Origin of the sequence: Streptomyces sp. SA15 (assembly GCF_002291145.1) — a bacterium.
In the GTDB taxonomy this organism is placed as follows: domain Bacteria; phylum Actinomycetota; class Actinomycetes; order Streptomycetales; family Streptomycetaceae; genus Streptomyces.
Genome location: NZ_NTGE01000095.1, coordinates 1 through 56,132 on the forward strand (window position 1 = coordinate 1; position 56,132 = coordinate 56,132).

Here is a 56,132-nt window from a genome sequence, read left to right on the forward strand (position 1 = left end):
GGGTATCAACATATCTGGCGTTGACTTTTGGCACGCTGTTGAGTTCTCAAGGAACGGACGCTTCCTTTGTACTCACCCGAGAGACTCTCTCGCGGCTTTCCTCCGGGCGCTTCCCTTCGGTCTTGCGTTTCCGACTCTATCAGATCCTTTCGGGCCCGATTCCCAGTCGGTGGGAGTTGCCTTCACGGCTGTTGGGCCGTTCCGACGAGTGAGACTTTAGCGGATTCCCCGCCCCCGACGCTAATCGGGGGCTGCGTCCTTTCGGGCGCGGATTCCTCATTTCGCAAATACGCATGCCAATGACACGGCGGCAGAACGACTGTCGTCGAATGTGGTTGGCACTTGCGGAATGGCTGTCCGGGGACCGACCGAGGTCGGCGCTCACGTCGGACAACTCGGAGAACAGTACGGACCGGGTCCGGGTGTGTCAACTTGGGCCCGGACAGTGCCCGGGAGGCGTAGCCTGAGGTGCATGACGACGCGTACGTGCACCCAGCAGTGGTGGGCCGCCTGACGGCGGCCGTCCTCACGTATGCATTCAACGGCCGCCTCCTCGGCGGCCGTTCTTGTTTCTCCCTCCAGAACTCCGAGGGCAGCGGTCGGCCGAGGTGGCCGGCTCGACCAGGAGGAGAGGGAGAGATGACGCGGGTCTTCAGTGGGATCAAGCCGACCGGACATCTGACGCTGGGAAACTACCTGGGGGCCATGCGGCGGTGGGCTGCGGTCGACCAGCACCAGGCCGAGGCGCTGTTCTGCATCGTGGATCTGCACGCGTTGACCGTCGATCATGATCCGGCGCGGGTGCGACGGCTGAGTCGGCAGGCGGCGACGTTGCTGCTGGCGACGGGGGTGGATCCGGAGCTGTGCACCGTGTTCGTACAGAGTCATGTGGATGAGCACGCGCGGCTGTCGTATCTGCTGGAGTGCGTGGCCACGGACGGTGAGATGCGGCGGATGATCCAGTACAAGGAGAAGGCCGCGCGGGAGCGGGAGCGGGGCGGGAGTGTGCGGCTGTCGCTGCTGACGTATCCCGTGCTGATGGCGGCGGACATCCTGGCGTACGGGAGCGACGAGGTGCCGGTCGGGGACGATCAGATTCAGCATGTGGAGCTGACCCGGGATCTGGCGGTGCGGTTCAACCAGCGCTACGGGCATGCGTTCGTGGTGCCTCGGGCGACGCGTCCGGGCGTGGCGGCTCGGGTCATGAATCTGCAGGAGCCGACGTCGAAGATGGGGAAGAGCGACGACGCGGGACCGGGGATCGTCTATCTGCTCGACGAGCCGGACGTGGTGCGCAAGAAGGTCATGAGGGCCGTGACCGACAGTGGGCGGGAGGTCGTGTACGACCGGGAGGCGCGGCCGGGTGTCGCGAATCTGTTGGAGATCCTCGCGGCTTGCACGGGTGGGAACCCATCGGACCTGAGCGGTGTATATGAGTCGTACGGCGCCTTGAAGACGGACACCGCGGAGGCTGTGGTCGAGGTCTTGAGGCCCGTGCAGGAGAGGCACAGGGAGCTGTGCGCGGATCCTGGCTTTGTGGAGGGGGTGCTGCGGGATGGTGCGGAGAGGGCGCGGGCGATGGCGCGGCCGACCGTTGATGCCGCGTATCGGGCGATCGGGCTGTTGCCGGCCGTTGCTGCGGAGACCGTGATGGGCGTGGCTGCCGGGTAGGGGTGGCGTGGCGCCGCCCCCGGGCGGGCGGGGGCGGCGGGGCGTCAGCTGTTGTTGCCGGAGGCCAGTTCACGGCTGCGGTCGCGGGCGGCTTCGAGGGCGGCGATGAGGGCGGCTCGTACGCCGTGGTTCTCGAGTTCGCGGATGGCGTTGATGGTCGTGCCCGCGGGGGAGGTGACGTTTTCCCGTAGCTTGACCGGGTGTTCGCCACTGTCGCGGAGCATGGTGGCGGCGCCGATCGCGGACTGGACGATCAGGTCGTGGGCCTTGTCGCGGGGCAGGCCGAGGAGGATGCCGGCGTCCGTCATGGCTTCGACCAGGTAGAAGAAGTACGCCGGGCCGGAGCCGGAGAGGGCGGTGCAGGCGTCCTGCTGGGACTCGGGGACGCGGAGCGTCTTGCCGACGGCGCCGAAGATCTCCTCGGTGTGGGCGAGGTGGTCTGCGGTGGCGTGGGTGCCGGCGGAGATGACGGACATGGCCTCGTCGACCAGGGCGGGGGTGTTCGTCATGACGCGGACGACCGGGGTGCCTTTGGCGAGGCGCTCCTCGAAGTAGGAGGTGGGGATTCCTGCGGCGCCGCTGATGACGAGGCGGTCGGCGGGGACGTGTGGGGTGAGTTCGTCGAGGAGGGTGCCCATGTCCTGCGGTTTGACCGTGAGGATCAGGGTGTCGGCGGTCTTGGCGGCTTCCGGGTTGGTGACCGGGGTGACTCCATAGCGGGTGCGGAGTTCTTCGGCTCGCTCGGGGCGGCGGGCGGTGACCAGGAGGTCGGCCGGGGCCCAACCTGCGCGGATCATTCCGCTGAGCAGGGCTTCGCCGATCTTGCCGGTGCCGAGGACTGCGACTTTCTGGGTCATGGCTGGGGTGCCCTCCGGGGGTGCGTCTTCCGGGTTCATCCTCGCACCGGGGGTCCGTGTGCGGCTTGGGTGTCCGGTGGGCGGGATGTTGGCCCCGGCTCCCCTCGGTCTGAACGGCCTCGTGCTCAAGCGCAGGACGCGCTGGGTGGGCTATGTCGTCCGGCGTCGCAGTGTCGCGGCTCCCAGGCCCAGGACCAGTAGCGCGCAGCCCGCCACGATCAGGGCGTCGCGGATGAAGTTGGCGGTCATGTCGGTGTGCTTGAGGACCTCGTTCATGCCGTCGACCGCGTAGGACATGGGGAGGACGTTGGAGATGGCTTCCAGGACGGGGTGCATGTTGTCTCGGGGGGTGAAGAGGCCGCAGAGGAGGAGTTGGGGGAAGATCACCGCCGGCATGAACTGGACCGCCTGGAATTCCGAGGACGCGAAGGCCGAGACGAAGAGGCCGAGGGCTGTGCCGAGCAGTGCGTCGAGGAGGGCTACCAGGAGGAGAAGCCAGGGGCTGCCCGTGACGTCCAGGTCGAGGAACCAGACCGCCAGGCCCGTCGCGAGGGCTGACTGGATGATCGCGAGGGCGCCGAAGGCCAGGGCGTAGCCGGCGATGAGGTCGCCCTTACCGAGGGGCATGGCGAGGAGGCGTTCGAGGGTGCCCGAAGTGCGTTCGCGCAGGGTGGCGATGGAGGTGACCAGGAACATCGTGATCAGGGGGAAGATCCCGAGGAGGGAGGCGCCGATGCTGTCGAAGGTGCGCGGGCTGCCGTCGAAGACGTAGCGCAGCAGGAACAGCATCACGCAGGGGATCAGGATCATCATCGCGATCGTGCGTGGGTCGTGGCGGAGCTGGCGCAGGACCCGGGTCGCGGTGGCGGTGGTGCGGGAGGCGTTCAGGGCGCTGGTGGGGGCGGGCGTGATCGTCGTACCGGGTGTGCTCGTCGTGCTCGCGCTCGTGCTCATCGTGCGGTCTCCTTCGTGCGGTCGGCCGCGACGGCCTCGTCGACGAGGTGCAGGAATGCCTCCTCGACCGTTTCGGAGTGCGTACGGGTACGCAGGGCGTCCGGGGTGTCGTCGGCGAGGATCTCGCCCTCGCGCATCAGGAGGAGGCGGTGGCAGCGCTCGGCCTCGTCCATGACGTGGGAGGAGATCAGCAGGGTCGCTCCTCGCTGTGCGGCGATGTCGTGGAAGAGGTTCCACAGGTCGCGGCGGAGGACGGGGTCCAGGCCGACCGTCGGTTCGTCGAGGACGAGGAGTTCGGGGGTGCCGAGGAGGGCCACCGCGAGGGAGACGCGGCTGCGCTGGCCGCCGGAGAGGTCGCCGGCGAGGGCGTCGGCGTAGGTGGTCAGGTCCACGTCGGCGATGGCTCGGGTGACGTTCTCGTGGCGGCGGTCCGCGGCCGTGTGGCCCGGGTCGAGGATCGCGGCGAAGTAGTCGAGGTTCTGGCGGATGGTCAGGTCGTCGTAGACGGAGGGGGCTTGGGTGACGTAGCCGATGCGGGTGCGCAGGGTGGGGTGGCCGGCGGGGTGGCCGAGGACGTCGAGGGTGCCGGTGACCTTGGCTTGGGTGCCGACGATCGCTCGCATGAGGGTCGACTTGCCGCAGCCGGAGGGGCCGAGGAGGCCGGTGATCTGGCCGCGCGGGACGGTGAAGCGGAGGCCGCGCAGGACGGTGCGGGGGCCGCGGACGACGGTGAGGCCTTCGGCGCGGACGGCGGAGGTGGAGGCAGAGGTGGCTGAGGTGGTGTGCGTGCGGGGCATCTCCTTGCCCTTCTTGCCGGCTTTGTTGCCTGTTTCCTTGTCGGGTGGGTCGGGCGCGTAATTCATCACATGATGAATAATCCTCCTGTGGATTGGGTGCCGTCAAGGGGGTGCGTAGTCGGCGGCGCAGGGGCGCGGCGGGGTGCTCAGAGGCGGGCGATCCGGGTCATACACCTCCGGATCACCCGATTGGCCGCATGAACTCGGCAGCCTGAGCAACTCGCCGCGACGACAATGGATTTCAGCCCGCCGTGTCCTCCCCCGGCTCGGCGCCCACGCATCTCCCGCTCACAACGTCCGCAACCGGAGGTGCTGTTCTCATGCGCTGTGCCGTAGGCAGGGCCGATCTGTTCGCGTCCCTCGTCGTGTTCCTCGTCGCGCTGCCCCTATGTGTGGGCGTCGCCCTCGCGTCCGGTGTGCCCACCGAGTTGGGGCTGGTGACCGGGATCGTGGGCGGGCTGGTCGCTGGGGCGTTGCCCGGCAGCAGACTGCAGGTCAGCGGGCCGGCGGCGGGGCTGACCGTGTTGGTGTACGAGGCCGTGCAGAGATACGGCGTCGAGTTGCTCGGGGTGTTGGTGCTCGGGGCCGGAGTGGTGCAGGTGGGGCTCGGGGTGCTGCGGCTCGGGCGGTGGTTCCGGGCCGTGTCCACGGCCGTCGTGCAGGGGATGCTCGCCGGGATCGGGCTCGTGCTGGTGGCCGGGCAGGTGTATGCCCTGGGGGATGCGGCGGCGCCGGCGAGCGGGCTCGGGAAGCTGGCCGGGCTGGTGTCGCTGCCGGGGCGGGTGGATCCGGTGGCGTTGTCAGTGGGGGTTGCCACTATTGCCGTATCGCTCCTGTGGCCCCGGTGGCGGCAGGGGGCGCGGGTGGTGCCTGCGCCGCTGGTGGCGGTGGCGTTCGCGGCCGTGGTGACCGGGGTGTTCGACCTGGATGTGCGGCGGGTCGAGGTGCGGGGGCTGGTCGATGCGGTGCGGGTGCCGGAGGGTGCGGATTTCGGGCGGCTGATGGAAGTGGGGGTGATCGGGACCGTTGTTGTCTTCGCGTTGATCGCGTCGGCGGAGTCGTTGTTCAGCGCGGCGGCGGTGGACCGGCTGCATTCGGGGGCGCGGACGGATTACGACCGGGAGCTGATCGCCCAGGGGACGGGGAACGCGGTGTGCGGGGTGCTGGGGGCGCTGCCGATGACGGCGGTGATCGTGCGGAGTGCGGCGAATGTGCAGGCGGGGGCGCGGACCAAGGCCTCGCGGGTGTTGCACGGGGTGTGGTTGCTGGTGTTCACGGTGGTGGTGCCCGGGGTGCTGGGGTTGGTTCCGGTGGCGGCGCTGGCGGGACTGCTGGTGCTTGCCGGGTGCAAGTTGGCGCCTGTGCGGGAGACGCGGGAGCTATGGCGTGGGCATCGAGGGGAAGTGGCCGTGCTGGGTGTGACCGCTGGGGCGATTGTGGTCGGGGATCTCTTCGAGGGGGTGTTGGTGGGGCTCGCCTTGGCTGTGGCGAAGACGGCGTGGGACATCAGCCATGTGCATGTGGAGAGCGAGGACCGAGGGGAGGCGGGGATCGTCGTACGGGTGCTGGGGCATGCGACGTTCCTGCGGCTGCCGATGCTGCTGGACGCGTTGGAGGCGTTGCCGCGGGATCGGGAGGTGCGGCTGGAGCTGGGTGGGCTGCGGCATGTGGACCACGCGTGTGCGGCGGCCCTGGAGGGGTGGGCCGCCGCGCGCGGGCAGGGGCTGGTGGCGGAGAGGGTGCCGCGTCGTAGAGCCGTCGGGGGTACGCCGTCAGGTGCTGGTGGCGAGCAGGAGTACGACGTCGTGGAGTCGGCGAGCGGGAGTGCGGTGTCGTAGGGCCGCGAGCCGCTTCTGGTGTGCGTCAGGTGTCGATCGTCAGGTGTTGATGGCGACGAGCAGGTCGACGTCATAGACCTCTTCGACGATTCCGTCGGGGAAGGTCCGCATCAGGTGCTGACGCTCCTCGGCGAGGAACGCGGCGCTCGCTTCCTCGCCGTGGACCAGGAAGAGCGAGTGGCTGCCGATGTTCGCGAGGTGGGTGTCGACGGGGACACGGCGGCTCCAGCGGACCTGGCGGCGGGCGAAGTCGAGGCGGCCCGTGGGGTCGGCCGCGCGGGTGTCGGCTGCGGGCCCTTTCTTCTCGGCGGCGGTGTCGATGCCGAAGTGGCGGCCGATGCGGGCGGCGGCCTCGGCGATCCACGGCACATCGAGGGCGTCGGTGTTCCACCACAGGGCGAGCGCGCCGCCCGGACGCAGGACGCGGAGGGCTTCCGGGACGGCGAGGGTGGGGTCGGTCCAGTGCCAGGCCTGGGCGTAGGTGAGGAAGTCCAGGGATGCGGTGGCCAGGGGGAGGGTATTGCCGTTGCCCTTGAGGATCGGGATGTCGGGGTGGCTGCGGCGGAACTGGGCCGCCATGCCGTCGCCGGGCTCCACGGCGATGACGTCGGCGCCGCGGGCGTGCAGGAGGGCGGTCGCGATGCCGGTACCGGCGCCGATGTCCGCGACGCAGGCGCCGGCGAGGGGGCGGCCGGCCAGGTCTTCGACGGCGTCGAAGAGGGCGGGTGGGTAGGAGGGGCGGTTGGCGGCGTACTGGGCTGCGGCGGCGTTGAAGGAGTGGGCTCGGGTGGCGTGGAAGGAAGCCGTCATACGGTCATGGTGGCCGGGGTGAGGGTCAGTGGCGGTGAGTTTTTGGTGAGAGGCGGGGGTGTCGCCGGGGTGGGGTGGAGTGGGGTGGGTCCAGGCACCTGCGTTTCCGGTGACGGTTGGGCGGGGTGGGTCGCGCAGCCCGGCGCTTACGGGGTGCCGCTCTCTGTGGGTCAGGAGCCGCCCCATGGGGCCCCCAGGCCCTTAAGTCGCCCTTGAGGCACTGAGGGAGGCACGACTGCCCGCAGCTGGGCGGCAGGGGCGGGGGCGACACTCGCAGCGCCTGACGGCGGGCGGGGGGCAACATCCGCTGCCTGACACCCGGGCGAGGCGACGCCCGCAGCCCGTCGGCATCGGCGGCCCGCGAGGTGTGGCGCACACCCAGAACGGGGGCGGGGGCGGCAGCACGCAGGCTGACCGTGTCGATGGTTGGAGTCAGGCGGGACAGTTCCGACCGGGATCGCGGCGGGCGTGAGCGGCGGTGAACAGGTGTTGTGAAGGGCCCTAGGTGTGAGCGGGCCCGGCGGCCATGTGAGGTGAGCGCGCTCGGCTATGTGTTGCGGCGCTTCTTTGATGGTTTGCGGGTGCGGCGGGTCGTGCGCTTTTCGTGTTGTTTGAGGGCGGTCTCGTATTCCTCGCGGTGGAGTTTCTCGCCGGGGGCCTCCGTGAGGGAGCGGACGAAGTACGCGAGGAGGGAGCCGACGAAGCCGATGGCCAGCAGGCCGCGGAGGGAGGCCTGGCGGTCGGGGTCGGGGCGTCTGCTGAAGCCGTCCCAGGTGTGGCGGAAGGCGAGGGCGCTGCAGATCGCGAACATGGCGACGACCAGGACAGTGACGAAGCCGCCGATGGCCGCGATCTGGATGCCTTCGTAGGCGAAGCGGAGGACCAGGCAGGAGACGGCCGCGGCGGCCAGGGAGCCGACGGAGGCGGCGATCCGGCGGCGGGTGTAGCCGTGGTCGTGGTTCACCCAGGTGGTGCCGAAGAAGCGCAGTGGCTCCGGGCGGGGGCCGCCGGTGGAGCCCGCGGGGGTGGGTGGGGTGGGATGTTCGTCGCTCACCCGTTGATTATCGCGCTGGGCGGCCCGCGGGCTCCGGTCGGGATCGGAGACGATCAGACGGAACAGCGCGGGCGGATGTAACCGTCGCTGCCCGTGTTCACGTAGGCGTCCGAGACGTACTCGCCGTTGTCGATGTTGTCCCAGATGTTCGACGTGCCGTACGGACCCGTCACCGTCGTCCCCGGTGCCTGGCAGAAGATCGGGACCTTGGCGCCCTCGGGCAGGATGCGGACGACGGTGTAGTTGGTGCCGGGACCGCTGCGGACGTTGAGGCGTACGCCGGGCGCGACGGAGTAGTAGCGCAGGGCCGCCGCGGCGGTCGTGACGACCTCCGCTTCGGTGCCCGCAGCGCCTTCGGTTCTCTCTTCGGCACGGTCAACAGACATGAAACCTCCCCCGTTTGACCCCATGACTGCCATGGGGTCCCGTTGATTCCCCCGAATCACGCCATGAAACACATGTTCGCGATTCGTACAGAGAGGCTAGCAAGCCTCCTCTGTCTCGTACGTGTCATCGACTAGGCTCCGTGCGTCGCGCGCGCGGACGTACAGCACGGGGGTGGTTCCATGGCGCCACAGCGCAACACCGGAGCGGGCGCGGAAGCGGAACTTCCCGAATACGCCGGTCACTACCGTCTGGAGTCGTGTCTGGGCTCCGGCGGCATGGGCGTGGTGCACCTCGCCCGGAGCACCTCGGGGATGAAGGTCGCGGTGAAGGTCGTCCATGCCGAGTTCGCCAGGGATCCCGAGTTCAGGGGGCGGTTCCGGCAGGAGGTGGGCGCGGCCAGGCGGGTGAGCGGTGCCTTCACCGCGCCCGTCGTCGACGCCGATCCAGAGGCCGAACGGCCGTGGATGGCCACCCTGTTCATCCCCGGGCCGACCCTCTCCGATCATGTGAAGCGGAACGGGCCCATGGCCCCGGACCAGTTGCGCCGCCTGATGGCCGGACTGGCCGAGGCGCTGCGCGACATCCATCGGGTCGGCGTGGTGCACCGGGACCTCAAGCCGAGCAATGTGCTGCTCGCCGAGGACGGACCCAAGGTCATCGACTTCGGCATTTCTCGGCCAAAGGACAGCGAACTGCGGACCGAGACCGGGAAGTTGATCGGGACGCCGCCGTTCATGGCGCCCGAGCAGTTCCGGCGGCCGCGGGAGGTCGGGCCCGCCGCCGACATCTTCGCGCTCGGGTCCGTGATGGTGCACGCGGCCACGGGGCGCGGGCCGTTCGACTCCGACAGTCCGTACGTCGTCGCCTACCAGGTCGTGCACGACGAGCCCGACCTGACCGCCGTACCGGAGAACCTCGCGCCGCTCGTGCTGCGCTGTCTCGCCAAGGAGCCCGAGGACCGGCCCACGCCGGACGAGTTGATGCGGGAGCTGCGGTCGGTGGCGGCCTCGTACGACACGCAGGCGTTCATACCGGCGCAGCGGACGGGGGATGCGCCCGAGCCGGAGCCGGAGCCTGCGTCCGAGCCTCGTGCTGAGGGGCCCGAACACAGGCCCAGGAGACGTCTGCGCAGACCGGTGGCTCTCGTGGCCGGGGCATTGGGTCTCGCCGCGATCGTCACGCTGGCCGCGGTGAAGCTCACGGACGACCCCAGCAGCACGTCGAAGAGCGGCGGGAGCACCCCGCCCGCCGCCTCGGCCGGGTTCAGTCCGTGGGAGTCGACGCCGGCGCCCAAGGGCAAGAAGGGGACGCCCCAGTGTTCGTACGGGGCGGGGAAGCTGCTCTGTGCGCGGTCCGGGCTGGTCTTCGCCCTCGATCCGTCCGACGGCCGCCTGCTGTGGCGGCGCTCCGTCACCGAAACGCGCGGCGGACAGCCGGTCCTGTCGGGCGGTCTCGTGCAGCCCGCGCTGGATCGGAGCCGGCACCTGGAGGCGTTCGATCCCACCTCGGGCACGACGCGTTGGCAGCAGGACGTACCCCCGTACAGCGGGCTGGCGTACGCGGCGGGCGCGCTGCTGCTCACCGGCGTCGACGGCACGGTCACCGGTGTGGACAGCGCCTCGGGCGACACGAAGTGGAGCCACCGGATACCGGGGCACGAGGCGCCGTACTTCGCCTCCTTCCCCGGAGATCCGCTGGCGTACGCGACGAGCGCGTCCGGCGACGGGACGCGCACGCGGGTCACCGCGGTGGACCCGGAGACGGGTGACGTGCGCTGGGACGCGTGGCTCAAGGGGAGGCTGAAGCCGGTCGGTGCGGCGGGCGGGGCGGTCTTCTTCGTCTCCGTCGACGCGGTCTACGGGGACGCGAGGGCCGTGGTGCGCTACACACCGGACGACGGGGCATCGCGGCGGGTGCCGCTGCCCGTTCCGCTGGAGCAGGCGCATGGCACCGTACGCGGGAGCCTGGTGTACCTCATGGGGTCCGGCGGATCGCTGGTGGCCGTCGACATGGCCGCGGGTGAGCAGCGGTGGCGCCTGGAAACGGCCGTGACCCGGGGATCGGCACCGGTCGCCGATGGCCGGCATGTGTACGTCACCGCCCCCGACGGGCGGCTGCTCGCCGTGGACGCCGGTGACGGCAGGCTGGTCGGGCAGACACCACCGCGGTTCGCCAAGAACGCGGACCAGGTCGCCGGTACGGTGCCGACGCCCGTGATCGCCGACGGTCACGTGTACGCCGGGGCTCCCGACGGGACTGTCTTCGCGGTGGAAGGAAGCGACCCATCCGCCTGGTCGCACTGATGACGCCGGTGGCACGGGATGGGGCCGCCCCCGACGGGACGGCCCCTGACAGCAGAAACCTCAGCCCAGCCGGCTGACGTCCCGCACGGCGCCCTTGTCCGCACTGGTCGCCATCGCCGCGTACGCCCGCAGGGCCGCCGAGACCTTCCGGTCCCGGTTCTGAGGGGCGTACACCCCGCCCAGCGCCTGCTCGCGCCGCGCCAGCTCGGCCTCGTCGACCAGCAGGTCGATCGTGCGGTTGGGGATGTCGATGCGGATGCGGTCGCCGTCCTCGACGAGAGCGATCGTGCCGCCGGAGGCCGCCTCCGGGGAGGCGTGGCCGATGGACAGGCCCGAGGTGCCGCCGGAGAAGCGGCCGTCCGTGATCAGGGCGCAGGTCTTGCCGAGGCCGCGGCCCTTGAGGAAGGACGTGGGGTAGAGCATCTCCTGCATGCCGGGGCCGCCCTTGGGACCCTCGTAGCGGATGACGACGACGTCGCCGTCGGTGACCTGTTTGTTGAGGATCTTCTCGACGGCCTCTTCCTGCGACTCGCAGACGACCGCCGGGCCCTCGAAGGTCCAGATCGACTCGTCGACGCCGGCCGTCTTCACCACGCAGCCGTCCACGGCCAGGTTGCCCTTGAGGACCGCGAGGCCGCCGTCCTTGGAGTACGCGTGCTCGACCGAGCGGATGCAGCCGCCCTCGGCGTCCTCGTCCAGCGCCTCCCAGCGCTCGGACTGGGAGAAGGCCTCCGCCGAGCGGACACAGCCCGGGGCCGCGTGCCACAGCTCCACGGCCTGAGCGGAGGGCGAGCCGCCGCGGACGTCCCAGGTCTTGAGCCAGTCCGCCAGGGAAGGGCTGTGGACGGCGTGGACGCCCTCGTTCAGCAGGCCGGCGCGGTGCAGCTCCCCCAGGAGGGCCGGGATGCCGCCGGCGCGGTGCACGTCCTCCATGTAGTACGTGCGGTCCTTCGCGACGTTCGGGGCGACCTTCGCCAGGCAGGGCACCCGGCGCGAGACGTCGTTGATCTCCTCCAGGCCGAAGGGGACGCCCGCCTCCTGGGCCGCCGCCAGCAGGTGCAGGATCGTGTTCGTGGAGCCGCCCATCGCGATGTCCAGGGCCATCGCGTTCTCGAAGGCGGAGAAGGTGGCGATGTTGCGCGGCAGGACCGTCTCGTCGTCCTGCTCGTAGTAGCGGCGGGTGATGTCCATGACCGTGCGGGCCGCGTCGACGTACAGCCCCTTGCGGGCCGTGTGGGTGGCCAGGACCGAGCCGTTGCCGGGGAGGGAGAGGCCGATGGCCTCCGTCAGGCAGTTCATCGAGTTGGCGGTGAACATGCCGGAGCAGGAGCCGCAGGTCGGACAGGCGTTCTCCTCGATACGGAGGATGTCCTCGTCGGAGATCTTGTCGTTGACGGCGTCGGAGATCGCGTCGACCAGGTCGAGCGTGCGGACCGTGCCGTCGACGAGGGTGGCGCGGCCGGACTCCATCGGGCCGCCGGAGACGAAGACCGTCGGGATGTTCAGGCGCAGGGCCGCCATCAGCATGCCCGGGGTGATCTTGTCGCAGTTCGAGATGCAGACCAGGGCGTCGGCGCAGTGCGCCTCGACCATGTACTCCACGCTGTCCGCGATCAGGTCGCGGGAGGGGAGGCTGTAGAGCATGCCGCCGTGGCCCATCGCGATGCCGTCGTCGACCGCGATGGTGTTGAACTCGCGCGGGATGCCGCCGGCCTCGACGATCGCCTCACTGACGATCCGGCCGACCGGCTGCAGGTGGGTGTGGCCCGGCACGAACTCCGTGAAGCTGTTCGCGACCGCGATGATCGGCTTGCGGCCGATGTCCGCACCGGGTACACCGGAGGCGCGCATAAGGGCGCGGGCGCCCGCCATGTTGCGGCCGTGGGTGACTGTGCGGGACCTCAGCTCGGGCATCGTCGCTCGCTCCTTCAAAGACAGCTGTCAGAGTTTTCGGGAATTCCGGGAGTTCTGGGAGTTCTGACTGAGTCGAGCGTACGCCGGTTGCTCCAAGGGGCGGACACCTTGTCCGGAATGCGGGATGTACGTCTCATCCAGTTGGCGGCTTGGATCAAGGGCCGGTGAGATGCCCCTGCACCACCGGCGCCACCCGCGCGATGATCTGCTCCACGTCTGCCGAGGCCAGCGGCTCCACCTTGATCACGTACCGGAGCATGGCGATTCCCACGAGCTGCGCCGCCGCGAGCTCGGCGCGCAGCTCCGCGTCCGGGGCGTCGAGCTCTCCGGCGATACGGCGCAGCAGCTGCGCGGAGACCAGGCGGCGGAAGACGGCGGCCGCGGTCTCGTTGTTCACGGCCGAGCGGACGATCGCGAGCAGCGGGGTCCGGGTGACCGGGTTCTCCCAGAGGCCGAAGAGGGTGCGGGTCATGCGCTCGCCGACGCAGTCGAGAGGACCCTCCAGGACGGCGTCCCGCACCTTCAGCGCGGGCGCGAAGGCCACCTCGACGGCCGCCTCGAAGACCTGCTCCTTGGTGCCGAAGTAGTGGTGGACCAGGGCCGAGTCGACGCCCGCGGCCTTCGCGATGCCGCGCACGGACGTCTTGTCGTAGCCGCGCTCGGAGAACTCCTCGCGGGCCGCGGTCAGGATGCGGTCGCGGGTGTCGGCGGATTCCGTACGAGGGGGCCGGCCCCGCCTCCGCGCGATGGCGTCGCTCACCGCCGGGGCACCTTCACCGCGGAGGCCAGGTGCAGGCGCGTGAAGGCGAGGGCCTCGGCGAGGTCGGCCTCGCGTTCGGCGCTCGACATCGCCCGCCGGGTGTTGACCTCGATGACGACATGGCCTTCGAAGCCGGTCACGGCGAGACGTTCCAGCAGCTCGGCACAGGGCTGGGTGCCGCGGCCGGGAACGAGGTGCTCGTCCTTGGCCGAGCCCCTGCCGTCGGCGAGGTGGACGTGGCCGAGGCGGCCGCCCATCCGGTCGACCATCTCGAGCGCGTCGGAGCGGGCCGTGGCCGCATGGCTGAGATCGATCGTGAAGTGGCGGTAGTCCTCCTTCGTGACGTCCCAGTCGGGGGCGTAGGCGAGCATCTCGCGGTCGCGGTAGCGCCAGGGGTACATGTTCTCGACGGCGAACCGCACATCTGTCTCGTTCGCCATGCGCCAGATTCCGGTGACGAAGTCGCGGGCGTACTGGCGCTGCCAGCGGAAGGGCGGGTGTACGACGACCGTGGTCGCGCCCAGCTTCTCGGCGGCCGCCTGGGCGCGCTGGAGCTTGACCCAGGGGTCGGTGGACCACACGCGCTGCGTGATGAGCAGGCAGGGGGCGTGTACGGCCAGGATCGGGATCTGGTGGTAGTCGCTGAGCCTGCGCAGCGCCTCGATGTCCTGGCTGACGGGGTCTGTCCACACCATGACCTCGACGCCGTCGTACCCGAGACGCGCGGCGATCTCGAAGGCCGTCGCCGTCGTCTCCGGGTAGACGGAGGCCGTGGACAGGGCGACCTTCGCATCCGGGATGCGGACTGGTTCCACCACGGAGACAGAGTACGGGTTGCCTCCGGCGGTTGGGCGGGGGGCCTGATCGCCGTTGTGGATTTCGCCATGGGCGGGTACGGGTGGTTTGTGGCTTGTCGCGCCCACGCGGCGGAGCCGCACAGTGTCACAGCCCCGCGCCCCTTGAGGTCCGCTACGGCGGTTGGGCCGGGGGGCCTCTTCGCCATTGCGGATTTCGCCATGGGGGGTGCGGGTGGTTTGTGGCTTGTCGCGCCCACGCGGGGGAGCCGCACAGTGTCACAGCCCCGCGCAGGGGCGGTGGCCAAGCGGCGCAAAGGCCCCGGGTGCGCCCCCTGAGGTCCGTTACGCCGAGCCCATGTGGTCGAGGCGCCGCAAGATCACGCCCTCCCTCAGGGCCCACGGGCAGATTTCCGCGCTCTCCACGCCGAACAGGTCCATCGCGCCCTCGGCGACCAGGGCGCCGGCGAGGAGCTGGCCTGCGCGGCCCTCCGAGACGCCGGGGAGTTCGGCGCGCTGGTCGGCCGTCATGCCCGAGAGTCTCGGCACCCAGGCCTCCAGGGACTCCCGCTTCAGCTCGCGCTGGACGTAGAGGCCCTCCGTGGAGCGGGCGGCGCCGGCCAGGCGGGCCAGTTGCTTGAAGGTCTTGGACGTGGCGACCACGTGGTCGGGGGCGCCGAAGCGGCTGAACTCGCCTACCGTACGGGCGATCTGGGCCCGGACGTGCCGTCGTAGCGCCCTTATGTCGTCCGGGTCCGGTGGGTCGCCGGGCAGCCAGGACGCGGTCAGGCGACCGGCGCCGAGCGGTAGCGACACCGCCGCGTCGGGTTCCTCGTCGATGCCGTACGCGATCTCCAGGGAGCCGCCGCCGATGTCGAGGACGAGCAGCTTGCCCGCGGACCAGCCGAACCAGCGGCGGGCGGCGAGGAAGGTGAGACGGGCCTCCTCCGCGCCGGTGAGGACCTGGAGTTCGACGCCGGTTTCGGCCTGCACGCGCGCGAGAACGTCGTCGGCGTTGGTGGCCTCCCGGACGGCGGAGGTCGCGAACGGCAGCAGGTCCTCGACGCCCTTGTCCTCGGCGGCCTGGAGCGCCTCCTGGACGACCATGATCAGTTTCTCGACCCCGTCGGGGCCGATCGCGCCGCCGTCGTCGAGAAGTTGAGCAAGGCGCAGCTCCGCCTTGTGCGAATGCGCGGGCAGCGGGCGTGCGCCCGGGTGCGCATCCACCACCAGCAGATGCACCGTGTTCGATCCCACGTCGAGGACACCGAGTCTCATGTACGGAACGCTACTGCCACCTGCGTCGTCAGCAGTCCCCGGAGCTGGTTCTTGACCTGTCCCTGGCACTGTGCCTGGTCCGGTCCCGGGCGACTTACCCTGGACGGGTGCCAAAGACGAAAAAGGCGAAGGACGAAAAGGCGGCCAAGACGCCCAAGAAGACCAAAACGGTCGAGGCTTCTTCGCCGGCGAAAGCACCGAAGAAGTCGAACCGGGCCGGGGAGGCCGACGAGAAGGGGCTCGACTTCGCGCGCGCGTGGGTGGAATTCCCTGATCCGGCGGACGACGAGCAGGTCTTCCGGTGCGATCTGACCTGGCTGACCTCGCGTTGGAACTGCATCTTCGGCAGCGGCTGCCAGGGCATCCAGGCGGGCCGCGCGGACGACGGCTGCTGCACCCTGGGCGCCCACTTCTCCGACGAGGACGACGAGAAGCGGGTCGCCGAGCATGTGGCCAGGCTCACTCCGGACGTCTGGCAGAACCACGACGAGGGCCTGCGGAACGGCTGGGTTTCGGAGGACGAGGACGGCGACCGGCAGACCCGCCCCTACCAGGGCTCGTGCATCTTCCAGAACCGGCCCGGGTTCGCGGGCGGCGCGGGCTGCTCGCTGCACATCCTCGCCCTGAAGGAGGGCCGCGAGCCCCTGGAGACCAAGCCGGACGTCTGCTGGCAGCTCCCGGTGCGGCGCACGTACGAGTGGATCGACCGGCCCGACGACACGCGCGTGCTCCAGGTGTCGATCGGTGAGTACGACCGCCGGGGCTGGGGCCCGGGCGGACACGACCTGCACTGGTGGTGCACGTCGGCGACCTCGGCGCACGGCGCGGGCGACCCGGTGTACGTCTCCTACCGGCCGGAGCTGATCGAACTGATGGGCAAGGCGGGGTACGACCGCCTGGTCGAGCTGTGCGAGGAGCGGCTGGCGTCGCAGCTGCCGTTGCTGGCACCGCATCCGGCAGATCCCGTGGCCTGAGCTCCGTTTTACGGGTCTCTACGGGCTTCTACCGGTTTCTAGGGGTTTCTACGGATTTCTACGAGGTGGACGGGCTCGGGTCGCCGCCGTCGGTGGGCGGGGGCGTCGAGCTGCCCGGGTCGGACGGCGTGGGGTCGGTCGGCGAGGGGTCGGTGGGTGTGGGCTCCGGGTCGGGGGACGGGGGCGGGTCGCTCGGCGTGGGGTCGGTGGGGTCCGTGGGCGACGGGGGCATCGGTGTGGGGTCCGGGTCGGACGAGGGCGGGGTGCTGGGGCTGCCGGGGCCTGGGTGGTGGCCGTGACCGGGTCCGGGGTCGGAGGGGCTGGGCGCGGTGCCGTAGCCCTCGATGGAGACGACGGCGCCGGCCGGTGCGATCGCCACCTGTGCGGTCCAGTACCCGGACGGTTCGCGCAGAGGGTCGACGTACACCTTGATCGTCAACGACTCGCCCGGCCGCAGCGTTCCCGAGGACTGGCTGAAGTAGAGCCAGGAGACCGCCGTGGTCGCGGACCAGCGCACCGGCGCGGAGCCGGTCGCGGTGAGGGTGACGAGCGTGGTGTCGCCGCTGTTGTCGGCCGCCACCTCCAGGTGCCCGGCGCCCTTGCGGCCTGCGCCGACGACGCTGATGACCTCCACGGAGACGTCGGATGTGCCGCCTTTGGTGAATCGGCCATCGGGGCGGGGGCCGGCGTTGCCGGCGTTCTCGTAGTAGCCGCCATCGGCCGATTCGGCGTCGAGCAGGCCGGGGCCGTGCGCCTCGCCGGCGCTGGCGGAGTGGCCGTCGGAGCCCTCGCCGGACGGTGTGCCCCGGTAGGCGGCCCACAGGGCGAGCACGGGGGCGGCGATGACGGTGGCGACGACGGTCGTGGTGACGGCACGCGCGCGTAGGCGGTCTCTTCGGGCGGCGCGGTCCTTGGGGTCCATCGGGAAGCCGCGCCGGTCGAAGCGTGGCGCGGTGCCCCACGCGCGCGGGCCGTGTGCCATGGCGACGTGCAAGGTGGCGCGGGGCGCCTCGAGAACGGGCAGCTCGGCGGGGGTGACGGCGGCGCCGGGCCAGCGGCCAGGGACCGCGCGTTCGGCGGTACGGCGGCAGCGCGGACAGTCGTCGACGTGCCGGACGAGCTCGCGGCGCAGGGTCGCGCCGAGCACGAGCTGGTTGTCGCCGGTGAGGCGGGCCACACTCGGGCAGCTGCCGGTCTCGACGACGGCGAGGGCCGCGCGGGTGCGCTCGACCTCGCAGGCGGCGGAGGCGAGCAGTTCACGGGCGGCGGCGAGATCCATGCCGAGGACGGCGGCCACCTCATGGACGACGAGGTGGTGGCGGACGGCGAGTTCGAGCGCCTCGCGCTGCTCCGGGGTGGTGCCGGCGGCCTCCGGCCAGGCGAGCAGGGCGAGTTCGCCCCGGCGCTGCTCCTGGACCTCCTCGCAGTCCGGTGCGGTGGCGGACTGCGCGGCCTGGCGCGGGTCGGCGCTGCCGCGGCCCGCCGCGTGCGTGGCCTGACGCTTCTGCTTGGCCTCGGCCAGCTTGCGCAGGCACGCCCAGCGGGCCAGCGCGTACAGCCAGGCCCTGCGGTCCACTGCCGCGTCCGGGCCGCGGCGCTTCTCGGCGAGGGCGAGGGCGTCGCCCAGGGCGGCGGCGGCCTCGTCGTGGTCGCAGAGCACGGACAGGCAGTAGGTGAACAGGCCGTCCAGGTACGGCTCGTAGCGCGCGGGCGTTCGCTGCGCCAGCGTGCGCGCCGCCGCTCGGTCACGGCTCTCCCGGTGCGCCCGGTGTGCGCCGGTGGAGCGGGTCGAGGTCTGCGGACTGCTGCTCATCATCCGTGGACGGTAGGCGGCTCCGGACCGGCCCTTCTCCCTGGTTGCACGCATTTACTCCGTACGGGTGAAACGATCCCTCATAAGGGGATAGGAACGCAGGATTCCGCGGCTCGTTCGAGTCGGGTGGTGACTGATTCGCACGGGGTGAGCGGGGTCTGTGGGGCCGCCGGGTCATGCGGGGTGGCCGGGTCGTGACCGGGTCGTGGCCCGCGTTGTCAGTGGTCGCGGTTACGGTTTCCGCATGGCTGCCCGTACGAAGACCGCCAAGGACCGACCGTCCTACCGCTGCACCGAGTGCGGCTGGCAGACGGCGAAGTGGCTCGGCCGCTGCCCCGAGTGCCAGGCATGGGGGACGGTCGAGGAGTACGGCGCGCCCGCTGTCCGTACGACGACGCCGGGGCGCGTCACCAACTCCGCCCTGCCCATCGGCCAGGTCGACGGCCGTCAGGCCACCGCCCGCTCCACCGGTGTGCCCGAGCTGGACCGGGTGCTCGGCGGGGGGCTGGTGCCCGGCGCGGTGGTCCTCGTCGCGGGCGAGCCCGGCGTCGGCAAGTCCACCCTGCTCCTCGACGTGGCGGCCAAGGCGGCGAGTGACGAACACCGCACGCTCTATGTGACCGGCGAGGAGTCGGCGAGCCAGGTCCGGCTGCGCGCCGACCGGATCAAGGCCATCGACGACCACCTGTATCTCGCCGCCGAGACCGATCTGGCAGCCGTGCTCGGCCACTTGGACGCGGTGAAACCGTCCCTGCTGATCCTCGACTCCGTGCAGACGGTGGCCTCCCCGGAGATCGACGGCGCCCCCGGCGGTATGGCGCAGGTGCGTGAGGTGGCAGGGGCGCTGATCCGGGCCTCCAAGGAGCGCGGGATGTCCACGCTCCTTGTGGGCCATGTCACCAAGGACGGTGCCATCGCGGGCCCGCGCCTGCTGGAGCACCTCGTGGACGTCGTCCTGCACTTCGAGGGCGACCGGCACGCACGCCTCAGGCTCGTGCGAGGCGTCAAGAACCGCTACGGCACCACGGACGAGGTCGGCTGCTTCGAGTTGCACGACGAGGGCATCACCGGCCTCACCGACCCGAGCGGCCTGTTCCTGACGCGGCGGGCCGAGCCGGTGCCCGGGACCTGTCTGACCGTCACCCTGGAGGGCCGCCGCCCCCTGGTGGCCGAGGTCCAGGCGCTCACCGTCGACTCCCAGATCCCCAGCCCCCGGCGGACCACGTCCGGCCTGGAGACCTCCCGGGTCTCGATGATGCTGGCCGTCCTGGAGCAGCGCGGGCGGATCAGCGCCCTGGGCAAAAGGGACATCTACTCCGCGACGGTCGGCGGTGTGAAGTTGTCGGAACCGGCCGCGGACCTGGCCGTCGCCCTCGCCCTGGCGAGTGCGGCGAGCGACACACCTCTGCCCAAGAACCTCGTCGCGATCGGCGAAGTGGGCCTCGCGGGCGAGGTCAGACGGGTCACAGGCGTACAGCGCCGGCTCGCCGAAGCACACCGCCTGGGCTTCACTCACGCCCTGGTGCCGGGCGATCCGGGCAAGATCCCGGCAGGCATGAAGGTTCTGGAAGTCGCGGACATAGGGGACGCCCTGAGGGTCCTTCCGCGCTCGCGTCGCAGAGAGGCCCCACGGGACGAGGAAGACCGCCGGTAGACTTTGCCCTGGTCTCGCCCGTCCGTACGAACCACGTGTGCGAAACGGGGGCGTCCCAGAACCTGCGACCGGAGGAGTGCAGTGGCAGCCAACGACCGGGCAGCAGCTCCCGGAAAGTCCGGTGGGAGTTCCGGTGCCGATGGCCTGATGCGCGCCTCACTGAGCGCCGTGGCACCCGGCACGGCCCTGCGCGACGGCCTCGAGCGAGTCCTGCGCGGCAACACCGGCGGCCTCATCGTGCTCGGCTCCGACAAGACGGTCGAAACGATGTGTACGGGCGGATTCGTCCTGGATGTCGAGTTCACCGCGACGCGGCTGCGGGAGCTGTGCAAGCTGGACGGCGGCATCGTGCTGTCCTCCGATCTGTCGAAGATCCTCCGGGCGGGCGTACAGCTGGTCCCCGACCCGACGATCCCGACGGAGGAGACGGGCACGCGGCACCGCACGGCGGACCGGGTCAGCAAGCAGGTCGGCTTCCCCGTCGTCTCCGTCTCCCAGTCCATGCGTCTGATCGCGCTGTACGTGGACGGTCACCGCCGCGTCCTGGAGGACTCCGCGGCGATCCTGTCCCGCGCCAACCAGGCCCTGGCGACCCTGGAGCGGTACAAGCTCCGCCTCGACGAGGTCGCGGGCACGCTGTCCGCGCTGGAGATCGAGGACCTGGTGACCGTCCGGGACGTCTCGGCCGTGGCCCAGCGCCTGGAGATGGTGCGCCGTATCGCCACGGAGATCGCCGAGTACGTGGTGGAGCTCGGCACGGACGGGCGTCTTCTGGCCCTTCAGCTCGACGAGTTGATCGCGGGCGTGGAGCCCGAGCGCGAACTGGTCGTCCGGGACTACGTCCCCGAGCCCACGGCCAAGCGCTCCCGCACGGTCGAGGAGGCGCTGTCCGAGCTGGACGCCCTCACCCATGCGGAGCTCCTCGAACTGCCCACGGTGGCACGGGCGTTGGGCTACACCGGCTCTCCGGAGACGCTGGACTCGGCGGTGTCGCCGCGCGGCTTCCGGCTGCTGGCGAAGGTACCGAGGCTGCCGGGGGCGATCATCGACCGGCTGGTGGAACACTTCGGCGGTCTGCAGAAGCTGCTCGCTGCCAGCGTGGATGACTTGCAGACGGTGGACGGGGTCGGCGAGGCGCGGGCGCGGAGCGTGCGAGAGGGGCTTTCACGGCTGGCGGAGTCGTCGATCCTGGAGCGCTACGTCTGAGGGCGTGGCTGTGCCCGCCCGGTAACAGCACCTAGGCCCCTTCTGATGGATCTCCGTGGGAGAAGGAGCGGCGTCCGGTGCGTGCTCTCGGCGTGCCGCGCGGAAGCCCTCGTAGCGGCGCTACTTGGGCTTTCGCGCGGTGCGGCGAGTGGGGGCACCGCCCACGCCCTTAAGGCAGTGGGGGAGCGTGCCGGGCGTCGTGACGCCGCGGAGATCCATCAGAAGGGGCCTAGTCGTTGTCCAGCACGAACGACGCCTGCGCCGTCCCGAACCCAGGCGTCTTCGCCTCCACCAGATACGTCCCCGCCCCGGCCGACCCCGCCGGAGGCGTCGCACACTGGGGAGCGCTCGGCTTGCGGTCCCACGGCACGCTGTACGTGATGCTGCTGCCGGCGGGCACCCGGAACACCAGGCTGTCGGAGACCTTGGGGCAGTCCGCGGAGGACCAGTAGTCGTCGTCGGCACCCGCCTGAGTAATCGTCAACACCGCGTTCTTCGGCCCGAGATCGACCTTGCAGTCGTTGGCGGAGGAGTTGGTCGCGGTCAGCTCCAACGTGGGCGTCTGGCCGGGCGAGTATGTGTTGCGCAGGCTGCGTACGCTCAACTTCACGACGCTCGCGGTGCAGTTGGGCAGCGGTGAACTCGCCGGGAGCGTGTCGCCCGTACCGACGCCTCCGCCCGCGCCGCCCTCCGTGCCGCCTCCGGCGGTACCGCCACCGTCCGTGCCGCCGGAGCCGGAATCACCGGAACCGTCCCCCGAACCGGAGCCCGTACCACCGCCGTCGGACCCGGACGACCCCGACCCACCGGAGCCCCCGCCGCTCGACTCGTCGCGTCCGCCCGGCGCTTGGCTGATCGCCGGTCCGGAGCCGGACGGTCCCGGCGTGATCGTCGAAGGGGAGGGATTCTTGCCGTCGGACCCATTGGCGTTGTTCTTGTCGCCTCCGCCGCCGGAGGTGACGATCCAGGTGATCAGCAGCGCCAACAGGGCGACCACAGACACCAGTACGACCCTCCGTCGCCAATAGATGGAGGAGGGAAGCGGCCCGACCGGATTGCGCAGAGATCCCACGGCGCAAACTGTACGAGAGATCGGCCACTTCACTGGCCCCACCCGCCGCCCCCGATGACAACTTTTCCGGATCATCATCCCGGAACCGGCGGTCCCACCCCTGTCTTTCGTCGGGGGAAGCACACGACGATCGCAAGCTGTGACGGTATCGTCCCGCCGCCTACGGTCCGTAACCATGGACTTCGAGGACACCGAGCTCTACCGCGACATCACCGACGCCGCCCACGACACCCCTACGTGGGTACAACACACCGTCGAAATATGGACGGAGGCCGGAATCCTGCTCTTCGCCGTGCTGTGCGGGGCGACTTGGTGGCGGGCCCGCCGCGAGACCACTCGCGTCTTCGCGATCGCGGTCCTTGCACCTCTGGCCACGGCTGTGGCGTATGTGTGCAGTGAGGTGCTCAAGTCCGGTTTCACGGAGGAGCGTCCGTGCCGGGCGGTCGCCGGAGCGGCCCCCTCGATCGCCGCCTGCCCGCCGCCCGGCGACTGGTCCTTCCCGAGCAACCACGCCACGATCGCGGGCGCCGCTGCCGTCGCCCTGGCGCTGGTCCGGCGCGCGGTCATCCGGCTGACGGCCTCGCTGGCCCTGCTCATGGCCTTCTCCCGGGTCTTCGTCGGCGTGCACTACCCGCACGACGTGGCCGCGGGGCTCGCCCTCGGAGCGGTCGTCGCCTTCGCCGTCGTACGGCTGTGCACAGGCCCGGCGACGCGGGTGGCCGAGGCGATGCGCGCCTCGTCGGCGCCCGCCGTACGGTGGTTCACGGGGCCGGGCCCGGCGCCTGTGCCGTCGTACACCACGCACCGGCACCGCTGAGCCTCACGACTCCACCAGCCCCGCCTCGTACGCCACGATCGCCGCCTGCACCCGGTTGCGCACCTCCAGCCGCTCGAGGACCGCGCTCACGTACGCCTTCACCGTGCCCTCGACGAGGTGCAGCCGGGCGGCGATCTCCGGGTTGGACAGTCCGGCGCCGACCAGGCCCAGGACCTCCCGCTCGCGCGGGCTGAGCTCCCGCACGCGCGCGCGTGCGGCGGCTTCGCGTCCCAGTCGGCCGTCGCTGCCGCCGAGGCCGTCGATGACGTACCGGGCGACCTTCGGGGACAGAAAGGCGCCGCCGCCCGCGACCGCCCGTACGCCCGCGATCAGTTCGTACGGGTCCCCGGACTTGAGCAGGAAGCCGGTGGCGCCGCCGCCGAGCGCGCGGACCACGTAATCCTGTTCGGAGAAGGTGGTGAGCATCGCGACCGCCGTACCGGGAACCGCCCGTACGATCTCCTCCGCCGCGGCGAGGCCGTCCAGGCGCGACATACGGATGTCGAGCAGGGCCACGTCCGGGCGGTGGGCCCGGGCCAGGTCGACCGCCTCGCGCCCGTCGCCCGCCTCGGCGACGACCTCCGTCTCGCCGCTGCTCCCCAGAATGGCCCGCACTCCCGCGCGGACCATCGCCTCGTCGTCGGCCAGCAGTACCCGGATCACCGTGCGACCTCCTTGTGTGTGTCGTTGGACAGGCCGACCCTGGGGATCACGTCTTTGGCGACGAGCCGCCCCTCGGCGTCGAAGCACAGTCTGAAGTGGTCGACGGAGACGAGGAGTTCGCCGCTCGCCCGGTAGTAGCGGCAGTCGGTGTCCTCGGGTTGCGCCGGTGCCCGTTCGACGGGGGCGTCGCGGACGGTGCGGTCCGGGAGCACGGGTGCGATCTCGTCGGCCGGGGAGCCCAGGCGCATCTTCGCGTACGCGGCGGGCTGAAGGACCGAGTGCGTCTCCGTGTACGCGTACCAGCCGAAGGCCCCGCCGACCAGGACGACGCCCGCGCAGGCGGCGGCCGCGATGGCGACGACGACACGGCGGCGGGCGCGTGTGAAAGGCGCCGAGGGCACGGCGGTACGCGGTGACCTCGGCGTCGGCTGTTGGGGGATGTACGCCCGGACCCGGAAACCGTCTCCGTGCGGGCCCGCCGTGAAGTCGCCGTCGGCCGCCGTGACGGCGACGCGCAGGCCGAGCAGTCCGGAGCCGCCGACGGACGGGGAACTCTTCTGCGTGGCCCGCCCGTTGGTGACGGTGACGGTCGTGCCGCCCGCCTCCTCCGCCGCCGCGACGGTCACCGGTGCGCCCGGCGCGTGACGGGCCGCGTTGGTCAGGGCCTCGCGCACCACCCGGTGCAGGATCCGCTCGGCGACCCCGCCCGGCTGTACGGCCGTACCGGATCCGGCCGGTTCCCAGCGCACCGGCAGCCCCGACTCGGCGGCGCGTGCGACGAGTTCTTCGACGCTCTCGCCCGCCGGCGTCAGCGGTACCGGCTCGTCGTCCTCCCGCAGGACGCCGATGATGCGGTGCAGCCGGTCCGTGGCGTCGGCGGCGGCCGCGCGCAGGTCGGCCGCCGCGGCGCGGTGCCCGTCGGGGAGGTCGGCGGCCACTTGGAGGGCGCCCGCGCGCAAGGCGATCAGGCTGAGTTCATGGCCCAGGGAGTCGTGCATGTCCTGGGCGATCCGCGCCCGTTCGCGCAGGCGCGCCCGCTCCTCGGCGCCGCGCCGCTCGTCCTCCAGGCGGGCGGCCCGCGTCCAGCCCGCCGCCGCCAGCTCCCGGCTCTGCCGCCAGTAGCGGCCGCCGAGCCAGGGGAAGACACAGCCGAAGAGCAGCGTGCCTGTCAGCACCACCCATTCCGGTGCCGGGTCGACGCCGACGAACGCGATCTTCACGGTGCCGGCGCAGCCGACCGCGACGAAGACCAGCGCCGCCGGACGCACCTGGGCCGCCCGCAGACCGAGCAGCAGGGCGAGGACGCCGAGGGCGGGGCCGTAGGAGACGGTGAACAGGGCGGGGGCGGCGAGCAGACTCAGTACGGCCGTCAGCCCGAAGGCCACCAGGGGACGCCGCCGGGCGAGCGCGACCGCAGCGGCGAGCACTCCCAGCCCGGCCGCCTGCTGCCACACGGGGCGCGGCTCGTTCAGCCCGAGGCCGTCCGCCGTGAGCGCGGGCAGCGCGAGGGCCACCCACAGGAGACAGACGCTCCAGAACCGAGGACCTTCCATCCGTCCGACGCTACAAGCGGTCGCAGGTGTGGCACCTCTGTCGATCGTCAGGTGCGGTAGCTCCGTGGCGGTACACCCGAGTTCCCGCCCCCGCATGGCAGGATCGGAAGGCCATGACTGCGCCCACGAAGCCCTCGCACAGCACCGACAGCCCTCTCGGCGACGCCCCCGGTGAGCCGCTGCACTCCCCTGTCATCTCCTGGTTCGACGAACACGCCCGTGACCTGCCCTGGCGGCGGCCGGAGGCCGGACCGTGGGGGGTGATGGTCAGTGAGTTCATGTTGCAGCAGACGCCGGTGAACCGCGTCCTGCCCGTCTACGAGCACTGGCTGGCCCGCTGGCCACGCCCCGCCGACCTGGCCCAGGAGGCGCCCGGCGAGGCCGTCCGCGCCTGGGGTCGGCTCGGCTATCCGCGCCGCGCCCTCAGGCTGCACGGCGCCGCCGTCGCCATAGCGGAACGGCACGGCGGCGACGTACCGACCGACCACGCACAGCTGCTCGCGTTGCCGGGCATCGGCGAGTACACGGCGGCTGCCGTCGCCTCCTTCGCGTACGGGCAGCGCCACGCGGTGCTGGACACCAACGTCCGCCGGGTCTTCGCGCGGGCCGTCACCGGCGTGCAGTACCCGCCGAACGCCACCACCGCCGCCGAGCGCAAGCTGGCCCGCGCGCTGCTGCCCGAGGACGAGCGGACCGCCGCCCGCTGGGCCGCCGCCTCCATGGAGCTGGGCGCGCTGGTGTGCACGGCCAAGAACGAGACGTGCCACCGCTGTCCGATCGCCGCGCAGTGCGCCTGGCGGCTCGCGGGCAAGCCGGAGCACGAGGGGCCGCCGCGCCGCGGCCAGACGTACGCCGGCACTGATCGTCAGGTACGCGGCAAGCTGCTCGCCGTCCTGCGCGAGGCCCACCGGCCCGTCCCGCAGGCCGCTCTGGACCAGGTGTGGCACGAGCCGGTGCAGCGTGCGCGGGCCCTGGACGGTCTTGTCGCGGACGGTCTGGTGGAGCCGTTGCCGGGTGGTTTGTATCGGCTGCCGTTGACCTAGCTGCCGGACTGATCCCACGCCGAATCACCCCATACCGGAGTGATTCGGTGCGCCCGTTTACCCCTTTCCTCCTTCCGTTACACAACCGACGGACAGCCGAGTGCTAGCCGCGCGCTGCTTCGGACAGCCTCGTGACAACGCCTCCGTAACTTCATTCCCGTGCCCGGCAGACGGGGACGACGACGGAGAGACCGACGGCGAACAGGCCGATCGGCAACGGGGAGCAGGAGGCGGTCGACATGGCGCAGGGCGAGGTGCTCGAGTTCGAGGAGTACGTCCGCACCCGGCAGGACGCGCTGTTGCGCAGCGCCCGACGGCTGGTACCGGACCCGGTCGACGCGCAGGACCTGCTGCAGACGGCGCTGGTACGGACGTACGGCCGCTGGGACGGCATAGCGGACAAGCGGCTCGCGGACGCCTATCTGCGCCGCGTGATGATCAACACCCGGACCGAGTGGTGGCGGGCGCGGAAGCTGGAGGAGGTGCCGACCGAGCAGCTGCCGGACGCCTCGGTCGACGACTCCACCGAGCAGCACGCGGACCGCGCCCTGCTGATGGACATCATGGCGGTGCTGGCTCCCAAGCAGCGCAGCGTCGTGGTGCTGCGACACTGGGAGCAGATGTCCACGGAGGAGACGGCCGCCGCCCTCGGCATGTCGGCCGGAACGGTCAAGAGCACGCTGCACCGGGCGCTCGCCCGGCTCCGCGAGGAGCTGGAAGCCCGCGATCTGGACGCACGCGCGCTGGAGCGTGAGGAGCGGGAGCGTTGCGCGGCCTAGGCAGTGAGGCCGGTGGTACCGGTCGCGCCGGTGGCACCTGGCGCACCGGTGGCACCGGGGGCACCGGTGGGGACTCCGACGGATCCGGCGGATCCGGCGGCAGCGAACCCCCCGGGCCCGGGCCGACACCGGCCCGGGGGACCTTTCAGGCGGTGATCACGGCGGCGGCCGTGCTCGCCGCCCTCGCCCTTTTCGTCTCCGCCTGCGGCACGGGCGGCACCGGCGCCCGCGACGAGGGGCCGGCCCGCTCCGACTCGGTCGCGGGCGCCGCCGCCTCGCCCTCGCCCGTTCCCAGCAAGACCCTCGACCGCGTCGACGCGGTCCGGCTCGTCAAGGACGATCCACGGGTCTCCGCGGAGGTCAAGCGCGAGCTGAAGCCGTGCGTCGCCGACGAGTACCCCGTCGACGTGTCGTACGGCGATCTGACCGGAGGATCCACCGACGACGTCGTCGTCAATGTGCTGACCTGCGGGGACGCGGTCGGCATCGGTTCGTACGTGTATCGCGAGGATGACGGTTCGTACCAGAATGTCTTCCAGGTCGAGGAGCCTCCGGCCTATGCGGAGATCGACCGCGGTTACCTGGTGGTGACCAAACAGGTGTATGAGAAGGGCGACCCGGTGTCGAGTCCGTCCGGCGAAGTCGTGAGCACGTACCTCTGGAGGTCCGACCGGTTCACGAAGAAGTACAGCACGCGGACCGAATACAGCCACGCGGTCGGGGGCGACCCCACGCCGGTGCCGGACAGCTGACCCGCCGGTCCACGGCGGGGTGAACCGATCGGGCCGTCCGATCCGATCACTCACTGAGCAACCACCACCGAGCAACGACACGAGGACTGAGAGCAGCGGGATGGCAGACCAGACCCACGTCCTGTTCGTCGAGGACGACGACGTCATCCGCGAGGCCACCCAACTCGCCCTGGAGCGGGACGGCTTCGCGGTCACCGCCATGCCCGACGGGCTGTCGGGCCTGGAGGCGTTCCGCGCGAACCGCCCCGACATCGCCCTGCTGGACGTCATGGTCCCCGGCCTCGACGGCGTCAGCCTGTGCCGGCGCATCCGTGACGAGTCGACCGTTCCGGTGATCATGCTGTCGGCGCGCGCCGACTCGATCGACGTCGTGCTCGGCCTGGAGGCGGGCGCCGACGACTACGTGACCAAGCCGTTCGACGGCGCGGTCCTGGTCGCCCGGATCCGCGCGGTGCTGCGCCGCTTCGGGCACGCGAGCGGCGGCGACCGCATGGACGAGTCCGCCGCCCCGGGCGCCGACGGCGGCCTGCTGACCTTCGGCGAACTGGAGATCGATACCGAGGGCATGGAGGTCCGCCGGGCCGGACAGCCGGTGGCGCTCACGCCGACCGAGATGCGGCTGCTGCTGGAGTTCTCCTCCGCGCCGGGCACGGTCCTGTCGCGGGACAAACTGCTGGAGCGCGTGTGGGACTACGGCTGGGGCGGGGACACGCGCGTCGTCGACGTCCATGTGCAGCGGTTGCGTACGAAGATCGGCCAGGACCGGATCGAGACGGTCCGCGGCTTCGGCTACAAGCTCAAGGCCTGAGCAGGGGTATCAGGGGTATGCGGGGGAATCTTCGACGCCCGACCACCGAGAGTCCGGGCCTGCGTACGGGGCTGAGATGGAAGCTCAGCGCCGCCATCGCGCTGGTCGGCGCGCTGGTGGCGATCGCGCTCAGTCTCGTCGTGCACAACGCGGCCCGGGTCTCGATGCTGGACAACGCGCGCGACTTCGCCGACCTGCGCGTCCAGATGGCGCAGCGCAACTACGAGCTCGCCGACCGGCCGAACTTCCCCAACGTCAAGATCGACGACCCTCAGCTGCCGGCGGAGCTGCGGGCGAAGGTCGAGCAGGGGCGCCGGGCGACCTACGTCTCCGAGCGGCCGAACGGCGTGCCGGACATCTGGGCCGCCGTACCGGTCAAGGGCGGGCACGTGCTGTCCCTGCACACGGGATTCACCGACCGCAGCACGGACATCCTCAACGACCTGGACCAGGCCCTGGTGATCGGCTCCATCGCGGTCGTCCTCGGCGGCAGCGCGCTCGGCGTGCTCATCGGCGGCCAGCTCTCGCGCCGGCTGCGCAAGGCGGCGGCCGCGGCGAACCAGGTCGCCCAGGGCGAGCCGGACGTACGGGTGCGGGACGCCATCGGCGGGGTGGTACGGGACGAGACGGACGACCTGGCGCGGGCGGTGGACGCGATGGCGGACGCGTTGCAGCAGCGCCTGGAGGCGGAACGCCGGGTCACCGCCGACATCGCGCACGAGCTGCGCACGCCGGTGACCGGGCTGCTGACGGCGGCCGAGCTGCTGCCGCCGGGCCGTCCGACGGAACTGGTCCTGGACCGGGCGAAGGCCATGCGCACGCTCGTCGAGGACGTGTTGGAGGTGGCCCGCCTCGACGGCGCCTCCGAGCGGGCCGAGCTGCAGGACATCATGCTGGGTGAGTTCGTCAGCCGGCGGGTGGCGGCGAAGGACCCCGACATCGAGGTGCGGGTGGTGCACGAGTCGGAGGTCACGACCGACCCGCGCCGACTGGAGCGCGTGCTGTTCAACCTGCTCGCGAACGCCGCGCGGCACGGCAAGCCGCCGATCCAGGTCACCGTCGAGGGCCGGGTCATCCGGGTCCGCGACCACGGGCCCGGCTTCCCCGAGAACCTGCTGGCCGAGGGCCCGAGCCGCTTCCGCACGGGCAGCACCGACCGGGCCGGCCGCGGCCACGGCCTGGGCCTGACCATCGCGGCCGGGCAGGCCCGGGTGCTGGGAGCCCGGCTGACCTTCCGCAATGTACGGCCGGCCGGCGCACCGGAGGACATACCGGCGGAGGGCGCGGTCGCCGTGCTGTGGCTGCCGGAGCACGCGCCGACGAACACGGGGAGCTATCCGATGCTGCCGTAGCGAGGCGCGAGCGCCGGGGCGTTCAGCACGCCCAGTCCTGCGAGGTGTCGAGGCCGCCCTCGCGCGGCTGGGTGAAGGAGAACCAGTTTCCGGAGTCGTCGCGGAACAGCGCCTCCGTGCCGTACGGACGCTCCTGCGGCTCCTGCAGGAACTCCACGCCTCGGTCCTTGAGCTTCTTGTAGTCGCCGTGGATGTCGTCGGTGGTGAGCACCCCGGCGCCGAGCGCCCCCTTGGCCACCAGCTTCCTGATCATCTCGGCGGACTCGGGGTCCATCCCGGGCCCGTTCGGCACCATCAGCGTGAGCTCGACGTCGGGCTGGTTCGGGGAACCGACGGTGAGCCAGCGCATGCCGCCCTCGCCCATCGTCATGTCCGTACGAACCTCGAGACCCAGCTTCTCGGTGTAGAACCTCTTGGCCCGGTCCTGGTCGAGGACCCAGACGGTCGAGATGGCGAGACCCTTGATCATGGCGTGCTCCTGTCGGCTGCCGTTCGCGCTTGCCATGTCACCGTAGGCAGCGGCGCCGTCAGTCCGCTTCTCCAGAATTGCGCTGTGCGGGAGCCTGTCTGAACCCTCCGGCCCAGTGCATGACGTAGCACCCCGGTATGAGGGCGGTCCCGCGCCCCACGTGCTTCGCCCGGTATTCGCTGGGCGTCAGCCCTGTCAACGCCTTGAACCGGGTCGAGAACGTGCCTAGGCTGCTGAAGCCGACGAGGTTGCAGATCTCCGTCACCGACAGGTTCGCGGTACGCAGCAGGTCCTCGGCGCGCTCGATGCGGCGGTGCGTCAGATACTGGCCGGGGGTCTCGCCGTAGACCTCTTTGAAGGCGCGGATGAAGTGGTAGCGCGAGTACCCCGCGTGCGCGGCCACCGCGTCCAGATCGAGCTCCGGGTCGGCCCAGTCACGGTCCATGGCGTCCTTGGCCAGCCGCACCTGCCGCGTCTTGTCCATGGGGCCGATGGTGGCACGAGGGACTGACAATCCGGGATCGGCAGAACCAGCCCGTCCGGCGTTCGAGGACGAGGCCGTCAGGACGAAGGGGGCCTGGGGCCATGCCCAGGGGGATGCGGAGGCGGAGCCCCGGCGGCGTGCAGGGGACGCAGCCCTCAGCCAGAGGCCCCCATGTAAGAAGGCCCCCGGCGCGAACCCGCCGGAGGCCTCCACACAGGTCGGTCAGACCGCCTCGACCACCGGCGCCGACGCCCCGTCCGCCGAATCCTCGCCCGTCTTCCGCGGCCCCGCGCCCTTCAGCGGGACCTCCTTCACGAACACCGCCGCTGCCAGCGCGACCACCGCCACGGCGGCCCCCAGCAGGAACGCCGAGTGCGTGCCGGCCGACACCGCGTGCTGATACGCCTCGCGTGCCATCTTCGGCAGCTTCGCCAGGCTCGCCGCGTCCAGCTGCGCGGACTGCTCGGTCACCTTCGAGCCCAGCGCACCGGCCCGTTCGGTCATGACGTCCTGGACGCGGCTGTTGAACAGAGCGCCCATGATCGCGACGCCGAAGGAGGAACCGAGCGTACGGAAGAGGGTGGTGGACGAGGACGCCACGCCCATGTCCTTCATCTCCACGCTGTTCTGCGCGACCAGCATGGTGATCTGCATCAGGCAGCCCATGCCGAGACCGACGACGGCCATGTACACACCGGACGTGAGGCGGGAGGTGTCCGTGTCCATCAGCGACAGCAGGTACAGCCCGACGACCATCAGCACGCTGCCGACGACCGGGAAGACCTTGTACTTGCCGGTGTTCGTGGTCACCCGCCCCGCGATCATCGAGGTGACGAGCATCGCGCCGAGCATCGGCAGGAGCAGCAACCCGGAGTTGGTCGCGGAGGCGCCCTGCACCGACTGCTGATACAGCGGCAGGAAGAGGGTCGCGCCGAACATCACGAATCCGGTGATGAAGCCGATGATCGACATCAGCGTGAAGTTGCGGCTGCGGAAGATGTGCAGCGGCACGACCGGCTCGGCGGCCTTCGTCTGCCAGAACACGAACCCGATGAGCGCGGCGACACCGATCCCGATCAGCTCCATGATCCGCGCGGAGGTCCAGGCGTACTCCGTGCCGCCCCAGGTGGTGACGAGCACGATGGCGGTGATGCCCACGGTCAGCAACCCGGCGCCCAGGTAGTCGATCCGCGCCTGCGCCCGCTTCTTCGGCAGATGCAGGACGACGCTGATCGCGGCGAGCGCCACCACACCGAGCGGCAGGTTGATGTAGAAGGCCCAGCGCCAGCCCCAGTGGTCGGTGATGGTGCCGCCGACCAGCGGGCCGCCGATCATCGCGAGCGCCATGACGCCGGCCATCATGCCCTGGTACCTGCCGCGCTCGCGGGGCGGTATCAGGTCGCCGATGATCGCCATGACGCCGACCATCAGACCGCCCGCGCCGAGACCCTGAACAGCACGGAAGCCGATGAGCTGTCCCATGTCCTGGGCCATGCCGCTCAGCGCGGACCCGATCAGGAAGAGCACGATCGAGCTCATGAAGACGCCCTTGCGCCCATACATGTCGCCCAGCTTGCCCCACAGAGGGGTGGAGGCGGCGGTCGCCAGCGTGTATGCGGTGACCACCCACGACAGGTGCTCCAGCCCGCCCAGCTCGCCCACGATCGTCGGCATCGCGGTGCCCACGATCATGTTGTCGAGCATCGCGAGCATCATCGTGATCATCAAGGCGAGCAGGACGACCCGCACGCTCCTGGGTTGCTTTCCCGCCTCCGGGTCGACCGCGTCGACCGACGCTGTGTCCGCCATCGTTCCCACTCCCCTGCGTCCCGCCCCCGGCCGGCTACTTACTTGCCGCCCGGCTAGTTGACTACACTCGGAAGGTAGGCGCGAAACTAGCCGGGCGTCAAGTAAGTTTTTGGGAAAGCGCGAGGAGTACGAGGATGGGCGGCACCATGGACGGCACCAAGCAGCGGCGCCGCGGGAACACCCGCCAGCGCATCCAGGACGTGGCGCTCGAACTCTTCGCCGAGCAGGGCTACGAGAAGACCTCCCTGCGCGAGATCGCCGAGCGCCTGGAGGTCACGAAGGCGGCGCTCTACTACCACTTCAAGACCAAGGAAGAGATCATCGTCAGCCTCTTCGAGGACCTGACGAAACCGATCGAGGACCTGATCGAGTGGGGCAAGCAGCAGCCGCACACCCTTGAGACGAAGCAGGAGATCGTACGCCGCTACGGCCAGGCCCTGACCGACGCGGCACCCCTGTTCCGCTTCATGCAGGAGAACCAGGCGACGGTACGGGAACTGAGCATCGGCGAGATGTTCAAGAACCGCACGCTCTCCCTGCGCGATATCATCATCGATCCGGACGCGGACCTGATCGACCAGGTCCGCTGCATCAGCGCTCTGTTCACGATGCACGCCGGGATGTTCGTTCTGAAGGACATCGAGGGCGACCCCGAGGAGAAGCGCAAGGCGGTCCTCGAGGTCGCGATCGACCTGGTGACCCAGGCGCACCGGGGCGGTCGAACCCCTTAGACCGTCACGCCCTTGGAGCGCAGGAAGGCGACCGGGTCGATGGCCGACCCGTAGCTCGCCTTCGTGCGGATCTCGAAGTGCAGGTGCGGACCGCTGGAGTTGCCGGTGTTGCCGGACAGGGCTATGCGCTGGCCGGTCTTGACGATCTGGCCGACCCTCACGTCGATGCGGGACAGGTGGGCGTACTGGGAGTAGGTCCCGTTGCCGTGCTTGACGACGACGGCGTTGCCGTACGCGGGCCCGTCACCGGCGCCGTTGCCGCCCGCCTTGACGACGGTTCCGCCGTGCGCGGCCATGACCTTGGTGCCGCTCGCCACGGCGAAGTCCTGCCCGCTGTGGGTGGACTGCCACATGCCGCCGGCCTGGGCGAAGCTGGCGGACAGCTTGTAGTTCTGCACCGGGTCGACCCAGGAGGGCTTCTTCTTCGCGGCGGCGGCCTTAGCCTTCGCAGCCTTGGCCTGCGGGGCGGCCTGAGCCTGGACGGAACTTGCGGTGCTTGCGGCCGCGTTCGTATCGGCGGCGGCCGCGACCCCGGCCCCCAGCACGACCGAGGCTCCCAGGCCGGCGACCAGCACGGCGGCGCGGGTGCGGAGCAGGGACGTACGGGAAGAACGGGACAGGGCACGCGGGGACATCGAAAACCTCATGGGGACGGCGACAGGGAAAACCACCCGACGCGTTGCTCATTCGCCGGATGGCCATCCCTTGGTAACCCGCATCCCCGCAAACCCCCAAAATCATGATCTACGACGCCAGTTAGTACTTCTCTCCAATAGCACCTGCTTCTTGACAGAACGGCTATTCAGCAGGAATCCCTCAGAGTGGTGAAATCCGCGCAGGATTACGCATCGAAAGCCTTTTTTATCCACCCCACCTTTTCCACTATTCCGCCTAGTAACGGACAAATCGCCTGTGCGGCATGTCACCGGCCGAGGCACCTTCGATCTTCGGGTCACGCTCGTCATGTGACCTACGTCTCTGGCCACTTACCGTCCAGTAACCCTACGGTTCCCCTCGCGCCACCATCTCCGACGAGCATGCACTCGACAACTGCAGCGTTTACGGACGTGAGAGGAACCCCCACATGAGCAGACGACGCCCCTGGGCGCGCCGCGCAGCCGTCACCGCCGTCTCCGCGGCCGCCCTCGTGGCGCTGGCCGTCCCCGCCGAGGCCGCGACGACGACCACGAGCACCTCCACGACCGCCACGGCCGCCGCCGCAGCCGCGGACGTCGACTACGCGACCTGGCAGAAGGACTGCCAGGCGGTGATGGACCAGGCCCTGCCCTACCTGAAGCAGCGGATCGCGAACACCAAGCCGGGTGAGAAGCAGGCGATCGTCTTCGACATCGACAACACGACCCTGGAGACCGACTTCGGCTTCAGCTACCCGCAGCCGGCCAACAAGCCGGTCCTGGACGCCGCGAAGTACGCCCAGGAACGCGGCGTCTCCCTGTTCTTCGTGACGGCTCGTCCGGGGATCATCTACTCGGTGACCGACTACAACCTGAAGAACGTCGGATACAAGGTCTCCGGGCTCTACGTCCGCAGCTTCACCGACCTCTTCAGGAACGTCGCGGAGTACAAGACCGCCCAGCGCGTCGACATCGAGTCCAAGGGCTACACGATCATCGCGAACATCGGCAACAGCGCCACCGACCTGTCGGGCGGCCACGCCGAGAAGACGTACAAACTGCCGGACTACGACGGGCAGTTGTCGTAAGTCGCAGCAGGCATGCCGAAGGGGCCGGTGCTCGAAAGCACCGGCCCCTTCTGGCGTTTGCCCGAGGCTTACGCCTCCTTGCTCAGGTTCGGCCCAGCCCCACCGGCGGCCTGCTCGATCGGCGGGACGTCCGGCAGCGCCGACTTCTCCTCACCCCGGAAGGTGAAGGTCTTGGCCTCGCCCTCGCCCTCGGTGTCCACGACCACGATGTGACCGGGGCGCAGCTCGCCGAAGAGGATCTTCTCCGAGAGCGAGTCCTCGATCTCGCGCTGGATGGTGCGACGCAGCGGACGCGCACCCAGCACCGGGTCGTAACCCTTCTTGGACAGCAGCTCCTTGGCGGACTGGGAGAGCTCGATGCCCATGTCCCGGTCCTTCAGGCGCTCGTCCACCTTGCCGACCATGAGGTCGACGATCGCGAGGATGTCGGTCTGGGTCAGCTGCGGGAAGACGACCACGTCGTCGACGCGGTTGAGGAACTCGGGGCGGAAGTGCTGCTTGAGCTCGTCCGACACCTTGTTCTTCATGCGCTCGTAGTTGGTCTTCGTGTCACCCGCGGCGGCGAAGCCGAGGTTGAAGCCCTTGGAGATGTCCCGGGTGCCGAGGTTGGTCGTCATGATGATGACCGTGTTCTTGAAGTCCACGACCCGGCCCTGGGAGTCGGTCAGGCGACCGTCCTCCAGGATCTGCAGCAGCGAGTTGAAGATGTCCGGGTGGGCCTTCTCGACCTCGTCGAAGAGGACGACGGAGAACGGCTTGCGGCGGACCTTCTCGGTCAGCTGGCCGCCCTCTTCGTAACCCACGTATCCGGGCGGGGAACCGAAGAGACGCGACACCGTGTGCTTCTCGCTGAACTCCGACATGTCGAGGGAGATCAGCGCGTCCTCGTCGCCGAAGAGGAACTCGGCGAGCGCCTTGGACAGTTCGGTCTTACCGACACCGGACGGGCCGGCGAAGATGAACGAACCACCGGGACGCTTCGGGTCCTTGAGGCCCGCGCGGGTACGACGGATCGCCTTCGACAGCGCCTTGACGGCGTCGATCTGGCCGATGACCCGCTTGTGGAGCTCGTCCTCCATGCGCAGCAGACGCGAGGACTCCTCCTCGGTCAGCTTGAAGACCGGGATGCCGGTGGCCGTGGCGAGGACCTCGGCGATCAGCTCGCCGTCGACCTCGGCGACGACGTCCATGTCGCCGGCCTTCCACTCCTTCTCCCGCTTGGCCTTGGCGGCCAGGAGCTGCTTCTCCTTGTCACGCAGGGAGGCGGCCTTCTCGAAGTCCTGCGAGTCGATCGCGGACTCCTTGTCGCGGCGGACACCGGCGATCTTCTCGTCGAACTCGCGCAGGTCCGGCGGCGCGGTCATCCGGCGGATGCGCATCCGGGAACCGGCCTCGTCGATCAGGTCGATCGCCTTGTCCGGCAGGAAGCGGTCCGAGATGTACCGGTCGGCCAGGGTGGCGGCCTGGACCAGCGCCTCGTCGGTGATGGAGACGCGGTGGTGGGCCTCGTACCGGTCACGGAGACCCTTGAGGATCTCGATCGTGTGCGGCAGGGACGGCTCGGCGACCTGGATGGGCTGGAAGCGGCGCTCGAGGGCCGCGTCCTTCTCCAGGTGCTTGCGGTACTCGTCCAGCGTGGTCGCACCGATGGTCTGCAGCTCACCGCGGGCCAGCATCGGCTTCAGGATCGAAGCCGCGTCGATGGCGCCCTCGGCGGCACCCGCACCGACCAGCGTGTGGAGCTCGTCGATGAACAGGATGATGTCGCCGCGGGTGCGGATCTCCTTGAGCACCTTCTTCAGGCGCTCCTCGAAGTCACCGCGGTAGCGGGAGCCGGCGACCAGCGCGCCGAGGTCCAGGGTGTAGAGGTGCTTGTCCTTGAGGGTCTCGGGCACCTCGCCCTTGACGATGGCCTGGGCTAGGCCCTCCACGACGGCGGTCTTACCGACGCCGGGCTCACCGATCAGGACCGGGTTGTTCTTCGTGCGGCGGGACAGCACCTGCATGACCCGCTCGATCTCCTTCTCGCGCCCGATGACCGGGTCGAGCTTGGACTCACGAGCGGCCTGGGTGAGGTTCCGGCCGAACTGGTCGAGGACCAGGGACGTCGAGGGGGTGCCCTCGGCAGGCCCGCCGGCGGTGGCGGTCTCCTTGCCCTGGTAACCGGAGAGCAGCTGGATGACCTGCTGCCGCACCCGGTTGAGATCTGCGCCCAGCTTGACCAGGACCTGGGCGGCGACGCCCTCGCCCTCGCGGATCAGGCCGAGCAGGATGTGCTCCGTGCCGATGTAGTTGTGGCCCAGCTGAAGGGCCTCGCGGAGCGACAGCTCCAGGACCTTCTTGGCACGGGGGGTGAAGGGGATGTGCCCGGACGGGGCCTGCTGCCCCTGCCCGATGATCTCCTCCACCTGCTGGCGGACCGCCTCGAGCGAAATCCCGAGGCTCTCAAGGGCCTTGGCGGCGACACCCTCACCCTCGTGGATCAGGCCCAGGAGGATGTGCTCGGTGCCGATGTAGTTGTGGTTGAGCATCCGGGCTTCTTCCTGAGCCAGGACGACAACCCGCCGCGCGCGGTCGGTGAACCTCTCGAACATCGTTAATCGCTCCTCAGAGCGGTCAGGCAGTGGGGGGAACTTCCCCTCCCTGTCCTTCCGCAGCTTAGTCCCGCAAGCGGGGACCGCTCATTCCTACTGCCGACACCGTCCTTGGCCTCCTGACCCCGAACGCCGACATATGCTCCAACCCGATGGTGCGAGACGATGTTCCCGCAGGCCAAGCAGTTACCCCCACCATCAGTACGCCGATGGCGAACGTGAGACGGCCTTTCCTGCGTGTCGCCCCCTCCCACTAGGGATGTCTTACCCGCTCGGACTGACAGTCCATGCCGCGCGCACCGGTTCCCTCCGCTATGGGCGAACAACCTTGCGCCTCCCCGCACCCCCGCACGCCCCCTCTTTCGGCACTGTGCGCATTCGCGAGGAAACCCAGCGTAACTCTCGTGCCTTCTGGCGGTTGCACTTGGCATGGTTGGCACCCTCCCTCAGGTCACCACGAGCCTCACCACCGTCCCACTGCCCCGTCGACCGCTCGACCCGGGCGATCAGGTCCGCCGGTGGTACGAGAACGAACTGGGGTGGCCGACGGTGCCCGCACGTCCGGGAAGCCCCATCGGCACTCCGGTACGGCTGCTCGTGGGCCCGCGTTTCGACGTTCTCGATGTGCCTGCCGAGGCGGGCCGCGCGGCGCTGCGCCACCTGGCGCCGGGCTCTCCGGTGGCGCTACAGGGCGACCGGATGCGGCTGCTGGTGTCCGCGGGCAGCGCGGAGGAGTTGCCCGGAGTGCTGGACTGGCTGGAGTGGGGTGCGCTGCCGCTCGATCTCACGGTGATCGGCGAGGGCGGTCTCATGGACGCGCCGCCGCCCCCTGAGGCGGCGTGGGCAGGCGCCCCGCAGGGGGCCGCCGTGTGGCTGCGGCCCCCCGAGCCTGGGTGCGAGGTCGAGGCCTCGCTGCCGACTCTGTCGGCCATGGGGAGCTGTGGGGGCGGTGGGGGCGCCCCCGATCTCGTACGAGTGGTGGACACGGTGGCAACGCAGTGCCACCGCTTGTGGCTGCGGCGCGCATGCGCCCAACCCTTGGCCGGCTCGTAGCTGCCGGGATCAGGCGTTGGCCTTCTCGTATGCCTCGCGAATGGACGCCGGAACACGGCCGCGGTCATTGACCTCGTAACCGTTCTCCTTCGCCCACGCGCGGATCTGCGCGGTGTCCTGGCTGCCACCGGAAGCGGCGCGTGCCTTTCCACGCCCACCCGAAGCACGGCCTCCGGTACGACGACCGCCCTTCACGTAAGGCTCGAGAAGGCCACGCAGCTTGTCCGCATTGGTGGTCGTGAGATCGATCTCGTACGTCTTGCCGTCCAACGCGAACGTGACGGTCTCGTCCGCCTCGCCGCCGTCGAGGTCGTCGACAAGAAGGACCTGAACCTTCTGTGCCACCGGATTTCCTTTCATCCATAACCTGTGGGCCGGGGGTCTGCGGCGTCCGCCGTTTCGCCGTCCCCTGTTATATGCAGTACTGCAGTACGTCGGAAAGCAAACCGCTTTTGCTGGAAAAACACAAACCCCCGGGAGAGACTGCTGGGCCCGCTCCGGTCCGGAAACATGCGCGTTTCGGACATAGGGAACCTGGGCACGGCTCGGCCGGGCTGAATACGGCCCCATACCGCTCCATAGGCTCCACAGCGCTCCCCCTCGGCGATCACAGATGCAGAAGCATGCGGCTGTTGCCCAAGGTGTTCGGTTTCACTCGTTCGAGACCGAGGAACTCCGCGACGCCTTCGTCATAGGAACGCAGCAGCTCCGCGTAGACATCGGTGTCGACGGGCGTCTCGCCGATCTCGACGAAGCCGTGCTTGCCGAAGAAGTCGACTTCGAAGGTCAGACAGAAAACGCGGCGAACGCCGAGCCAGCGCGCGGTGTGCAGCAACTTCTCCAGCAACTGATGGCCGACGCCGGCGCCCTTCAGGCCGGGCTTCACCGCGAGAGTGCGGACTTCCGCGAGGTCTTCCCACATCACGTGCAGGGCGCCGCAGCCGACCACCTCGCCGTTGTCGTCGCGTTCGGCGACCCAGAACTCCTGGATGTCCTCGTAAAGCGTCACCGTGGCTTTGTCGAGCAGGATGCGGGCGCGGACGTACTCGTCCAGGAGACGACGCACGGCCGAGACATCGCTGGTACGGGCACGCCGGACGGTGATGGCTTTTGCGGTGACTTCGGGGCTCTCCGGTGAGGGACTCTCTGCTGACATGAGCGGACGCTATCGCCCGCGGCCGCCCGAGGCCGAGCCGGGGTTCTCCTCGGCGGTATCGGGAGCGGTCGTATCCGGGGTGGGGGTATCGGAGGCGGTGGAATCGGCTGAGCTCTCCGGAGCCGGTTCGGATGTTTCCGGTCCCTGGACGATGCGGACGGCGTCCCGCAGGGCCCGCCGCTGTTCGTCGCTCATCATGCCGAAGAACGCGACGAGAGCGGCGGCGGGGTTGTCACTCTGCGACCAGGCGTCGTTCATCAGCGCGGCGGCGTAGGCGGCCCGTGTGGAGACCGCCTCATATCGATAGGCCCGGCCTTCCGCCTCACGGCGCACCCAGCCCTTCTGATGGAGATTGTCCAAAACGGTCATCACCGTGGTGTACGCGATGGACCGTTCCTGCTGAAGATCTTCCAGGACTTCTCGAACGGTCACCGGGCGGTTCCACTTCCACACCCGCGTCATGACCGCGTCTTCGAGTTCTCCCAATGGGCGGGGCACAGCTCAGCACAATAGTGGGACTTCCCGACATTGGCCTGGCGGACGGGCGTCTTCCCGGCAATCGACACAAAAAGGGCGCACGACTCGGGAACGTGTGGGAGTCGTACGCCGGTGCAGGCGCGGCCTGCCGCGCGCCCGCGGGCGTGGCCCGGGCGCCGCTCAGGCGTCGCTGGTGCGCGAGGAGTTGTCCGCGGAGCTCTGCCGGACGCCCTCCGCGCGCGCGAGGACGGCGTCGACGGCCGCGTCCTCCTTGGCCTTGTTGGCCCCGCCCTGGGTCTTCACGATCACCCGGATCAAGCCGATGAAGAACACGGCCATGACGGCCGGGGGCAGGAGCGCGGAGACGTAGTCCATGTGTCCAGAGTAGCCACGGGCCGGGGGACGGGCGGGGCGGGGTGGGGCGAAACGGGCCGCCCGACTCAGCCGGCGGCCAGCTGCTGCGGCGGTTCGGCGGGCGGCGGGGTCGGCTTGCGGCGCGGGAAGACCTCGCCCGGGGTGGGGATGGGACGCGATGGTTTCGGGGCGGGTGTCGGCTTGGGGGCGGCGGGCCGCTCCGGCCGCTCGGCGGGCTTCTGCGCGGGTTTCCTGGACGGTTCCCTGCCCGGATCCTTGACGACGAGGTCCGGGGCTGGGGCTGCTGTGCCCCGCTGACGGGGTGCGCCCCGCTCGGCGGGGTCCTCGGCGGTGGCGCAGCGCCCCCCAGGAAGGGCCAGGAGGGGTGTACGGCAGGCGGGGACGGTCGGGGTGGCCCCGATGGCCGGGCGGACCGCCCGGCGGGCCGGACGGGCGCGTACGTCCTGCTCGGCCAGCAGCCGGCAGCGGTTCAGGAGGGCCGCCGCGACGGGATTGCCGCGCAGCGCCCTCAGGGCGGCCAGGTCGTCGAGGTCCGGGCGGTATCCGGCGCTCAGCGCCTCCTGCAGGAGCGTGAGGTAGCCGACGGCGGTGCCGGGCAGGGCGGCGCGGTACCGAGCGAGGTCGGCCACCAGGAAGGCACGCAACCGGGCACCCTCACGCATCGCCTCGTCGAGGGACTCTGCGAGGCGGAGGCAGTCCTGGACGTCCTCGGCCGAGGCGGGCGTGGGCTGGAGGGCGAGGGCGAGAGCGCGGCGGAGCACACGCAGCTCCTCCACACCGAACGCCATGCCGCCGCGGGATCCGTATGGCGTGGGCATGCGGCGACAATACGCGCTAATCAGACTTTTTCGACATAGGGCAGCCGGGTGTGGCGCACGGAGCCACCCGGGCGGACGTGTGCTTCCTTCGAGCGCCGGTCGGCATCTCTCAGCCCGATGCCCCCGACCACCCCGAGTCACATACGTGCCACGTTCCGCTCGTACACCAACCGCAATCCGATCAACGTCAGCCACGGCTCATGCTCGTCGATCACCGAGGACTCCCCCAGCACCATGGGCGCGAGGCCGCCCGTGGCGATCACCGTCACATCCTCCGGGTCCTCCGCCAGCTCTCGCGCCATCCGGTTCACGACCCCGTCGACCTGCCCCGCGAACCCATAGATGATCCCGGACTGCATCGCCTCGACCGTGTTCTTGCCGATCACACTCCGCGGCCGCGCCACCTCGATCTTCCGCAACTGCGCACCCTTGACGCCCAGCGCCTCGACCGAGATCTCGATACCGGGCGCGATGACACCACCGACGTACTCCCCGCGCGCGGACACCGCGTCGAACGTCGTCGCCGTACCGAAGTCGACGACGATCGCGGGCCCGCCGTACAGCTCGACCGCCGCCACCGCGTTGATGATCCGGTCCGCGCCGACCTCCTTCGGGTTGTCCGTCAGGATCGGCACGCCCGTCTTCACACCCGGCTCCACCAGGACGGCGGGCACGTCGCCGTAGTAGCGCCGGGTCACCTCGCGCAGCTCGTGCAGCACCGAGGGAACCGTCGCGCAGATCGCGATGCCGTCGATGCCGTCGCCCAGCTCGTCCCCCAGGAGCGGGTGCATGCCCATCAGGCCCTGCAGCAGCACCGCCAGCTCGTCCGCCGTACGGCGCGCGTCCGTCGAGATCCGCCAGTGCTCGACGATGTCCTCGCCGTCGAACAGGCCCAGAACCGTGTGCGTGTTGCCCACGTCGATCGTGAGGAGCATGGCGACTACTCCGCCTCGCGCAGGTCAAGGCCGATGTCCAGGATCGGCGAGGAGTGGGTCAGGGCCCCTACGGCGAGGTAGTCGACGCCCGTGTCGGCGTACGCGCGCGCGTTGTCCAGGGTCAGGCGGCCGGAGGCCTCCAGCGCCGCACGACCGTGGACGATGGCCACCGCCTCCTCGCAGTCGCCCGGCGTGAAGTTGTCCAGCAGGATCAGGTCGGCGCCCGCGTCGACGACCTCGCGCAGCTGGTGCAGGGTGTCGACCTCGACCTCGATCGGCACGTCCGGGAAGGCATCCCGTACGGCCTTGAAGGCCTGCGCGACTCCGCCCGCGGCGACGACGTGGTTGTCCTTGACCAGGGCGGCGTCGGACAACGACATGCGGTGGTTGATGCCGCCGCCGCAGCGCACCGCGTACTTCTCCAGGGCCCGCAGTCCCGGCGTCGTCTTGCGGGTGTCCCGCACCCGGGCCTTGGTGCCGTCCAGGACGTCCGCCCACGCGCGCGTGGCGGTCGCGATGCCCGACAGGCGGCACAGGAGGTTCAGGGCGCTGCGTTCGGCCGTCAGGAGGTCACGCGTGCGCGTGGTGACCGACAGGAGCTTCTGCCCGGCCTCCACGCGGTCGCCGTCCTCCACATGGCGCTCGACCTCGAACTCGTCCGTGCAGACGATCGAGAGGACCGCTTCGGCGACCCTCAGGCCCGCCACGACGCCCGCCTCGCGCGCGGTGAGGTCGGCGGTGGCGACGGCGTCCTCGGGGATGGTCGCGACGGTCGTCACGTCCACGCCGTGGTCGAGGTCCTCCTGGATGGCGACGTTGGCGATGTCCTCGACCTCCACGGGGTCGAGTCCGGCGTCGGCCAGGAGCTGGGCGAGCGCGGGGTCGAGGCCGCACTCCAGGTATTCCTCGTCGGCGGCCGCGCCGCAGGCACAGCCGTCGCCGCAGCCGCCGGTCGAGGCGAGGGGAAGGTCGGGGGTCGTCACTTCTGTCACTGCTCCTGCTGTGGCTGCCGGGTGGGAGGGAAGTCTGCGGTGTCTGTGGTGTGCACGGCCAGTGTGCGGTCCGGGTTCAGGCGTACAACGATGTGGCGGCGCCACTTCGTGTCGTCGCGGTCGGCGTGGTCCTCTCGCCAGTGGCAACCGCGGGTCTCGTTCCGAAGCTGTGCCGCGGCGACCAGGACGCGTGACACGCACAGGAGGTTGGTGGCCTCCCAGGTGTCGACGCCGGGCTCGGCGGTCTTGCCGTTCTCGTGGAGGGCGTCGCGGGCGTCGGTGTGCAGTTGCTGGAGCTGGTCGGCAGCCTTCGCGAGGGACTCGGCGGAGCGCAGGACGCCCGCGCCCTGCGTCATGATCCGCTGGATCGCGAAACGCGCCTCGGGCTCGAGCAGGGGGTGCTCGGGCGTCTCGCGGTACGGCACCGGTTCCGGCACGCGCGCGTGGAGGCCGTCGGCCGCCCGGGCGGCCGCGATGTCCGCCGCGATGCGCTCGGCGTAGACCAGGCCCTCCAGGAGGGAGTTCGACGCCAGCCGGTTCGCGCCGTGCACGCCGGTGCAGGCGACCTCGCCGCACGCGTACAGGCCGGGGACGGTCGTACGGCCGTGGGAGTCGGTGCGGACGCCACCGGAGGCGTAGTGGGCGGCCGGGGCGACCGGGACGGTCTCGTGGACCGGGTCGATGCCGTGGGCGCGGCAGGCTGCGAGGATCGTCGGGAAGCGGTGCTCCCACATGTCGGCGCCGAAGTGCCGGGCGTCGAGGAACATGTGCTCGGCGTCCTGCTCCTGCATGCGGCGCATGATGCCCTTGGCGACGATGTCCCGGGGGGCGAGTTCGGCGAGTTCGTGCTGCCCGACCATGAAGCGCACGCCGTCGGCGTCGACGAGGTGGGCGCCTTCGCCGCGCACCGCCTCGGAGACCAGGGGCTGCTGGCCCTCCGCGTCCGGGCCGAGGAAGAGCACGGTGGGGTGGAACTGGACGAATTCCAGGTCGGAGACCTCCGCGCCCGCGCGGAGTGCGAGGGCCACGCCGTCGCCGGTGGACACGGACGGGTTGGTGGTCGCCGAGAAGACCTGGCCCATGCCGCCGGTGGCGAGGACGACCGCGGGGGCGTGCACGGCGCCCACGCCGTCGTGCTGGCCCTCGCCCATGACGTGCAGGGTGATGCCCGCGGTGCGGCCGTCGGCGTCCGTGAGCAGGTCCAGGACCAGCGCGTTCTCGACGGTACGCAGTCCCGCCTGTCGCCCACCACCCTTGCCCGAGAGCGCTTCGCGCTCGCCCCTCCTGACCGCGCGTACGGCCTCGACCAGCGCTCGGGAGATCTCCGCGCCGGTCGCGTCGCCGCCGGCGTGCGCGATGCGGCGGCGGTGGTGGCCGCCCTCGCGGGTGAGTTCCAGCCCGCCTGCGGAGGACTCGTCGAAGTGGGCGCCGGTCTCGATGAGGCGGCGCACGGCGTCGGGGCCCTCGGTGACGAGGATCCGTACGGCATCCTCGTCGCACAGGCCCACGCCCGCCACCAGCGTGTCGTCCAGGTGCTGTTCGGGTGTGTCGCCCTCGCCCAGGGCCGCCGCGATGCCGCCCTGAGCCCAGCGGGTGGAGCCGTCGTCGAGGCGGGCCTTGGTGACGACGACCGTCCGCAGGCCGGCGGCCTCGCAGCGCAGGGCGGCGGTCAGGCCGGCGACTCCGGAGCCGACGACGACCACGTCCGCGTCGATGTTCCACCCGGGCGCGGGCGCGTGCAGTCGTATGCCTGTGCTGGTCACGAGGCGGCTCCGAAGGTGAGGGGGATGTTGTCGATCAACCGGGTCGTCCCGACCCGGGCGGCGACGGCGAGAACGGCCTCGCCGGTGAAGTCGTCCTCGATCTCGGTGAAGTCGGACGGGTCGACCAGGGCCAGATAGTCCAGGGCGAGCGGGGGGTCGAGGCGGGCGGCCTCGTCGAGGACCAGGCGGGCGGCCGCGCGGACGGCCGACGGGGCACCCGGGAGTGCCTTCGCGACGGCGTGGGCGTCGGCCGCGGCGCGGGACTCCCCGATGGCGCTCAGTGCCTCGGCACGCGCGTGCGTGGCGGGCACTTCACGTGCCCGCGCGCGCAGCGCCTCCTGCGCGGCGTGCCGGTCGCGGCCCGCGAACAGCGCCTGGGACAGCGCGAGCGCGGTGCGCCGCTCGGCGGGCGAGAGGTAGCGGTTGCGGCTGGACAGGGCCAGGCCGTCCTCCTCGCGCACGGTCGGGACGCCGACGATCTCGACGCCGAAGTTCAGGTCCCGCACCATGCGGCGGATCAGGGCGAGTTGCTGGGCGTCCTTCTGGCCGTACAGCGCCACGTCGGGGCGGGTGAGGTGGAGCAGTTTGGCGACGATGGTGAGCATGCCGTCGAAGTGGCCGGGGCGGGAGGCGCCCTCCAGGCGCTCCCCCATGGGGCCCGCGCTGATGCGGACCTGGGGCTCGCCGCCCGGGTAGACCTCCTCGCCGGACGGGGCGAACACGGCGTCCGCGCCGGACTGTTCGGCGATCTTGACGTCTGCGTCCAGGGTGCGCGGGTAGCGGTCGAGGTCCTCGCCTTTGCCGAACTGCAGCGGGTTCACGAAGACGGTGACCACGACCTCGCCGTCCGGGCCGGCGATCTCGCGCGCGGTGCGTATCAGGGTGGCGTGGCCCTCGTGCAGGGCGCCCATGGTCATGACGACGGCACGGCGGCCCACGCGCGCGCGTGCGTGAAGTTCGCCGGCGGTGCGCAGCAGGGCTGTGGTCATCGAGCGTCCCCCTCGGTGCCGTTGGTCCCGTCGGCGAGTACCCCGAGGAGGTCCTCCGCGAGTTCCGGCTTCAGCAGCCCGTGGGCGAGCGCCCGGTCCGCGGTGGCGCGCGCCATCGCCAGATAGCCGGCGACGGCCTGCGGGGCATGCTCGCGCAGCTGTTCGACGTGGGCGGCGACCGTGCCGGCGTCTCCGCGCGCGACGGGGCCGGTGAGGGCCGCGTCGCCGGAGCGCAGGGCGTTGTCGAGGGCGGCGCCGAGCAGCGGGCCGAGCATCCGGTCGGGGGCCGCGACACCAGCCGTGCGCAGCAGCTCCAGAGACTGGGCGACCAGCGTCACCAGGTGGTTGGCGCCCAGGGCGAGGGCCGCGTGGTAGAGCGGGCGGTTGTCCTCGGCGATCCACTCGGGTTCGCCGCCCATCTCGATGACGAGGGCCTCGGCGGCCAGCCGCAGTTCGTCGGGCGCGGTCACGCCGAAGGAGCATCCGGCCAGGCGCTGGACGTCCACGGGGGTGCCGGTGAAAGTCATCGCCGGATGCAGGGCCAGCGGCAGCGCGCCCGCGCGCAGGGCTGGGTCCAGGACCTTCGCTCCGTACCGCCCGGAGGTGTGCACCAGCATCTGCCCCGGCCGCACGGCCCCGGTCTCGGCGAGGCCCTCGACGAGACCGGGCAGGGCGTCGTCGGGGACGGTCAGCAGCACCAGGTCCGCGCGCTCCATGACCTCGGCGGGCGGGACGATCGGTACATCGGGCAGCAGCTCCGCGGCGCGCCTTCTGGAGGCCTCGGAGACCCCGGACGCGGCCACCGGGCGGTGCCCGGCGAGTTGCAGGGACGCGGCGAGTGCGGGGCCCACCCGGCCGGCGCCGACGACGCCGACGGTGAGCCGCGCGGGGCGGTCCTTGGGGTCTGGCTGGTGGACTGTACTCACGCGACGGCGGCCTTCCCGTTCCAGTCCGCTCTGGGTACCGGACGATTTCTCGTCATGTTAACGCGATTGGTTCGAGGGTTGTTCGGTTGTCCACAGGCTGTGGGTTTCCGTACACCGGGCGGGCACGGGCGTCGTACGGGAATGCGGGTGCCCACGCGGACCGCCGCACGGCATGATCCGAGGCATGACGGACACGGCGGAAGAGAGCGGGCAGCAGTCGGCGCGGGTGCGGCTGCGGGAGCGGCGGACGGCCGCCTACCAGGGGGCGGAGCGCGTCCTGGCACGCGCGGGCTTCCGCAGCACACTCCGCGAACGACTCGCGCTGCTTCAGGACGCGGCACCGCAGGTGTACGACCTGGACGAGCCCGGCGACATGTACGGCAACCGGATCGTGGAAGCCCTGGAGGAGCGCGTCGCCGCGCTGTTGGGGACGGAGGCCGCCGCGTTCTTCCCGACCGGCACGATGGCCCAGCAGATCGCCCTGCGCTGCTGGGCCGGCCGCACCGGCAACTCCACGGTGGCGCTGCACGCGCTGGCCCACCCCGAGGTGCACGAACGAGGCGCGCTCAGCGAGGTCGCCGGACTGCGCCCGGTCCGCGTCACGAGCGAACCCCGGCTGCCGACGGCCGAGGAGGTCCGCGACTTCGAGGAACCCTTCGGGGCGCTGATGCTGGAACTGCCCCTCAGGGACGCGGGATTCGTTCTGCCCTCCTGGGAGGAGCTGACCGAGGTCGTGGAGGCGGCGCGCGAACGCGACGCTGTGGTGCACTTCGACGGCGCGCGCCTGTGGGAGACCACGGTCCACTTCGGCCGCCCTCTGGAGGAGATCGCAGGCCTTGCGGACAGCGTCTACGTGTCGTTCTACAAGTCCCTCGACGGCTTCGGCGGTGCCGCGCTCGCCGGGCCGCGGACCCTGGTGGAGGAGGCGAAGACCTGGCGGCACCGGTACGGCGGCGCGGTCTTCCAGCAGTTCCCCACGGTGCTGTCGGCGCTCGTGGGCCTGGAACGGGAACTGCCCCGGCTGCCGGAGTACGTGTCCCAAGCGCGCGTGGTCGCCGCCGCGCTGCGCGAGGGCTTCGCCGAGGCCGGCGTGCCGTGGGCGCGCGTGCACCCCGAGGAACCGCACACCCACCAGTTCCAGGTCTGGCTGCCGTACGACACGGACGTACTCGCAGAGGCCGCGGTGCGACAGGCCGAGCAGACGAAAACGCTGCTCTTCGCAGTGCCCTGGGCACGGGGCGGGCCGGGGCTGGGCGTCACCGAGGTCACCGTGCAGGCCGACGGCCTGGAGTGGACGGCCGACGATGTGAAGGCGGCGGTCGCGGACTTCGTTTCCCGGCTGGCCGATGACGACGCGGCTTCCGATTGACGGCGGCCGTCAATCGGAAGCCGCGTTGTCAGTGGCGGGATGCACCATGAGGGCATGGGCGTGCACATCGACATCGCGGGGCTGCGGCCGGAGAGGGTCGCCGTCGTGCCCTCACCCCTGGCCGAGCTCGGCATGGCGCTGCACGCGCTGTCCGAGCCGGGACACCATCCGGGCCTGCAGGGCTGGGTGACGGGCGTGACGGCCCGGCTCGACTCGCATCTGGCCGACCGGATGTGCGAGGCCGACTTCCTGTGGCGGACGCTGTTCTCGGACCTGTTCCTGCCGGCCGCGGGCATCCCGGGCGGTGCCACGCTCCCCGGCGCGACGCTCGCCGAGGACCTGGACCTGCTGGACAAGCTGACGGACGAGCAATTTGTCGACGCGGCACTGGAGTTCACCTGCTCCCTGCCGTACAGCACGCGCGGGACCACCGCGCTCTCCGACCCCGAGCTGCGCCGACGGGCGCTGGAGCTGGCCGCCGCGCGCGGGCCACGGCAGGTGCGCTTCAGCGAGCGGCTGCTGGCCGACCCGCCGCGGATCCGGGCCTGGCTGAGGCAGTTCCTGGAGGAATGCGACGAGGCGTTCTTCGCGGAGACCTGGTCCCGGCTGCGCCACCAGCTGGCCACGGACGCCCGGCGCAAGATGGACCTCCTGCGGCGCAAGGGCCTGGCCGAGGCGCTGGCCTCGGTGTCGCCGGCGGTGGCCCTGGACGAGTCCGCCGCGCGTATCACGGTCGACAAGCTGGGCGACCGCCGTACGGCCACGGGGGACGGCGGCCTGCTGCTCGTCCCCACCAGCCTGGGCTGGCCCCACCTGCTGGTCCTGCACCGGTACGACTGGCAGCCGGTGCTGCACTACCCGGTCGGCTCGCCGGAGCTCGCGGCCCCGCCCTCGGTCGAGCAGCTGACGCTGCGGATGGCCGCCCTGTCCCACCCGGTGCGGATGCGGCTGTGCCGCAGCCTTGCCCGCAGCGCGTTCACCACCAGCGAGCTGACCCAGGTGCACGGCATGACGGCCCCCGAGATATCCCGGCACCTGGGTGTGCTGAAGAAGGCGGGCCTGATCACCACGCGCCGCCGCGGCCGGTACGTCCTGCACCAGCTGGACGTGACCGTGGTGGCCCGGCTGGGCAGCGACTTCCTGGAAGGGATACTCCGGTAGCCGTCGCGCTCCCGCGCCTCAGCCGTTTCCGCCGGCCCGCACCAGCCCCGTCTCGTACGCCAGGACGACCACCTGCACCCGGTCCCGCAGCCCCAGCTTGGTCAGGATGCGGCCCACGTGGGTCTTGACGGTCGCCTCGGACAGCACCAGCCGGGCCGCGATCTCCCCGTTGGACAGTCCTTGGGCGACCAGCACCATGACCTCGCGCTCGCGGTCGGTGAGCCGCTCCAGCTCCTTGTGCTGGGATTCCTTGCCGGTGCTGGGCAGCATCGGCGCGAACCGGTCCAGGAGGCGCCGGGTGGTCGACGGCGCCACGACGGCGTCGCCGCTGTGCACAGAGCGGATGGCGGTGAGGAGCTCGCCGGGCGGCACGTCCTTGAGCATGAAGCCGGAGGCGCCCGCCTTCAGCCCCGAGAAGGCGTACTCGTCGAGATCGAAGGTGGTCAGGATCAGCACCTTCGGCGGGTCGGGCTCCGAGCAGATGCGGCGGGTCGTCTCCACGCCGTCCAGCTTCGGCATGCGGACGTCCATCAGGACGACGTCGACGGCGGTGGAGCGCAGTACCTGGAGGGCCTCGACGCCGTCGCCCGCCTCCGCCACGACCTCCATGTCCGGCTGGGCGGCGAGCACCATCCGGAACCCGGTGCGCAGCAGCACCTGGTCGTCGACGAGCATCACGCGGATCGTCATCGGAGCCTCTTCCGTGTCATCTTCCGTGTCCGTCAGCAGAATCGTTACAGGTGTCAATGGTCGACGTGCGAAGGCGTCAGTGCGCCGGTTTGAGCGGGAGCAGGGCACTGATGCGGAATCCTCCGCCGGGGCGCGGGCCCGCGTCCAGGGTGCCGCCGACCATGCCGACCCGCTCACGCATGCCGATCAGGCCGTGGCCCCGGCCGTCGGCGCCGCCCTCCTCGTACAGCTCGTGCGGGGCGCCCTTGCCGTCGTCCTCGACGAGCAGGCCGAGCCCGTCGTCGAAGTACACCAGGCGCACACTCGCACCCGCGTTCGGCCCGCCGTGCTTGCGCGTGTTGGTCAGCGCCTCCTGCACGATGCGGTACGCGGTGAGCTCGACGCCGCTGGGCAGGGGCCGCGGGGTGCCCTCGATCTTGAAGTCGACGGGCAGGCCGGAACCGCGGCACTGCTCGACGAGGTCCTCGATCTGCTCGACGTCGGGCTGCGGAACGTACTCGCCGCCCTCCTGGTGCTCGCCGGTGCGCAGCACGCCCAGCAGGCGGCGCATCTCGGCGAGGGCCTGGCGGCCGGTGGAGGAGATCGTCTCCAGGGCCTTCTTCGCCTGGTCGGGGGCCGCGTCGAGGACGTAAGCGGCTCCGTCGGCCTGCACCACCATCACCGACACGTTGTGCGCGACGACGTCGTGCAGCTCGCGCGCGATCCGGGCGCGCTCGGCGGCGACCGCGACCTTCGCCTGCGCCTCGCGCTCCTTCTCCAGGCGCGCGGCCCGCTCCTCCAGCTGCGCGAAGTAGGCGCGGCGGGTGCGGATCGAGTCGCCGAGCACCCACGCGAGGGCGAACGGCACCGTCTGGAGGATCATCAGCGCGATGTTGCCCGCGACGCCCGTCTGCTCGTTCGACCAGCGCAGCTGCGCCACGGGTGCCGCGCACAGGCCCCCGGCCAGCGCGAGCCGCGAGGCCCAGCGGGCGCCCGTCGCGGCCACGGTGTAGACGATCACCAGCAGGGCGAAGTCGGCGGCCGTCGTCTGGACATCCAGCACGACCTGCGCCACGCCGACCGCGACGGCCAGCAGCAGCATCTTCTCCGGCATGCGTCGGCGCAGCGCGATCACCAGGCACAACAGGAGAATGACCGGGACGATCGCCGCCGGTGAGTCGGTGCCGCGGGCCTCCTGACGGACCGCCTCGGACATCACCGAGATCCCCAACAGGGAGACGGCCCAGAAGCTGTCGACCCACGTCGGGTACCTGCGGAGAAAGTCGTAGAGGCGCTGCACGTAACCCAGCGTAGGGAAGCAAGATGCGTGCAGGGGTCAACCGGAGGGCCGATCCGTGCCGCCCGCGTGTACTCCGCAAGGTGGAGGCTGCGTTCCCCTGTGCGCTTAGCCTGGGCGCGTGACGGAGGTTTCGCAGGGCGAGTGGAGCGGCTGGCGGGCGGCGGCGGAGGCCGCGCTGTACGGGGCGGACGGCTTGTATCGCGGGGCCGAGGGGCCGGCCGCGCACTTCCGTACGTCCGTGCACGCGTCGCCGCTGTTCGCCCGGGCCGTGGCCCGGCTGCTGTGCCGGGTCGACGAGGCGCTGGGGCGGCCGGCCGCGCTGGACTTCGTCGACATGGCCGCCGGGCGCGGCGAGTTGGTCGCAGGGGTGCTCGCCGCCCTGCCGGCCGATGTGGCCGCACGCGCGCGTGGGTACGCCGTCGAGATCGCCGACCGCCCCGAAACCCTCGATCACCGGATCGAGTGGCTCGCCGAGCCGCCCAAGGGCGTCACCGGGCTGCTGTTCGCCAACGAATGGCTGGACAACGTACCCGTGGAGGTCGCCGAGGTGGACTCCGCGGGCGTACCGCGGCTGGTGCTCGTACGGCGGGACGGGCGCGAGCGGCTCGGGGAGCCGGTCTCCGGTGCGGAGGCGGAGTGGCTCGCGCGGTGGTGGCCGCTGCCGGCGGAGGAGGGGCTGCGGGCCGAGATCGGCCTGCCCCGGGACGAGGAGTGGGCGTCGGCGGTCGCGGCGGTCGACCGGGGGCTGGCCGTCGCCGTCGACTACGCGCACACCGCGGACACGCGGCCGCCCTTCGGGACGCTCACCGGCTTCCGCCAGGGGCGTGAGACGGCGCCCGTGCCGGACGGGTCGTGCGACATCACCGCGCACGTCGCGCTGGACGCGTGCACGCTCCCCGGGGGGCGCGTTCTGACCCAACGCGAGGCCTTGCGCGCCTTGGGCATCACGGGCGCACGCCCCCCACTCGAGCTCGCCTCCACCCGACCCGCGGCCTATGTGCGCGCCCTCGCGAGCGCCGGAGAGGCCGCCGAGCTCACCGCGGTGGGCGGGCTCGGCGACTTCGGGTGGCTGCTCCAGCCGGTGGGAGTTCCGGACGCACTCCTCAGGGAGCCACCCGGCGCGGGCCTACTTGTCGATGTCCCCGACCACGAAGAACAGTGATCCCAGGATCGCCACCATGTCCGCCACCAGCGTGCCCGGCAGCAGCTCCACCAGGGCCTGGATGTTGTTGTACGAGGCGGAGCGCAGCTTCAGCCGGTACGGAGTCTTCTCGCCCTTGCTGACCAGGTAGTAGCCGTTGATGCCGAGCGGGTTCTCGGTCCACGCGTACGTGTGGCCCTCAGGGGCCTTGAGGACCTTCGGCAGCCGCTGGTTGATCGGGCCGGGCGGCAGCTCGGCGAGCTGGTCGAGGCAGGCGTCGGCGAGGTCGAGGGAGTTGTGGGTCTGCTCCAGGAGGCACTCGAAGCGGGCCAGGCAGTCACCCTCCCTCCGGGTCACCACCTTCAGGGTGTCCTGCAGCTCGCCGTACGCCAGATAGGGCTCGTCGCGGCGCAGGTCGAAGTCGACGCCCGAGGCGCGCGCGATCGGCCCGCTCACGCCGTACGCGTGCACGGTCTCCGGCGCGAGGGCGCCCACGCCCCGCGTGCGCCCCCGGAAGATCTCGTTGCCGAGCACCAGATCGTCGAACCGGTCCATGCGCGAGCGCAGGGCCGCCACGGAGGCACGCGCGCGTGACGTCCATCCGGCGGGCAGGTCCTCCTTGAGGCCGCCGACGCGGTTGAACATGTAGTGCATGCGCCCGCCGGAGATCTCCTCCATGACGTGCTGGAGTTCCTCGCGCTCCGTGAAGGCGTAGAAGATCGGCGTGATCCCGCCCAGCTCCAGTGGGTACGAGCCCAGGAACATGAGGTGGTTCAGCACCCGGTTGAGCTCCGCGAGCAGCGTGCGGGTCCACACCGCGCGCGGGGGCACCTCCATGCCGAGCATGCGCTCCACGCCGAGGACCACGCCCAGCTCGTTGGAGAACGCCGACAGCCAGTCGTGCCGGTTGGCGAGCATGATGATCTGGCGGTAGTCGCGCGCCTCGAACAGCTTCTCCGCGCCGCGGTGCATATAGCCGATCACCGGCTCCGCGCGCGTGATGCGCTCGCCGTCCAGGACGAGCTTGAGGCGCAGCACACCGTGCGTGGACGGGTGCTGCGGGCCGATGTTGAGCACCATGTCGGTGCTCTCCGCGGCGCCGCCGATGCCTACCATGGTCTCCGTCGTAGGAGTCATGGACCCAGTCTCTCCTACGTACGCTGGCCCTATGGAGACGGGGAGCCCGGAGAACGCGGGGACAGCTGGGGTCGAGCCGACGGCCGGCGGGCAGGTGGGGACCGCGCCGGTGGAGGCCGAAACGGTGTGGATCGGGCTGCCGCCGGGGTTGCTGCGGATGCGACGGCTGCTGCTGGTGGTGTGGCTGGGACTGCTGGCCGTGGGCCTGGGGCTGCTGCTCGGGCTGCTCGCCGGGCCCGCCTGGGCGGCCTTCGCCCTGCTGCCGCTGGCCCTGATGGCGTGGGGCTGGGTGATGCTCGGCCGCAACTGGGCTTCCTGGCGGTACGCCGAACGCGCCGACGACCTGCTGATCAGCCGGGGCGTGCTGTGGCAGGAGGAGACCGTCGTGCCGTACGGGCGGATGCAGCTGGTCGAGGTGACCTCAGGGCCCGTCGAACGGCACTTCGGGCTGGCCAGCGTGCAGCTGCACACGGCGGCCGCGGCCACCGACGCGACCATCCCGGGCCTCGACCCGGCCGAGGCGGAACGGCTGCGCGACCGGCTCACCGAGCTCGGCGAGGCCCGATCGGCGGGCCTGTGACGACGCCGGGAGTCGACGGCGCCGTACGCGAGAGGCGGACCGTCACCGAGCGGCGGCTGCACCCCGTGACGCCGCTCAGGCGGGCGTGGGCGCCGATCGCCGTGGTCATCGGGTGGGCCGTGCACGACCCCGACCAGGCGCAGCGCCAGCTGACCCGGCTGACCACCACCACGCTGCTGATAGCCCTCGCCGTGCTCGTCCCGGCCGCCGCCCTCTACGGCTTTCTGACCTGGTGGTTCACTCACTTCGCGGTGACCGAGAGCGAACTGCGCATCCGGACCGGCCTGTTGTTCCGGCGCACCGCGCACATCCGGCTGGAGCGGATCCAGGCCGTCGACGTCACCCAGCCGCTGCTCGCGCGGGTCGCGGGCGTGGCGAAACTCAAACTCGACGTCATAGGCGCCGACAAGAAGGACGAACTCGCCTTCCTGGGGGAGGGCGAGGCGCGCGCCCTGCGCGCGGAACTCCTCGCGCGCGCCGCCGGTTTCGCGCCCGAGACGGCGCACGAGGTCGGCGAGGCACCCTCCCGCGAGCTGCTGCGCGTGCCGCCGGGCGTCCTCGCCGTCTCGCTGGTGCTGACCGGCGCGACCTGGGGCACGCTGGCCGCCGTGCTCGTCGTACCGCCCGTGCTGTGGCTGGCCACCGAGAGCGTGTGGACGGTCCTCGCGACCGCGCTGCCGCTGCTCGGCGCGGCGGGTGCGAGCAGTGTGGGGCGGTTCGTCGGCGAGTACGACTGGACGGTGGGCGAGTCCCCGGACGGGCTGCGGATCGACCACGGGCTGCTCGACCGCACGCACGAGACGGTGCCGCCGGGCCGCGTGCAGACCGTACGGATCGTGGAGCCGCTGCTGTGGCGGCGGCGCGGCTGGGTGCGGGTGGAGCTGGACGTGGCCGGGTCGTCCAACTCCGTGCTGGTGCCGGTCGCTCCGCGGGAGATCGCCGAGTCGGTCGTCGCGCGCGTGCTGCCCGGTGTGACCGTGCCGCCCCTGTCGGCGCTGTCCCTGCCGCCGCGCCGGGCCCGGCGGTGCGTGCCGGTGTGGTGGCGCGGCTACGGCCTCGCCGTCACCGACGCGGTGTTCACCGCGCGGCACGGGCTGCTGCGGCGCAGCCTGGCACTCGTACCCCACGCGAAGGTGCAGAGCGTACGGCTCTCTCAAGGGCCCTGGGAGCGCCTCTGGCGGGTCGCCGACGTGCACGTGGACACCGGGGCCAACAAGACGGTGACAGCGCGGCTGAGGGACGCCGAGGAGGCTGCGGAGCTGCTGCGGGGGCAGGCGGAGCGGTCACGGACGGGGCGCAGGGACGCTCGGCCGGACCGGTGGATGGCCTAGCCGCTCAGCCTTCAGGAGACCGGGCTCCTTCAGGAGACCGCGCTCCGCAACCCCTGCACGTCGATCTGCTCCGTCTCGTCGTGGGCCGTCAGGTCGATCACCTGGCCGACGCCCTTCGACTCCTCGTCCACCGGCTTGAACTCCGCCTCGGACTCAGCCTTGTGGAGGGCGAGCGCCTCCTGCCCCACGACGTCGGCGAGGTCCTCGTTCTGTACGGCCTCAAGCGCGGCCGGCGCGGCCCCCTGCT

Annotated in this window: 53 protein-coding genes (1 of these 53 running past the window's edge); 20 read left to right on the plus strand and 33 right to left on the minus strand. The window is 70.9% G+C overall.

The genetic code is table 11. The features are described from left to right. Positions 1-639 precede the first annotated feature (639 nt). Positions 640-1,671 (plus strand): tryptophan--tRNA ligase, encoded by a 1,032-nt coding sequence (trpS, locus tag CLM62_RS18560; protein ID WP_095751005.1) that lies wholly within the window; start codon positions 640-642, stop codon positions 1,669-1,671. A gap of 44 nt (positions 1,672-1,715) precedes the next feature. On the opposite strand, the gene proC is transcribed toward trpS, so the two are convergent. The 3 genes from proC to CLM62_RS18575 form a co-directional block, all read right to left on the minus strand. Next, positions 1,716-2,528: a pyrroline-5-carboxylate reductase gene (gene proC / locus CLM62_RS18565; protein ID WP_095751006.1), complete on the minus strand. Its 813-nt coding sequence runs from the start codon at positions 2,526-2,528 to the stop codon at positions 1,716-1,718. Positions 2,529-2,678: 150 nt separating this feature from the next. Next, positions 2,679-3,482: an ABC transporter permease gene (locus CLM62_RS18570; protein ID WP_095751007.1), complete on the minus strand. Its 804-nt coding sequence runs from the start codon at positions 3,480-3,482 to the stop codon at positions 2,679-2,681. Next, positions 3,479-4,348: an ABC transporter ATP-binding protein gene (locus tag CLM62_RS18575; RefSeq protein ID WP_373559159.1), complete on the minus strand. Its 870-nt coding sequence runs from the start codon at positions 4,346-4,348 to the stop codon at positions 3,479-3,481. Before CLM62_RS18575 ends, CLM62_RS18570 begins: the two co-directional genes overlap by 4 nt. Before the next feature lie 251 nt (positions 4,349-4,599). On the opposite strand from CLM62_RS18575, the gene CLM62_RS18580 reads away from it, so the two are divergent. After that, complete coding sequence (locus CLM62_RS18580) at positions 4,600-6,117, plus strand: SulP family inorganic anion transporter (protein WP_095751008.1); 1,518 nt, start codon at positions 4,600-4,602, stop codon at positions 6,115-6,117. A 39-nt stretch (positions 6,118-6,156) separates the two neighbouring features. Here the strand turns inward: CLM62_RS18580 and CLM62_RS18585 are convergent, their stop codons facing one another. From CLM62_RS18585 to CLM62_RS18595, 3 genes are all read right to left on the minus strand, one after another. Then, on the minus strand, positions 6,157-6,927 hold the full coding sequence (locus CLM62_RS18585; RefSeq protein ID WP_095751009.1) for a class I SAM-dependent methyltransferase: 771 nt from the start codon (positions 6,925-6,927) through the stop codon (positions 6,157-6,159). A 547-nt stretch (positions 6,928-7,474) separates the two neighbouring features. Then, positions 7,475-7,981, minus strand: coding sequence for a hypothetical protein (locus tag CLM62_RS18590; RefSeq protein ID WP_095751010.1), 507 nt, complete (start codon positions 7,979-7,981; stop codon positions 7,475-7,477). A gap of 53 nt (positions 7,982-8,034) precedes the next feature. Then, positions 8,035-8,367, minus strand: a complete 333-nt coding sequence (locus CLM62_RS18595; protein WP_095751011.1) for an SH3 domain-containing protein — start codon at positions 8,365-8,367, stop codon at positions 8,035-8,037. Positions 8,368-8,547: 180 nt separating this feature from the next. Between CLM62_RS18595 and CLM62_RS18600 the strand changes: the two genes are divergently transcribed. Beyond that, positions 8,548-10,671: a serine/threonine-protein kinase gene (locus CLM62_RS18600; protein ID WP_095751012.1), complete on the plus strand. Its 2,124-nt coding sequence runs from the start codon at positions 8,548-8,550 to the stop codon at positions 10,669-10,671. Positions 10,672-10,731: 60 nt separating this feature from the next. Here CLM62_RS18600 and ilvD read toward each other — a convergent pair whose 3' ends face one another. From ilvD to CLM62_RS18620, 4 genes are all read right to left on the minus strand, one after another. Beyond that, the gene (gene ilvD / locus CLM62_RS18605; protein WP_095751013.1) at positions 10,732-12,585 is read right to left on the minus strand and encodes a dihydroxy-acid dehydratase; all 1,854 of its coding nucleotides are present in this window, start codon (positions 12,583-12,585) and stop codon (positions 10,732-10,734) included. 154 nt (positions 12,586-12,739) lie between these two features. Beyond that, entirely contained in the window at positions 12,740-13,345 is a 606-nt protein-coding gene (locus CLM62_RS18610) for a TetR/AcrR family transcriptional regulator (protein ID WP_095751014.1), read from the minus strand. Continuing rightward, positions 13,342-14,163, minus strand: a complete 822-nt coding sequence (locus CLM62_RS18615) for a sugar phosphate isomerase/epimerase (RefSeq protein ID WP_095751015.1) — start codon at positions 14,161-14,163, stop codon at positions 13,342-13,344. Before CLM62_RS18615 ends, CLM62_RS18610 begins: the two co-directional genes overlap by 4 nt. Positions 14,164-14,484: 321 nt before the next feature. After that, on the minus strand, positions 14,485-15,417 hold the full coding sequence (locus tag CLM62_RS18620; protein ID WP_095751016.1) for a Ppx/GppA phosphatase family protein: 933 nt from the start codon (positions 15,415-15,417) through the stop codon (positions 14,485-14,487). Between the two features lie 107 nt (positions 15,418-15,524). On the opposite strand from CLM62_RS18620, the gene CLM62_RS18625 reads away from it, so the two are divergent. Next, entirely contained in the window at positions 15,525-16,391 is an 867-nt protein-coding gene (locus tag CLM62_RS18625) for a hypothetical protein (RefSeq protein WP_095751017.1), read from the plus strand. Between the two features lie 58 nt (positions 16,392-16,449). On the opposite strand, the gene CLM62_RS18630 is transcribed toward CLM62_RS18625, so the two are convergent. Beyond that, on the minus strand, positions 16,450-18,207 hold the full coding sequence (locus CLM62_RS18630) for a hypothetical protein (RefSeq protein ID WP_095751018.1): 1,758 nt from the start codon (positions 18,205-18,207) through the stop codon (positions 16,450-16,452). A gap of 241 nt (positions 18,208-18,448) precedes the next feature. Between CLM62_RS18630 and radA the strand changes: the two genes are divergently transcribed. Both radA and disA read left to right on the plus strand, forming a co-directional pair. Continuing rightward, on the plus strand, positions 18,449-19,858 hold the full coding sequence (gene radA / locus CLM62_RS18635) for a DNA repair protein RadA (RefSeq protein WP_095751019.1): 1,410 nt from the start codon (positions 18,449-18,451) through the stop codon (positions 19,856-19,858). Between the two features lie 81 nt (positions 19,859-19,939). Further along, entirely contained in the window at positions 19,940-21,064 is a 1,125-nt protein-coding gene (disA, locus tag CLM62_RS18640; protein ID WP_095751020.1) for a DNA integrity scanning diadenylate cyclase DisA, read from the plus strand. Positions 21,065-21,293: 229 nt separating this feature from the next. Here the strand turns inward: disA and CLM62_RS50090 are convergent, their stop codons facing one another. After that, positions 21,294-22,136, minus strand: a complete 843-nt coding sequence (locus CLM62_RS50090) for a hypothetical protein (RefSeq protein ID WP_095751021.1) — start codon at positions 22,134-22,136, stop codon at positions 21,294-21,296. 175 nt (positions 22,137-22,311) lie between these two features. On the opposite strand from CLM62_RS50090, the gene CLM62_RS18650 reads away from it, so the two are divergent. Then, positions 22,312-22,953, plus strand: a complete 642-nt coding sequence (locus CLM62_RS18650; RefSeq protein WP_179382143.1) for a phosphatase PAP2 family protein — start codon at positions 22,312-22,314, stop codon at positions 22,951-22,953. Positions 22,954-22,956: 3 nt separating this feature from the next. On the opposite strand, the gene CLM62_RS18655 is transcribed toward CLM62_RS18650, so the two are convergent. Then, positions 22,957-23,616, minus strand: coding sequence for a response regulator transcription factor (locus CLM62_RS18655; protein WP_095751023.1), 660 nt, complete (start codon positions 23,614-23,616; stop codon positions 22,957-22,959). Continuing rightward, on the minus strand, positions 23,613-25,169 hold the full coding sequence (locus CLM62_RS18660; protein ID WP_095751024.1) for a sensor histidine kinase: 1,557 nt from the start codon (positions 25,167-25,169) through the stop codon (positions 23,613-23,615). The genes CLM62_RS18655 and CLM62_RS18660 overlap by 4 nt, the downstream gene beginning before the upstream one ends. Before the next feature lie 113 nt (positions 25,170-25,282). Between CLM62_RS18660 and CLM62_RS18665 the strand changes: the two genes are divergently transcribed. The 5 genes from CLM62_RS18665 (at position 25,283) to cseC (ending at position 29,903) form a co-directional block, all read left to right on the plus strand. Beyond that, positions 25,283-26,212 carry an A/G-specific adenine glycosylase gene (locus CLM62_RS18665; protein ID WP_095751025.1) on the plus strand — a complete coding sequence of 310 codons (930 nt, stop codon included), beginning with the start codon at positions 25,283-25,285 and terminating at the stop codon, positions 26,210-26,212. A 239-nt stretch (positions 26,213-26,451) separates the two neighbouring features. Next, positions 26,452-26,991, plus strand: a complete 540-nt coding sequence (locus CLM62_RS18670) for a SigE family RNA polymerase sigma factor (protein WP_095751026.1) — start codon at positions 26,452-26,454, stop codon at positions 26,989-26,991. A 152-nt stretch (positions 26,992-27,143) separates the two neighbouring features. Beyond that, on the plus strand, positions 27,144-27,743 hold the full coding sequence (locus CLM62_RS18675) for a hypothetical protein (protein ID WP_095751027.1): 600 nt from the start codon (positions 27,144-27,146) through the stop codon (positions 27,741-27,743). Between the two features lie 100 nt (positions 27,744-27,843). Beyond that, positions 27,844-28,551 carry a two-component system response regulator CseB gene (gene cseB / locus CLM62_RS18680; RefSeq protein ID WP_095751028.1) on the plus strand — a complete coding sequence of 236 codons (708 nt, stop codon included), beginning with the start codon at positions 27,844-27,846 and terminating at the stop codon, positions 28,549-28,551. Between the two features lie 17 nt (positions 28,552-28,568). Next, on the plus strand, positions 28,569-29,903 hold the full coding sequence (gene cseC, locus CLM62_RS18685) for a two-component system sensor histidine kinase CseC (protein ID WP_095751029.1): 1,335 nt from the start codon (positions 28,569-28,571) through the stop codon (positions 29,901-29,903). Positions 29,904-29,925: 22 nt separating this feature from the next. On the opposite strand, the gene CLM62_RS18690 is transcribed toward cseC, so the two are convergent. The 3 genes from CLM62_RS18690 to CLM62_RS18700 form a co-directional block, all read right to left on the minus strand. Beyond that, positions 29,926-30,372 carry a VOC family protein gene (locus CLM62_RS18690; RefSeq protein ID WP_095751030.1) on the minus strand — a complete coding sequence of 149 codons (447 nt, stop codon included), beginning with the start codon at positions 30,370-30,372 and terminating at the stop codon, positions 29,926-29,928. 58 nt (positions 30,373-30,430) lie between these two features. Continuing rightward, entirely contained in the window at positions 30,431-30,856 is a 426-nt protein-coding gene (locus CLM62_RS18695) for a helix-turn-helix transcriptional regulator (RefSeq protein WP_095751031.1), read from the minus strand. 222 nt (positions 30,857-31,078) lie between these two features. Continuing rightward, positions 31,079-32,665, minus strand: coding sequence for an MDR family MFS transporter (locus tag CLM62_RS18700; protein WP_095751032.1), 1,587 nt, complete (start codon positions 32,663-32,665; stop codon positions 31,079-31,081). Between the two features lie 134 nt (positions 32,666-32,799). Between CLM62_RS18700 and CLM62_RS18705 the strand changes: the two genes are divergently transcribed. After that, positions 32,800-33,396 (plus strand): TetR/AcrR family transcriptional regulator, encoded by a 597-nt coding sequence (locus CLM62_RS18705; protein ID WP_095751033.1) that lies wholly within the window; start codon positions 32,800-32,802, stop codon positions 33,394-33,396. Here CLM62_RS18705 and CLM62_RS18710 read toward each other — a convergent pair. Continuing rightward, positions 33,393-34,031, minus strand: a complete 639-nt coding sequence (locus tag CLM62_RS18710) for a M23 family metallopeptidase (RefSeq protein WP_095751034.1) — start codon at positions 34,029-34,031, stop codon at positions 33,393-33,395. The two genes, CLM62_RS18705 and CLM62_RS18710, sit on opposite strands and share 4 nt — an antisense overlap. A gap of 449 nt (positions 34,032-34,480) precedes the next feature. Between CLM62_RS18710 and CLM62_RS18715 the strand changes: the two genes are divergently transcribed. Next, positions 34,481-35,119 carry an HAD family acid phosphatase gene (locus CLM62_RS18715; protein WP_095751035.1) on the plus strand — a complete coding sequence of 213 codons (639 nt, stop codon included), beginning with the start codon at positions 34,481-34,483 and terminating at the stop codon, positions 35,117-35,119. A gap of 68 nt (positions 35,120-35,187) precedes the next feature. Here CLM62_RS18715 and CLM62_RS18720 read toward each other — a convergent pair whose 3' ends face one another. Then, on the minus strand, positions 35,188-37,713 hold the full coding sequence (locus CLM62_RS18720; protein WP_095751036.1) for an ATP-dependent Clp protease ATP-binding subunit: 2,526 nt from the start codon (positions 37,711-37,713) through the stop codon (positions 35,188-35,190). A gap of 429 nt (positions 37,714-38,142) precedes the next feature. Between CLM62_RS18720 and CLM62_RS18730 the strand changes: the two genes are divergently transcribed. After that, positions 38,143-38,766 (plus strand): SCO3374 family protein, encoded by a 624-nt coding sequence (locus CLM62_RS18730; RefSeq protein ID WP_095751038.1) that lies wholly within the window; start codon positions 38,143-38,145, stop codon positions 38,764-38,766. 9 nt (positions 38,767-38,775) lie between these two features. Here CLM62_RS18730 and CLM62_RS18735 read toward each other — a convergent pair whose 3' ends face one another. The 10 genes from CLM62_RS18735 to CLM62_RS18780 form a co-directional block, all read right to left on the minus strand. Then, complete coding sequence (locus CLM62_RS18735) at positions 38,776-39,111, minus strand: Lsr2 family protein (protein WP_095751039.1); 336 nt, start codon at positions 39,109-39,111, stop codon at positions 38,776-38,778. 262 nt (positions 39,112-39,373) lie between these two features. After that, a complete protein-coding gene (locus tag CLM62_RS18740; protein WP_095751040.1) occupies positions 39,374-39,922 on the minus strand; it encodes an amino-acid N-acetyltransferase in 549 nt (182 codons plus the stop codon). A gap of 9 nt (positions 39,923-39,931) precedes the next feature. Next, the gene (locus CLM62_RS18745) at positions 39,932-40,384 is read right to left on the minus strand and encodes a BlaI/MecI/CopY family transcriptional regulator (protein ID WP_373559160.1); all 453 of its coding nucleotides are present in this window, start codon (positions 40,382-40,384) and stop codon (positions 39,932-39,934) included. A 195-nt stretch (positions 40,385-40,579) separates the two neighbouring features. After that, complete coding sequence (locus CLM62_RS18750; RefSeq protein WP_095751042.1) at positions 40,580-40,774, minus strand: hypothetical protein; 195 nt, start codon at positions 40,772-40,774, stop codon at positions 40,580-40,582. Between the two features lie 65 nt (positions 40,775-40,839). After that, the gene (locus tag CLM62_RS18755; protein WP_095751043.1) at positions 40,840-41,562 is read right to left on the minus strand and encodes a hypothetical protein; all 723 of its coding nucleotides are present in this window, start codon (positions 41,560-41,562) and stop codon (positions 40,840-40,842) included. Between the two features lie 167 nt (positions 41,563-41,729). Then, entirely contained in the window at positions 41,730-42,527 is a 798-nt protein-coding gene (locus CLM62_RS18760) for a type III pantothenate kinase (protein WP_095751044.1), read from the minus strand. 5 nt (positions 42,528-42,532) lie between these two features. Beyond that, the gene (gene nadC / locus CLM62_RS18765) at positions 42,533-43,510 is read right to left on the minus strand and encodes a carboxylating nicotinate-nucleotide diphosphorylase (protein WP_095751045.1); all 978 of its coding nucleotides are present in this window, start codon (positions 43,508-43,510) and stop codon (positions 42,533-42,535) included. 5 nt (positions 43,511-43,515) lie between these two features. Next, a complete protein-coding gene (locus CLM62_RS18770; RefSeq protein ID WP_095751046.1) occupies positions 43,516-45,282 on the minus strand; it encodes an L-aspartate oxidase in 1,767 nt (588 codons plus the stop codon). Then, positions 45,279-46,271, minus strand: coding sequence for a pantoate--beta-alanine ligase (panC, locus tag CLM62_RS18775; protein ID WP_095751047.1), 993 nt, complete (start codon positions 46,269-46,271; stop codon positions 45,279-45,281). The genes CLM62_RS18770 and panC overlap by 4 nt, the downstream gene beginning before the upstream one ends. After that, positions 46,268-47,197, minus strand: coding sequence for a Rossmann-like and DUF2520 domain-containing protein (locus CLM62_RS18780; RefSeq protein WP_095751048.1), 930 nt, complete (start codon positions 47,195-47,197; stop codon positions 46,268-46,270). The genes panC and CLM62_RS18780 overlap by 4 nt, the downstream gene beginning before the upstream one ends. A gap of 184 nt (positions 47,198-47,381) precedes the next feature. Here CLM62_RS18780 and CLM62_RS18785 point away from each other — a divergent pair, with 184 nt between their 5' ends. Together CLM62_RS18785 and CLM62_RS18790 are read left to right on the plus strand one after the other, a co-directional pair. Continuing rightward, positions 47,382-48,566, plus strand: a complete 1,185-nt coding sequence (locus CLM62_RS18785; protein ID WP_095751049.1) for a low specificity L-threonine aldolase — start codon at positions 47,382-47,384, stop codon at positions 48,564-48,566. A gap of 54 nt (positions 48,567-48,620) precedes the next feature. Next, complete coding sequence (locus CLM62_RS18790; protein WP_095751050.1) at positions 48,621-49,727, plus strand: DUF5937 family protein; 1,107 nt, start codon at positions 48,621-48,623, stop codon at positions 49,725-49,727. 18 nt (positions 49,728-49,745) lie between these two features. Here the strand turns inward: CLM62_RS18790 and CLM62_RS18795 are convergent, their stop codons facing one another. After that, positions 49,746-50,417, minus strand: coding sequence for a response regulator transcription factor (locus tag CLM62_RS18795; RefSeq protein ID WP_095751051.1), 672 nt, complete (start codon positions 50,415-50,417; stop codon positions 49,746-49,748). A 76-nt stretch (positions 50,418-50,493) separates the two neighbouring features. Beyond that, positions 50,494-51,696 carry a sensor histidine kinase gene (locus CLM62_RS18800; RefSeq protein ID WP_095751052.1) on the minus strand — a complete coding sequence of 401 codons (1,203 nt, stop codon included), beginning with the start codon at positions 51,694-51,696 and terminating at the stop codon, positions 50,494-50,496. 118 nt (positions 51,697-51,814) lie between these two features. Between CLM62_RS18800 and CLM62_RS18805 the strand changes: the two genes are divergently transcribed. Next, on the plus strand, positions 51,815-52,858 hold the full coding sequence (locus CLM62_RS18805; RefSeq protein WP_095751053.1) for an SAM-dependent methyltransferase: 1,044 nt from the start codon (positions 51,815-51,817) through the stop codon (positions 52,856-52,858). Here CLM62_RS18805 and CLM62_RS18810 read toward each other — a convergent pair. Continuing rightward, positions 52,823-53,974 (minus strand): NADH-quinone oxidoreductase subunit D, encoded by a 1,152-nt coding sequence (locus tag CLM62_RS18810; RefSeq protein WP_095751054.1) that lies wholly within the window; start codon positions 53,972-53,974, stop codon positions 52,823-52,825. The genes CLM62_RS18805 and CLM62_RS18810 overlap by 36 nt on opposite strands. Positions 53,975-54,005: 31 nt before the next feature. Between CLM62_RS18810 and CLM62_RS18815 the strand changes: the two genes are divergently transcribed. After that, on the plus strand, positions 54,006-54,554 hold the full coding sequence (locus tag CLM62_RS18815) for a PH domain-containing protein (RefSeq protein ID WP_095751055.1): 549 nt from the start codon (positions 54,006-54,008) through the stop codon (positions 54,552-54,554). Further along, positions 54,551-55,885, plus strand: coding sequence for a PH domain-containing protein (locus tag CLM62_RS18820; RefSeq protein WP_095751056.1), 1,335 nt, complete (start codon positions 54,551-54,553; stop codon positions 55,883-55,885). Before CLM62_RS18815 ends, CLM62_RS18820 begins: the two co-directional genes overlap by 4 nt. Before the next feature lie 29 nt (positions 55,886-55,914). Here the strand turns inward: CLM62_RS18820 and CLM62_RS18825 are convergent, their stop codons facing one another. Continuing rightward, on the minus strand, positions 55,915-56,132 hold the end of the coding sequence (locus CLM62_RS18825) for a hypothetical protein (RefSeq protein ID WP_095751057.1). Its footprint extends 1,129 nt past the window's final position; the window shows 218 of its 1,347 coding nt (coding positions 1,130-1,347); its start codon lies off the right edge, out of view; its stop codon occupies positions 55,915-55,917.

What these genes read in the sequence shown, in the direction of transcription:
- trpS (WP_095751005.1), top strand. Translation starts at nt 640, where the DNA reads ATGACGCGGGTCTTCAGTGGGATCAAGCCGACCGGACATCTGACGCTG.
- proC (WP_095751006.1), bottom strand. Translation starts at nt 2,528, where the DNA reads ATGACCCAGAAAGTCGCAGTCCTCGGCACCGGCAAGATCGGCGAAGCC.
- CLM62_RS18570 (WP_095751007.1), bottom strand. Translation starts at nt 3,482, where the DNA reads ATGAGCACGAGCGCGAGCACGACGAGCACACCCGGTACGACGATCACG.
- CLM62_RS18580 (WP_095751008.1), top strand. Translation starts at nt 4,600, where the DNA reads ATGCGCTGTGCCGTAGGCAGGGCCGATCTGTTCGCGTCCCTCGTCGTG.
- CLM62_RS18585 (WP_095751009.1), bottom strand. Translation starts at nt 6,927, where the DNA reads ATGACGGCTTCCTTCCACGCCACCCGAGCCCACTCCTTCAACGCCGCC.
- CLM62_RS18595 (WP_095751011.1), bottom strand. Translation starts at nt 8,367, where the DNA reads ATGTCTGTTGACCGTGCCGAAGAGAGAACCGAAGGCGCTGCGGGCACC.
- CLM62_RS18600 (WP_095751012.1), top strand. Translation starts at nt 8,548, where the DNA reads ATGGCGCCACAGCGCAACACCGGAGCGGGCGCGGAAGCGGAACTTCCC.
- ilvD (WP_095751013.1), bottom strand. Translation starts at nt 12,585, where the DNA reads ATGCCCGAGCTGAGGTCCCGCACAGTCACCCACGGCCGCAACATGGCG.
- CLM62_RS18620 (WP_095751016.1), bottom strand. Translation starts at nt 15,417, where the DNA reads ATGAGACTCGGTGTCCTCGACGTGGGATCGAACACGGTGCATCTGCTG.
- CLM62_RS18630 (WP_095751018.1), bottom strand. Translation starts at nt 18,207, where the DNA reads ATGATGAGCAGCAGTCCGCAGACCTCGACCCGCTCCACCGGCGCACAC.
- radA (WP_095751019.1), top strand. Translation starts at nt 18,449, where the DNA reads ATGGCTGCCCGTACGAAGACCGCCAAGGACCGACCGTCCTACCGCTGC.
- CLM62_RS18650 (WP_179382143.1), top strand. Translation starts at nt 22,312, where the DNA reads ATGGACTTCGAGGACACCGAGCTCTACCGCGACATCACCGACGCCGCC.
- CLM62_RS18660 (WP_095751024.1), bottom strand. Translation starts at nt 25,169, where the DNA reads ATGGAAGGTCCTCGGTTCTGGAGCGTCTGTCTCCTGTGGGTGGCCCTC.
- CLM62_RS18665 (WP_095751025.1), top strand. Translation starts at nt 25,283, where the DNA reads ATGACTGCGCCCACGAAGCCCTCGCACAGCACCGACAGCCCTCTCGGC.
- CLM62_RS18670 (WP_095751026.1), top strand. Translation starts at nt 26,452, where the DNA reads ATGGCGCAGGGCGAGGTGCTCGAGTTCGAGGAGTACGTCCGCACCCGG.
- cseB (WP_095751028.1), top strand. Translation starts at nt 27,844, where the DNA reads ATGGCAGACCAGACCCACGTCCTGTTCGTCGAGGACGACGACGTCATC.
- cseC (WP_095751029.1), top strand. Translation starts at nt 28,569, where the DNA reads ATGCGGGGGAATCTTCGACGCCCGACCACCGAGAGTCCGGGCCTGCGT.
- CLM62_RS18690 (WP_095751030.1), bottom strand. Translation starts at nt 30,372, where the DNA reads ATGATCAAGGGTCTCGCCATCTCGACCGTCTGGGTCCTCGACCAGGAC.
- CLM62_RS18695 (WP_095751031.1), bottom strand. Translation starts at nt 30,856, where the DNA reads ATGGACAAGACGCGGCAGGTGCGGCTGGCCAAGGACGCCATGGACCGT.
- CLM62_RS18700 (WP_095751032.1), bottom strand. Translation starts at nt 32,665, where the DNA reads ATGGCGGACACAGCGTCGGTCGACGCGGTCGACCCGGAGGCGGGAAAG.
- CLM62_RS18705 (WP_095751033.1), top strand. Translation starts at nt 32,800, where the DNA reads ATGGGCGGCACCATGGACGGCACCAAGCAGCGGCGCCGCGGGAACACC.
- CLM62_RS18710 (WP_095751034.1), bottom strand. Translation starts at nt 34,031, where the DNA reads ATGTCCCCGCGTGCCCTGTCCCGTTCTTCCCGTACGTCCCTGCTCCGC.
- CLM62_RS18715 (WP_095751035.1), top strand. Translation starts at nt 34,481, where the DNA reads ATGAGCAGACGACGCCCCTGGGCGCGCCGCGCAGCCGTCACCGCCGTC.
- CLM62_RS18720 (WP_095751036.1), bottom strand. Translation starts at nt 37,713, where the DNA reads ATGTTCGAGAGGTTCACCGACCGCGCGCGGCGGGTTGTCGTCCTGGCT.
- CLM62_RS18730 (WP_095751038.1), top strand. Translation starts at nt 38,143, where the DNA reads ATGGTTGGCACCCTCCCTCAGGTCACCACGAGCCTCACCACCGTCCCA.
- CLM62_RS18740 (WP_095751040.1), bottom strand. Translation starts at nt 39,922, where the DNA reads ATGTCAGCAGAGAGTCCCTCACCGGAGAGCCCCGAAGTCACCGCAAAA.
- CLM62_RS18745 (WP_373559160.1), bottom strand. Translation starts at nt 40,384, where the DNA reads ATGACGCGGGTGTGGAAGTGGAACCGCCCGGTGACCGTTCGAGAAGTC.
- CLM62_RS18750 (WP_095751042.1), bottom strand. Translation starts at nt 40,774, where the DNA reads ATGGACTACGTCTCCGCGCTCCTGCCCCCGGCCGTCATGGCCGTGTTC.
- CLM62_RS18755 (WP_095751043.1), bottom strand. Translation starts at nt 41,562, where the DNA reads ATGGCGTTCGGTGTGGAGGAGCTGCGTGTGCTCCGCCGCGCTCTCGCC.
- CLM62_RS18760 (WP_095751044.1), bottom strand. Translation starts at nt 42,527, where the DNA reads ATGCTCCTCACGATCGACGTGGGCAACACGCACACGGTTCTGGGCCTG.
- panC (WP_095751047.1), bottom strand. Translation starts at nt 46,271, where the DNA reads ATGACCACAGCCCTGCTGCGCACCGCCGGCGAACTTCACGCACGCGCG.
- CLM62_RS18785 (WP_095751049.1), top strand. Translation starts at nt 47,382, where the DNA reads ATGACGGACACGGCGGAAGAGAGCGGGCAGCAGTCGGCGCGGGTGCGG.
- CLM62_RS18790 (WP_095751050.1), top strand. Translation starts at nt 48,621, where the DNA reads ATGGGCGTGCACATCGACATCGCGGGGCTGCGGCCGGAGAGGGTCGCC.
- CLM62_RS18795 (WP_095751051.1), bottom strand. Translation starts at nt 50,417, where the DNA reads ATGACGATCCGCGTGATGCTCGTCGACGACCAGGTGCTGCTGCGCACC.
- CLM62_RS18810 (WP_095751054.1), bottom strand. Translation starts at nt 53,974, where the DNA reads ATGACTCCTACGACGGAGACCATGGTAGGCATCGGCGGCGCCGCGGAG.
- CLM62_RS18815 (WP_095751055.1), top strand. Translation starts at nt 54,006, where the DNA reads ATGGAGACGGGGAGCCCGGAGAACGCGGGGACAGCTGGGGTCGAGCCG.